General features: G+C 63.1%; 54 protein-coding genes (1 of these 54 only partly in view). 20 read left to right on the top strand and 34 right to left on the bottom strand.

What is annotated here, in order from left to right:
• The 6 genes in view from DOD19_RS07135 to DOD19_RS07110 are tightly spaced (at most 5 nt apart) and all read right to left on the bottom strand, a layout consistent with a single transcriptional unit that may run on beyond the window.
• A protein-coding gene (locus tag DOD19_RS07135; RefSeq protein WP_112184929.1) for a phosphodiesterase crosses the window boundary here: on the bottom strand, positions 1–839 show its 5' portion. It extends 10 nt beyond the left edge of the window; the window shows 839 of its 849 coding nt (coding positions 1–839); it begins with the start codon at positions 837–839; the stop codon falls past the left edge of the window.
• A 5-nt stretch (positions 840–844) separates the two neighbouring features.
• The gene (locus DOD19_RS07130; protein WP_112184846.1) at positions 845–1,906 is read right to left on the bottom strand and encodes an ABC transporter ATP-binding protein; all 1,062 of its coding nucleotides are present in this window, start codon (positions 1,904–1,906) and stop codon (positions 845–847) included.
• Positions 1,903–2,700, bottom strand: a complete 798-nt coding sequence (locus DOD19_RS07125; protein ID WP_024975673.1) for an ABC transporter permease — start codon at positions 2,698–2,700, stop codon at positions 1,903–1,905. The genes DOD19_RS07130 and DOD19_RS07125 overlap by 4 nt, the downstream gene beginning before the upstream one ends.
• Positions 2,697–3,548 (bottom strand): ABC transporter permease, encoded by an 852-nt coding sequence (locus DOD19_RS07120; protein WP_112184844.1) that lies wholly within the window; start codon positions 3,546–3,548, stop codon positions 2,697–2,699. Before DOD19_RS07120 ends, DOD19_RS07125 begins: the two co-directional genes overlap by 4 nt.
• A 2-nt stretch (positions 3,549–3,550) precedes the next feature.
• On the bottom strand, positions 3,551–4,582 hold the full coding sequence (locus tag DOD19_RS07115; RefSeq protein WP_024975671.1) for an ABC transporter substrate-binding protein: 1,032 nt from the start codon (positions 4,580–4,582) through the stop codon (positions 3,551–3,553).
• Positions 4,579–5,649, bottom strand: a complete 1,071-nt coding sequence (locus DOD19_RS07110) for a LacI family DNA-binding transcriptional regulator (protein ID WP_112184842.1) — start codon at positions 5,647–5,649, stop codon at positions 4,579–4,581. Before DOD19_RS07110 ends, DOD19_RS07115 begins: the two co-directional genes overlap by 4 nt.
• A gap of 241 nt (positions 5,650–5,890) precedes the next feature.
• Here DOD19_RS07110 and egtB point away from each other — a divergent pair, with 241 nt between their 5' ends.
• On the top strand, positions 5,891–7,186 hold the full coding sequence (gene egtB, locus DOD19_RS07105) for an ergothioneine biosynthesis protein EgtB (protein ID WP_112184840.1): 1,296 nt from the start codon (positions 5,891–5,893) through the stop codon (positions 7,184–7,186).
• A gap of 59 nt (positions 7,187–7,245) precedes the next feature.
• Here egtB and DOD19_RS07100 read toward each other — a convergent pair whose 3' ends face one another.
• From DOD19_RS07100 to mltG, 6 genes are all read right to left on the bottom strand, one after another.
• The gene (locus DOD19_RS07100; RefSeq protein WP_112184838.1) at positions 7,246–8,100 is read right to left on the bottom strand and encodes an ankyrin repeat domain-containing protein; all 855 of its coding nucleotides are present in this window, start codon (positions 8,098–8,100) and stop codon (positions 7,246–7,248) included.
• On the bottom strand, positions 8,084–8,887 hold the full coding sequence (locus DOD19_RS07095) for a TatD family hydrolase (RefSeq protein WP_112184835.1): 804 nt from the start codon (positions 8,885–8,887) through the stop codon (positions 8,084–8,086). The genes DOD19_RS07100 and DOD19_RS07095 overlap by 17 nt, the downstream gene beginning before the upstream one ends.
• Before the next feature lie 51 nt (positions 8,888–8,938).
• Complete coding sequence (locus DOD19_RS07090) at positions 8,939–9,358, bottom strand: PilZ domain-containing protein (RefSeq protein WP_024975666.1); 420 nt, start codon at positions 9,356–9,358, stop codon at positions 8,939–8,941.
• Between the two features lie 42 nt (positions 9,359–9,400).
• Positions 9,401–10,411 carry a DNA polymerase III subunit delta' gene (locus tag DOD19_RS07085; RefSeq protein WP_112184833.1) on the bottom strand — a complete coding sequence of 337 codons (1,011 nt, stop codon included), beginning with the start codon at positions 10,409–10,411 and terminating at the stop codon, positions 9,401–9,403.
• 81 nt (positions 10,412–10,492) lie between these two features.
• Positions 10,493–11,110, bottom strand: a complete 618-nt coding sequence (tmk, locus tag DOD19_RS07080; protein ID WP_112184831.1) for a dTMP kinase — start codon at positions 11,108–11,110, stop codon at positions 10,493–10,495.
• Positions 11,107–12,105, bottom strand: a complete 999-nt coding sequence (mltG, locus tag DOD19_RS07075; RefSeq protein WP_024975663.1) for an endolytic transglycosylase MltG — start codon at positions 12,103–12,105, stop codon at positions 11,107–11,109. Before mltG ends, tmk begins: the two co-directional genes overlap by 4 nt.
• A gap of 133 nt (positions 12,106–12,238) precedes the next feature.
• Here mltG and DOD19_RS07070 point away from each other — a divergent pair, with 133 nt between their 5' ends.
• The 3 genes from DOD19_RS07070 to DOD19_RS07060 all read left to right on the top strand — a co-directional run bounded on the left by DOD19_RS07070 (position 12,239) and on the right by DOD19_RS07060 (position 14,528).
• Entirely contained in the window at positions 12,239–13,279 is a 1,041-nt protein-coding gene (locus DOD19_RS07070; RefSeq protein ID WP_024975662.1) for a folate-binding protein YgfZ, read from the top strand.
• 14 nt (positions 13,280–13,293) lie between these two features.
• Positions 13,294–13,584 carry a DUF4936 family protein gene (locus tag DOD19_RS07065; RefSeq protein WP_024975661.1) on the top strand — a complete coding sequence of 97 codons (291 nt, stop codon included), beginning with the start codon at positions 13,294–13,296 and terminating at the stop codon, positions 13,582–13,584.
• 128 nt (positions 13,585–13,712) lie between these two features.
• Positions 13,713–14,528: an NRDE family protein gene (locus DOD19_RS07060; RefSeq protein ID WP_112184829.1), complete on the top strand. Its 816-nt coding sequence runs from the start codon at positions 13,713–13,715 to the stop codon at positions 14,526–14,528.
• A gap of 12 nt (positions 14,529–14,540) precedes the next feature.
• On the opposite strand, the gene DOD19_RS07055 is transcribed toward DOD19_RS07060, so the two are convergent.
• A complete protein-coding gene (locus DOD19_RS07055) occupies positions 14,541–15,443 on the bottom strand; it encodes a sterol desaturase family protein (RefSeq protein ID WP_112184828.1) in 903 nt (300 codons plus the stop codon).
• 100 nt (positions 15,444–15,543) lie between these two features.
• Here DOD19_RS07055 and DOD19_RS07050 point away from each other — a divergent pair, with 100 nt between their 5' ends.
• The gene (locus DOD19_RS07050; RefSeq protein WP_112184826.1) at positions 15,544–16,449 is read left to right on the top strand and encodes a LysR family transcriptional regulator; all 906 of its coding nucleotides are present in this window, start codon (positions 15,544–15,546) and stop codon (positions 16,447–16,449) included.
• Here DOD19_RS07050 and DOD19_RS07045 read toward each other — a convergent pair.
• From DOD19_RS07045 to DOD19_RS07035, 3 genes are read right to left on the bottom strand one after another with little or no spacing between them, the layout of a single operon-like run.
• Positions 16,439–16,891: a GNAT family N-acetyltransferase gene (locus tag DOD19_RS07045; protein ID WP_112184824.1), complete on the bottom strand. Its 453-nt coding sequence runs from the start codon at positions 16,889–16,891 to the stop codon at positions 16,439–16,441. The genes DOD19_RS07050 and DOD19_RS07045 overlap by 11 nt on opposite strands.
• 9 nt (positions 16,892–16,900) lie before the next feature.
• Positions 16,901–17,338 carry a thioesterase family protein gene (locus tag DOD19_RS07040; protein WP_024975656.1) on the bottom strand — a complete coding sequence of 146 codons (438 nt, stop codon included), beginning with the start codon at positions 17,336–17,338 and terminating at the stop codon, positions 16,901–16,903.
• Positions 17,339–17,360: 22 nt separating this feature from the next.
• The gene (locus tag DOD19_RS07035) at positions 17,361–18,341 is read right to left on the bottom strand and encodes an alpha/beta hydrolase (protein WP_112184822.1); all 981 of its coding nucleotides are present in this window, start codon (positions 18,339–18,341) and stop codon (positions 17,361–17,363) included.
• Between the two features lie 109 nt (positions 18,342–18,450).
• Between DOD19_RS07035 and DOD19_RS07030 the strand changes: the two genes are divergently transcribed.
• Positions 18,451–19,599 carry an iron-containing alcohol dehydrogenase gene (locus tag DOD19_RS07030; protein ID WP_112184820.1) on the top strand — a complete coding sequence of 383 codons (1,149 nt, stop codon included), beginning with the start codon at positions 18,451–18,453 and terminating at the stop codon, positions 19,597–19,599.
• Positions 19,600–19,612: 13 nt separating this feature from the next.
• Here the strand turns inward: DOD19_RS07030 and DOD19_RS07025 are convergent, their stop codons facing one another.
• From DOD19_RS07025 to DOD19_RS06965, 12 genes are all read right to left on the bottom strand, one after another.
• Positions 19,613–20,539: an alpha/beta hydrolase gene (locus DOD19_RS07025; RefSeq protein WP_112184818.1), complete on the bottom strand. Its 927-nt coding sequence runs from the start codon at positions 20,537–20,539 to the stop codon at positions 19,613–19,615.
• Between the two features lie 29 nt (positions 20,540–20,568).
• Positions 20,569–21,471, bottom strand: a complete 903-nt coding sequence (locus DOD19_RS07020; protein WP_112184816.1) for an SDR family oxidoreductase — start codon at positions 21,469–21,471, stop codon at positions 20,569–20,571.
• A gap of 56 nt (positions 21,472–21,527) precedes the next feature.
• Entirely contained in the window at positions 21,528–22,484 is a 957-nt protein-coding gene (locus DOD19_RS07015; RefSeq protein WP_092970323.1) for a glutathione S-transferase family protein, read from the bottom strand.
• Positions 22,485–22,511: 27 nt separating this feature from the next.
• The gene (locus tag DOD19_RS07010) at positions 22,512–23,360 is read right to left on the bottom strand and encodes a class II aldolase/adducin family protein (RefSeq protein WP_024975650.1); all 849 of its coding nucleotides are present in this window, start codon (positions 23,358–23,360) and stop codon (positions 22,512–22,514) included.
• Positions 23,361–23,457: 97 nt separating this feature from the next.
• Positions 23,458–24,468 (bottom strand): NADP-dependent oxidoreductase, encoded by a 1,011-nt coding sequence (locus DOD19_RS07005; protein ID WP_024975649.1) that lies wholly within the window; start codon positions 24,466–24,468, stop codon positions 23,458–23,460.
• 45 nt (positions 24,469–24,513) lie between these two features.
• Positions 24,514–25,917: a serine hydrolase gene (locus DOD19_RS07000; RefSeq protein WP_112184814.1), complete on the bottom strand. Its 1,404-nt coding sequence runs from the start codon at positions 25,915–25,917 to the stop codon at positions 24,514–24,516.
• Positions 25,918–25,998: 81 nt separating this feature from the next.
• The gene (locus DOD19_RS06995) at positions 25,999–26,433 is read right to left on the bottom strand and encodes a PaaI family thioesterase (protein ID WP_012762007.1); all 435 of its coding nucleotides are present in this window, start codon (positions 26,431–26,433) and stop codon (positions 25,999–26,001) included.
• 32 nt (positions 26,434–26,465) lie between these two features.
• Positions 26,466–27,248, bottom strand: a complete 783-nt coding sequence (locus tag DOD19_RS06990; RefSeq protein WP_024975647.1) for an SDR family oxidoreductase — start codon at positions 27,246–27,248, stop codon at positions 26,466–26,468.
• Between the two features lie 25 nt (positions 27,249–27,273).
• Positions 27,274–29,142, bottom strand: a complete 1,869-nt coding sequence (locus tag DOD19_RS06985; protein WP_112184812.1) for an acyl-CoA dehydrogenase — start codon at positions 29,140–29,142, stop codon at positions 27,274–27,276.
• 320 nt (positions 29,143–29,462) lie between these two features.
• Entirely contained in the window at positions 29,463–30,641 is a 1,179-nt protein-coding gene (locus tag DOD19_RS06975; RefSeq protein ID WP_024975645.1) for an acetyl-CoA C-acyltransferase, read from the bottom strand.
• 66 nt (positions 30,642–30,707) lie between these two features.
• Positions 30,708–31,346: a bifunctional nicotinamidase/pyrazinamidase gene (pncA, locus tag DOD19_RS06970; RefSeq protein WP_024975644.1), complete on the bottom strand. Its 639-nt coding sequence runs from the start codon at positions 31,344–31,346 to the stop codon at positions 30,708–30,710.
• 52 nt (positions 31,347–31,398) lie between these two features.
• Positions 31,399–33,480: a 3-hydroxyacyl-CoA dehydrogenase NAD-binding domain-containing protein gene (locus tag DOD19_RS06965; RefSeq protein WP_112184810.1), complete on the bottom strand. Its 2,082-nt coding sequence runs from the start codon at positions 33,478–33,480 to the stop codon at positions 31,399–31,401.
• Positions 33,481–33,839: 359 nt separating this feature from the next.
• On the opposite strand from DOD19_RS06965, the gene DOD19_RS06960 reads away from it, so the two are divergent.
• Together DOD19_RS06960 and DOD19_RS06955 are read left to right on the top strand one after the other, a co-directional pair.
• Positions 33,840–35,375, top strand: a complete 1,536-nt coding sequence (locus tag DOD19_RS06960; protein ID WP_112184808.1) for an amino acid permease — start codon at positions 33,840–33,842, stop codon at positions 35,373–35,375.
• Between the two features lie 77 nt (positions 35,376–35,452).
• Complete coding sequence (locus DOD19_RS06955; protein WP_024975641.1) at positions 35,453–36,979, top strand: amino acid permease; 1,527 nt, start codon at positions 35,453–35,455, stop codon at positions 36,977–36,979.
• 69 nt (positions 36,980–37,048) lie between these two features.
• Here the strand turns inward: DOD19_RS06955 and DOD19_RS06950 are convergent, their stop codons facing one another.
• The 6 genes from DOD19_RS06950 to DOD19_RS06925 all read right to left on the bottom strand — a co-directional run bounded on the left by DOD19_RS06950 (position 37,049) and on the right by DOD19_RS06925 (position 44,065).
• Entirely contained in the window at positions 37,049–37,768 is a 720-nt protein-coding gene (locus DOD19_RS06950) for an ABC transporter ATP-binding protein (protein ID WP_024975640.1), read from the bottom strand.
• Entirely contained in the window at positions 37,768–38,556 is a 789-nt protein-coding gene (locus DOD19_RS06945) for an ABC transporter ATP-binding protein (protein ID WP_045206313.1), read from the bottom strand. The genes DOD19_RS06950 and DOD19_RS06945 overlap by 1 nt, the downstream gene beginning before the upstream one ends.
• Complete coding sequence (locus DOD19_RS06940) at positions 38,553–39,887, bottom strand: branched-chain amino acid ABC transporter permease (protein ID WP_112184806.1); 1,335 nt, start codon at positions 39,885–39,887, stop codon at positions 38,553–38,555. The genes DOD19_RS06945 and DOD19_RS06940 overlap by 4 nt, the downstream gene beginning before the upstream one ends.
• Positions 39,888–40,835 (bottom strand): branched-chain amino acid ABC transporter permease, encoded by a 948-nt coding sequence (locus tag DOD19_RS06935; protein WP_024975637.1) that lies wholly within the window; start codon positions 40,833–40,835, stop codon positions 39,888–39,890.
• Between the two features lie 126 nt (positions 40,836–40,961).
• Positions 40,962–42,218, bottom strand: coding sequence for a branched-chain amino acid ABC transporter substrate-binding protein (locus DOD19_RS06930; protein ID WP_112184804.1), 1,257 nt, complete (start codon positions 42,216–42,218; stop codon positions 40,962–40,964).
• A 218-nt stretch (positions 42,219–42,436) separates the two neighbouring features.
• Positions 42,437–44,065, bottom strand: a complete 1,629-nt coding sequence (locus DOD19_RS06925) for a 3-(methylthio)propionyl-CoA ligase (protein ID WP_112184802.1) — start codon at positions 44,063–44,065, stop codon at positions 42,437–42,439.
• Between the two features lie 344 nt (positions 44,066–44,409).
• Here DOD19_RS06925 and DOD19_RS06920 point away from each other — a divergent pair, with 344 nt between their 5' ends.
• The 12 genes from DOD19_RS06920 (at position 44,410) to DOD19_RS06865 (ending at position 56,335) form a co-directional block, all read left to right on the top strand.
• The gene (locus tag DOD19_RS06920; protein WP_024975634.1) at positions 44,410–45,999 is read left to right on the top strand and encodes a YdiU family protein; all 1,590 of its coding nucleotides are present in this window, start codon (positions 44,410–44,412) and stop codon (positions 45,997–45,999) included.
• A 158-nt stretch (positions 46,000–46,157) separates the two neighbouring features.
• Positions 46,158–46,544, top strand: coding sequence for a peptide-methionine (R)-S-oxide reductase MsrB (gene msrB, locus DOD19_RS06915; RefSeq protein WP_112184800.1), 387 nt, complete (start codon positions 46,158–46,160; stop codon positions 46,542–46,544).
• 34 nt (positions 46,545–46,578) lie between these two features.
• Positions 46,579–47,151, top strand: a complete 573-nt coding sequence (locus tag DOD19_RS06910; RefSeq protein ID WP_024975632.1) for a septation protein A — start codon at positions 46,579–46,581, stop codon at positions 47,149–47,151.
• Positions 47,151–47,423, top strand: coding sequence for a BolA family transcriptional regulator (locus DOD19_RS06905; RefSeq protein WP_024975631.1), 273 nt, complete (start codon positions 47,151–47,153; stop codon positions 47,421–47,423). Before DOD19_RS06910 ends, DOD19_RS06905 begins: the two co-directional genes overlap by 1 nt.
• Positions 47,424–47,465: 42 nt before the next feature.
• Positions 47,466–48,263, top strand: coding sequence for a peptidylprolyl isomerase (locus tag DOD19_RS06900; protein ID WP_024975630.1), 798 nt, complete (start codon positions 47,466–47,468; stop codon positions 48,261–48,263).
• A 289-nt stretch (positions 48,264–48,552) separates the two neighbouring features.
• Complete coding sequence (locus DOD19_RS06895; protein WP_024975629.1) at positions 48,553–49,533, top strand: ABC transporter substrate-binding protein; 981 nt, start codon at positions 48,553–48,555, stop codon at positions 49,531–49,533.
• A 174-nt stretch (positions 49,534–49,707) separates the two neighbouring features.
• Positions 49,708–50,616, top strand: coding sequence for an ABC transporter permease (locus DOD19_RS06890; RefSeq protein ID WP_112184798.1), 909 nt, complete (start codon positions 49,708–49,710; stop codon positions 50,614–50,616).
• Between the two features lies 1 nt (position 50,617).
• A complete protein-coding gene (locus tag DOD19_RS06885) occupies positions 50,618–51,412 on the top strand; it encodes an ABC transporter ATP-binding protein (RefSeq protein ID WP_024975627.1) in 795 nt (264 codons plus the stop codon).
• Positions 51,413–51,655: 243 nt separating this feature from the next.
• Complete coding sequence (tssI, locus tag DOD19_RS06880; RefSeq protein ID WP_112184796.1) at positions 51,656–54,136, top strand: type VI secretion system Vgr family protein; 2,481 nt, start codon at positions 51,656–51,658, stop codon at positions 54,134–54,136.
• 38 nt (positions 54,137–54,174) lie between these two features.
• A complete protein-coding gene (gene yiaA / locus DOD19_RS06875; RefSeq protein WP_112184794.1) occupies positions 54,175–54,648 on the top strand; it encodes an inner membrane protein YiaA in 474 nt (157 codons plus the stop codon).
• A gap of 82 nt (positions 54,649–54,730) precedes the next feature.
• The gene (locus tag DOD19_RS06870) at positions 54,731–55,585 is read left to right on the top strand and encodes a DUF4123 domain-containing protein (RefSeq protein ID WP_024975624.1); all 855 of its coding nucleotides are present in this window, start codon (positions 54,731–54,733) and stop codon (positions 55,583–55,585) included.
• 96 nt (positions 55,586–55,681) lie between these two features.
• The gene (locus DOD19_RS06865; RefSeq protein WP_112184792.1) at positions 55,682–56,335 is read left to right on the top strand and encodes a DUF3304 domain-containing protein; all 654 of its coding nucleotides are present in this window, start codon (positions 55,682–55,684) and stop codon (positions 56,333–56,335) included.
• Positions 56,336–56,382 lie beyond the last annotated feature (47 nt).

Below are 56,382 nucleotides of genomic sequence, written 5' to 3'. Positions count from 1 at the left end.
AGCCGGCCATCGGCCTCGAAGAATGGGTGCGGCCCGTCGAACTCGCCCACGTACGCGAGATGGCTCACCAGGCCTTGGCCCGGCACCCAGGCGTGGACCTTGTACGCGGGCGGCTCCATCACGAAACCGGGCGCCGCGTCGGGGTCAAGATCCAGCGCCACTTGGTGCGCGGGGGATGGGCATGTCGATGCGACGGTGCCCGCAAAGCGCACGTCAATGGAGCGATGCAGATGACCGCAGATGATGCGCTCGACATTGCCGGCGGCACGCACGATCTGCGCGAAGGCCGGGATGTCTTCTTCGGCGAGCGATTGCACGTCCATGTGGCCGATGCCCGTTGCGAACGGCGGATGGTGCATCGCGATGACGGTCGGGCGTTGCGTCTCGCGCGCCAGCGCTTCGGCCAGCCAATCAAGGCGCTGTACGCCCAGGCGGCCGCCGGGATGGCCGGTGTCCAGCGTATCGAGCACGACCAGGCGCACGTCGCCAATGTCTGTCCAGTACTGGAAAGCGTGCGTATCCTGCGCCGAGGCTGGAATGGGCGCGAGCCAATCGGCAAAGGCTTCGCGCGCGGCGTCACGGCCGTCGTGGTTGCCCAGCACCGGCAGCATGCGGATGCCCGCCGCATCCAGCGGCGCCAGCACGGCGCGCAGGTGGGCATATTCCTCCGGCGCGCCGGCATCCACAAGATCGCCGGTCAGGACGATGGCGTCGGGCTTCTCCGGCTGCGCGAGGATATGCACCACGCAGCGCGCCAAATAGGCCGCCGAATCCACGCGCCGATACGCCAGTCGCCCCGGGCGCTTGATATGAAGATCGGTGAGTTGCAGGAAATGCATCGGCATCAGGCTTGCAGGGTCAGAAGGCGGTCTGCCGGAACATCGAAGCCGACCGCATGGCCCGGCGCAAACTGCTGGCGGCCGGGCACGTCGATGAACAGCGGCATGGCCGACACGCCGGCCACGCGCACGCGGGTGCGGAAGCCGAGAAACACCGCCGATTCGACCGTGCCCTTGAGCGCGGCCTGGGCCGGGTCAGCCAGCACGGCATCTTCGGGACGGAAAAACACGGCGTTGCCTTCGCCTGCCGGCACGAGGACGCGGCCGCCCGCGCAGACGAATGCGTCATCCTGCCGCGTGCCGTCCAGCCGGTTCATGATCCCGATGAAATCCGCCACGTGACGGTTGGCCGGCTGGAAGTAGATTTCGCGCGGCGTGCCGATCTGCGCAATGCGGCCGGCTTCCATGACGACAATGCGATCGGCCAGCGCCATCGCCTCTTCCTGATCGTGCGTCACGTAGATGGTCGTGATGCCGAGGCTGCGCAGCAGGCGGTCCATCTCTGCGCGCACGGATTCACGCAGCTTGGCATCGAGCGCTGTGAGCGGTTCATCGAGCAGCAGCACACGTGGCTCGGGCGCCAGCGCGCGCGCCAGTGCCACACGTTGGCGCTGCCCGCCGGAGAGCTGGTCCACGCCGCGGTCTGCGTACGGCGTGAGATGCATCATCTCCAGCAGCGTGTTCGCCCGGGCGCTGATCTGCGTATCAGACAAGCCGTTCTGCCGGCGCTGGATGCGCAGGCCGTATTCCACGTTGCCGCGCACGCTCAGATTGGGGAACAGCGCGTAGCTCTGGAACACCATGCCGACGCGGCGGCGCTCGATCGGGCGCGCGGTGACGTCTTCGTCGCCAAAGTGCACGGTGCCGCCGGCATCCGGCGCCTCCAGCCCGGCGACGATGCGCAGCGTGGTGGTCTTGCCGCAGCCCGACGGGCCGAGCAGCACGACGGTCTCCCCGGCGGCGATGTCGAGGTCCATCGAGTCCAGCACGCGCTGGCCGCCAAAGTGTTTTCCGCAGCCGCGCAGCCGGATCGGCACGGGGGCGAGGTGTAGGGGTTCGGTACTCATCGGGAAGCCTTTCCGTTGTTCACCCGCAGGCCGCCAAAGCGCTGCATCAGCACCAGCAGCGGCACGATCATGACGAAGAAGATCAGCGTGTAGGCGCTGGCAATCTCCAGGCGCATCGACGCATAGGTATCGGCCAGGCCGACCGGCAGGGTCTTGGTTTCTGGTGTGTGCAGCATCCAGGTGAGGTTGAATTCGCCCACCGAGAGCGTCACCACCGTCAACGCGCCAGCCAGGATGCCGGGCTGCACGTTGGGCAGCACGATGGTGCGAAACCGCTGCCAGAACGATGCGCCCAGGCTGGCGGCGCCCTCCTCCAGCGTCTTCAGGTTCTGGCCTGCCGCCACGGCTGCGACCGAGCGCACCATGAACGGCAGCGTGAACACCACGTGGCCGACGACGATGAACCACAAGCTCTCGCGAAAGCCACCAAAGCCGCCGTACGCCACGATCAGCCCGAGCGCCGTGGCCAGCCCCGGCAGCGCCACGGGCAGCGTCAGGAATTCTTCGATCAGGCGGCTGGCGCGGCTCTGGCGCCGCGCGAGCACATAGCCTGCCGGCACGCCCGCCGCCAATACGATCACCAGCGTGCACAGCGCCACCAGCAGCGACATCCAGATGGACGCCTGGTACATATCCCAGACCTGGGCGACCCAATCGAGCGTCCAGCCACTCTTGAAGCCGCGGATGTAGTTGCGCGTCAGCCCCACGGCCATCGAGAGCACGACGGGCACGATCAGGAAGAGGCACAGCAGCAGCGTGATGATCCACTGCGCAGCAGACAAGGCGCGTTTCATGCCGCCGCCCCCGCTTGTCCGCCAGCCGCCGTGCGTGCAATCGCCAGCACCAGCCACGTCACCACGCCCAGCACAACCGACAGCGCGGCCGCCATGGCAATCCCGGCATTGAGCGTGAACTCGGTATAGATCGTCATCGGCAAAACGTCGATATCGGTGGCGAGCGTGAAGGCCGTGCCGAACGCGCCCATCGACGTGGCAAAACAGATCGCCCCCGAGGCGATGAGCGCAGGCGCCAACCCCGGCACGAGCACGTCACGCGTCACCTGCCACGACGACGCGCCCAGCGAGCGCGCCGCTTCTTCCAGTGAACGATCAAGCTTTTCCGCCGCTGCCATGACCGTCAGCACCACGCGCGGGATCGAGAAATACAGGTAACCGAGAAACAGCCCGCCGATGGAATAAGCGAAGACCCATTTCTCTCCGACCAGCTTGTGTGTGAGATCGCCCAGCAGGCCCTGCCGTCCGGCCAGCAGAATCACCATGAAGCCGACCACCACACCGGGAAACGCCAGCGGGAACGTCAGCATGGCGGTAATCATTCGTTTGCCCGGCACGTTGTGGCGCACCAGAAACAACCCGGCGATGGTCGATAGGACGAGCGTGGCCAGCGTGACCGCTGCCGACAGCACCACCGTCGAAAACAGGCTGCCCAGGTAGCGCGGTGTAGTGACCGCCGCCGTGTAGGTGGCGACAAGGCCTTCGCTACCGCTCACACGCAGCAACGCGGCCATCGGCAGCAGCCAGAATGCGCAGAACAGTGCAACGGCCGGCGCCAGCAACGCCACCCGCCACCGTGCGGGCAATACCGCATCGTCGGGCAAGGTGGTTCGGGTGACGGTGCTCATGCTCAGCGGACCTCGTTCAGGTAGCGCGTGCCAAACGCCTGCTGGCCGGCCGCCATCTTGTTGAAGTCGACCGTCTTTGCGCGGGCGTATTCGCTGGCCGGCAGGAAGCGCGAGGCGGCTTCCTTGCTCATGGCGCTGGCGCGCACCGGGCGCAGGTAGGCGTTGGCCCACAGTGTCTGGCCCTCGTCCGACAGCACGAAATCCAATACCTTCTTGGCATTCTCGGCATGCGGCGCACCGGCCGTCAGGCTCATCACGTACGGCACGGCAATCGTGCCTTCCTGCGGGATCACGAATTCCACGTTGGCGTGATCCTTGTACTTGGCGCGGTAGGCGTTGAAGTCATAGTCGAGCAGGATGGGGATTTCGCCTGCCACCACGCGTGCGTAGGCGGTCTGCTTCGGCACGATCGGTGCGTTCTTCTTCAACTGCTTGAACCACTCGATAGCCGGGCCGAAGTTGTCCAGCGTGCCGCCCAGCGCCTGGTTGACCGCCACGGCGCCCACGTAGCCGACGAAGGCGCTGCTCGGGTCCAGGTAGCCGACCATGCCCTTGTATTCGGGCTTGAGCAGGTCTTTCCACGAGCGCGGCACGGGCTTGCCTTCCAATGCGTCTTTGTTGACGAAGAAGCCCAGCGTGCCGGAGTGGATCGAGAAGAACGCGCCATCCGGGTCTTTCATGCCGGCCGGAATATCTTCCCAATGCTTGGGCTTGTAGTTCGCGACCAGGCCTTTCTCCTTGGCCTGATACGCGGACGTGATGCCCAGGTAGGCCACGTCAGCCACGGGATGCGACTTCTCGGCCAGCATCTGCGCGATGGCCTGGCCGGAGTTCTTGTTGTCGAACGGCACGGTGATGCCGGTCTTTTCCTTGATGGCCTTGATCTGGCTGGCCCAGTCGGCCCATTCGGGCGGGCAGTTGTAGCAGATGGCGACTTGCTGGCCGGCCGGCTGTGCCTGCACCGGCGCAGCCAGGGCGAATGCGCCGGCTGCCACGAGGCCGCACGCGCGCAGCCATTGAACGAGACGTTTCATCGAGACGCTCCTTGCGTATCAGACGTGAGGGAAGAAACAACGGAGAGAGACGCTTCAGCCGGCGCACGGGCCAGCGTGCCGCCCGCCAGCAGACGGTGCGGCAACGTAATCGAGGGCACCACCTCGCCGGTGATGCGGCGAGCCAGTGCCATGGCCGCGTCGGTGCCGATTCGGCGATGCGGCTGCGCCACCGTCGCAAGCGTGGGCGAAAGCCACTGCCCCATCGCCAGGCCATCGAAGCCAACCACGCTCACGTCTTCTGGCACGCGCAGGCCCATCTCGCGCAGCGAGCGGATGGTGAGCAGCGCAAGGCGGTCGTTGCTGCAGAAAATGGCGGTCGGGCGCGGCGGGGCCAGCAGGCGGGCCAGCTCGGCGGGCAGCATGGCATCGGCATTGAAATCAATTTCGACGGGCGGCTGCGGCGCAATGCCGGCCGCTTCCAGCGCTTCGCGGTAGCCATCGTGGCGCAGCGCCGCACGGTCCGACGCTGCCAGCGTGCCAGTGAGCATGCGGATTTGACGATGCCCCTGCGCGAGCAACGCGCGAATGGCGTCGCGTGCGGCCGCCCGGTTGTCGACCGTGACGCAGCAGCGGGCAGGAATGCGCGCTTGGCCAACCGTGTCGTTGTAGACCAGCACGTAAGGCACGTGCTCGGCGTCGAGGCGATCGAGGTGCGGATTGGCGGCGGCATCGGCCACGGTCAGGATCAGGCCGTCGACACGTTGCTCGAGCATGGTTTCGATGGCGCGGGCTTCACGCTCGCGGTCGTACGCAGTCGTCATGAGCATCACACGTTGGCCCGTGATGGACGCTGCTTCCTCGATGCCCTGCATGCATTCGGCAAACACGGGGTTGGCCAGCGACGGCAGCACCACACCCAGCAAGCCCGTGCGCTCGGCGCGTAACTGGCGGCCCAGCGCGTTGGGGCGGTAGTGAAGCGCATCCATGGCGGCCTGCACACGGGCCAGCGTCGATGCGCTCACGCGCTCCGGCGTATTGACCGCCCGCGACACCGTGGCAATCGAAATGCCGGCATGCGTCGCTACGTCCTTGATGCTGCTGCCCACTGCTCGCCCCTCGGAATTTGTAAACGTTTACATCCTAGGTGCGCGCAGTGACTATTTCATGACAATCGATGCTGCAGTGCAGCCGTCGCCGCAATGCAGCATCGCCGGTGTTGTGCATGGCAAAGTTACAAAGCTCGCATATTCTTCTTACGAAAATGGGCAAGCGGCGTGCGCCAATGCGTGCGCAGCGGCATGGCCCACTTGCTGCTGTGCTGTTCTCGCTGCCTGCTCTGGAGACACCATGCGTGTATCGCCCGTTTTCGATGTGCCTAGCATCGCTCTGCCCGCCCTGATGCAACACTACGGCGTGGTCCGCGCCCAATCCCTGGCCTTGGCCGCGCCGTTGTCGGACGCCGATGCCACCGTCCAATCCATGGACGACGCCAGCCCCGTCAAATGGCATCTGGCCCACACGACGTGGTTTTTCGAAGAATTCATCCTGGGTCCGAACGTGCCGGGCTATCGCTCGCCGGACGCACGCTACCGCTACCTGTTCAATTCGTACTACGAGACCGTGGGTGCGCGGCACCCACGCCCGCGTCGCGGCATGCTCACCCGCCCTACGCTCGATGAGGTGCGCGCCTATCGCGCCCATGTCGATGCGGCCATGCAGTGCTTGCTGGCCGATGGCGTACCGGATGACCTGGCTCGCTTGATTACGCTTGGCCTGCATCACGAGCAGCAGCATCAGGAACTGCTGCTGACCGATCTGCTCCACTTGTTTGCGCAGAATCCGCTATGCCCGGCCTATGCAGAACCGCCGCCGCGCGTGCATGCGGCGCCCGCGCAACCGGGCTGGGTGAGCTTCCAGGGCGGCGCCGTGCAGATCGGCAAGACCGAGTCCGATACCGGTTTCACGTTTGATTGCGAAGGCCCGCGCCACACCGTCTGGCTTGAGCCCTATGCATTGGCCACGCACCCGGTCACCAACCGCGAGTGGCTTGCCTTCATGCAGGACGGCGGTTATCGGCAGCCCACCCTGTGGCTGTCCGACGGCTGGGCGTGGGTGCAGAGCGAAGGCGTTGACGCCCCGCTCTACTGGCGCACCGGCATGGACGAAGCCGAAGGTTGGCAGCAAATGTCGCTGCACGGTTTGCAGCCGGTGGATCTGGATGCGCCCGTGGCGCACGTCAGCTTTTACGAGGCCGATGCCTATGCCCGCTGGGCCGGCGCCCGCCTCCCGACTGAAGCTGAGTGGGAGCACGCCGCAGAAGGCCTACCCGTGCAAGGCAACTTCGCCGGCCGGGGCGCGCTACGCCCGTTGCCCGACCACGGCATCGCCGAGGCAGGCAGCCTGCGTCAACTGTTCGGTGATGTGTGGGAATGGACCGCCAGCCCTTATGGCCCGTACCCGGGTTTTGAGCCGGCCGAAGGGGCCGTGGGCGAATACAACGGCAAGTTCATGTGCAGCCAGATGGTGCTGCGCGGCGGATCGTGCGTGTCGCCCGAGGGGCATCTGCGGGCGACGTACCGCAACTTCTTTTATCCGCACCAGCGGTGGCAGTTCACCGGGGTGCGGCTGGCGCGGCGGGCGTGAGGCGCATCACAACCGGCACTGCGGCACGATTGCCGCGCCATTCGGGCCGCGTCTAGCGTCTAGCGGTTGCTGTCAAACAGCATATTGGTTGGGGTGCCGATCGTATCTTGGCCAGCCGGGCTGGGTGCTGCTGCATCCCGTTTGGCTGCCGGCATCGGCGTGGGCGCATCCGGCGCGCTTGCCTTGGCGGGCTGAAGGACAGCCGCCGCGGGTGCCGCCACCGGAGCAGGCTTGCCCGCCTGTTCCGCCAACTTGCGCCGGCGTGACTCCAGCCCCGCCGCAATTTCATCCTGGTGATACCGCTTGGCGAAGTCGATCACGTCCATCTTCTGCTGGTTGCGCAGGTTCATGTCGGCGCCCTCGTCCAGCAGCAGCTTGACGGTCGTGATGTGCCCGCCCATGGCCGCCATCATCAGCGGCGTGGTCGCGTTGGGGCTTTCCGCATCGATATAGGCCGCGTGGTCCAGCAGGTATTTGACGATGTCGTCATACCCGTTGGTGGCGGCGTAATGCAGTGCGGTCCAGCCGGTCTTGTTGACCTCCACGTCGTACGTTTCCACCAGCAGCTTCACCATGGGAAGCAGGCCCTGGTAGGCGGCCATCATCAGCGCGTTTTCGCCGGCGGCGTTGGTGCGCTCGAAATCGATGTTCTTGGCGCGGATGAGCGCCTCGGCCACTTCAAGGTTCTTGTCCTTGAGCGCATCCACCAGCAGCGGCGTGCCATCGCGCGTCTTCAGGTTGGGGTCGATGCCCTGCGCAATGTACTTTTGCACGAGCGCCGGGCGGTTGTACTCGACGGCGTTGCGAAGATCGTCCTGCGGCGTGGCGAGCGCAGCGCCCGAGAACGCCATGGTCAGTGCGCCAGCAAGGGCGAACTTGTTCATCTGTTGTTTCAAGTTATCGCGGTATCGCATTGAATAAATTGAAAAAATTCTCGGTTGTGATACCGGCGATGCGCTCCAGTGGTTCGCCGCGCAGCGTGGCCAGGAATTCGCCCACGTGCCGCACGTATGCCGGCTCGTTGGTCTTGCCGCGGAACGGCACCGGCGCAAGGTACGGCGAGTCGGTCTCGATCAGCATGCGGTCCAGCGGCACTTTCTTGGCGGTTTCCTGCAGGTCCACCGCGTTCTTGAACGTCACGATGCCCGAGAAGGAGATATAGAACCCAAAGTCCAGCGCGGCCTTGGCCACGTCCCAGGTCTCAGTAAAGCAATGCATGACGCCGCGTGCGGCCTCCGCGCCCTCTTCACGCATGATGGCCAGCGTGTCCTCGGCCGACGAGCGGGTGTGGATCACCAGCGGCTTCCCGGTCTGCTTCGACGCGCGAATATGTGTGCGAAAGCGGTCGCGCTGCCATTCCATGTCGGCCACGGTACGGTCGCCCAGGCGGTAATAGTCGAGTCCGGTCTCGCCGATGCCGACCACGCGCGGGTGATCAGCAAGGGTCAGCAGACGCTCCAGCGTGGGCTCTTCAATGGATCTGCCTTCTTCAACATCCGCTTCGGCATCGGGGTGCACGCCCACGGTGGCGTACACGTTGGGCTCCTGCTCGGCAATCTCCAGCACGCTCGGAAAATCTTCCAGCGTGACGGAGATGCACAGCGCGTGGGTAACGCGGTTCTCGCGCATGTGCGTCAGCAGTTCAGGCAGGCGCGCGCGCAGGTCGGGAAAGTTGATGTGACAGTGGGAATCGACAAACATCGAATAATCAGTAGGTTACGACGCAAACCTCTTGCGCCGCATCAGAAAAAATCAGAGGGTTTGCGTCGGGCGCTGCGAGTTGATCTGCTTACCGAGCAACTCTTCGATCACGCGGCGCAGCACGCGGCACTGCTCATCTTCGCCAAGGTGCACGCCAATGCCCGGCGTCTTGGCGGGCGTGCCCACCGGCGTGATCCAGGCCACCTTGCCGGCCACCTGATACTTCTGCGGACGGTCCAGCAGCGACAGCACGAGGAAGACTTCCTCGCCAATCCGGTAAGGACGTTGCGTGGGCACGAAGATACCGCCGTTCTTCAGGAACGGCATATACGCGGCGTGCAGGCCGGCTTCATCCTTGATGGCCAGCGAGACGATGCCCGGACGGGTCGGTGCGCCCGGAGCCGTGCCGGCCGCAGTGGGCGTGCCAGGGGTGACAGGAGTGCCAGGCGTACGAAGAGGTGCTGTGCTCACAGGGTGTCCAGAGAGTGCAAACGTTCAGGTGCGGGTTCGGGTTCAGACCGCCGGAAAGAGCTGCCGGTAATCCAGCAAAAGGCTTTCGATGACGAGCCTTGCCGCCAGCGGATGTTGCTCGGTGCGGCGCCGTTGCGGCAAAGCACGCGCAAAACGTTCCAGGCGGTCCAGCGGGATGGTGTTTGCGCAACGTTGCAACGCATCGCGCTGTGCCGGAAAGTAACGCGGGCGCCCCGCCAGCCGCGCCGCCATCAGGTCAAAGACCCACCGGTGCATGGTACTGAGAACGGCCGGGACCGACAATTTTTGTAAATGATCGGCCGTGGCCAGCGCGTCCAGCTTTGTGCCCTGGCCAAGCTGTTCGAGCAAAAATTGCAGTAGCGGGCGGTCCTCGGACTCGGCGGCGGCCAGCGCGGCCAGCGGCGCATTGCCGAACTCCGCCAGCAGGCTTTGCGCATGTGGCACGCCTTGTTGCTCCAGCCATTGGCGCGCGGCCTCGGGCTGCGGCGGCTGCAGCGGAAACTGCCTGCAGCGCGACAGGATGGTGGGCAGGATGCGGTCGATTCGATCCGTCACCAGCAGGAACACGGTGTTCTGCGGCGGCTCCTCCAGCGTTTTGAGCAGCGCGTTGGCGCCCTCAGTCTGCAATGCGTCGAGCGGATACAACACCACCACCCGCAACCCGGCCCGGTGCGTGCCGACGCCCACCGCCTCGATCAGGTTGCGGACCTGCTCCATGCGGATGATTTTGCTGGGTGCCTTTTTCTTGCCGTCTGCGTCTTTCTCGGTCTCGGGCGCGTCTTCCATTGCTTCAGGGCGCACGAGGTGGAAATCCGGATGGTTGCCCTGCGCAAACCAGTTGCAGGCCGCGCACGTGCCGCAGGGCTGGCCGTTTGCGATGGGCGTATCGCACAACAGGCCTTGCGCGAAATGCATGGCGAAATCGCGCTTGCCGGTGCCTGCCTGGCCGTTGAGCAGAATCGCGTGCGGCAACTTGGCCCGCATGGCCTGCAGGCGGGACCAATCAGCGGATTGCCAGGGATAAAGCATCATGAATCAATGGGTTGCGTCAGATTGTTGATGCAAAAACTTGTCGTGAAACCATTATTTCCGTATCCGAAATTGCCTGCAAAATCAGAGCGTTGCAAGCAGATTCTCTAAGTCTTTCTGGATATCGGCTCGCTCCCGGTTGGCGTTGAGCACGACAAATCGATCCGGCTCGGCTGCCGCACGGCGCAGGTATTCGGCGCGCGTGCGCAGGAAGAACTGTGCTGACTCGGCTTCGAACTTGTCTGGCGTACGGGCATCGGCCAAGCGCGCGGCTGCAATCTCGGGGGCCAGATCGAACAGGATGGTCTTGGTCGGCTGCAGGCCCTGCTGCACCCAGCGCTCCAACGCCTCCAGCCGGTCGATTGCCAAGCCCCTGCCCCCGCCCTGATAGGCGAACGTGGCGTCGGTAAAGCGGTCGGAAATGACCCAGTCGCCCGCCTCAAGCGCGGGCTGGATCACCTCGGCGATGTGCTCGCGGCGACTGGCGAACATCAGCAGCGCTTCGGTCTCCAGGTGCATGCGCTCGTGCAGCAGTACTTCGCGCAGTCGCTCGCCCAGCGGCGTACCGCCAGGCTCGCGGGTGACGACCACCTTTTTGCCCTGGAGAGCGAGCTTCGTCTGCAGTTGCTGGGCAAACCACGCGAGGTGCGTGCTCTTGCCCGCGCCGTCGATCCCTTCGAATGTGATGAACTTGCCGGTCATGGTTGGCCGCGCTGATATTTGTTGACGGCCCGGTTGTGGTCCGTCAGGTTGGTCGAAAACTGGCTGCTGCCGTCGCCGCGCGCCACGAAATACAGCGCGTCTGACGGTGCCGGGTTCAGCGCCGCCTGCAACGACGCCATGCCCGGCAGCGCGATCGGCGTAGGCGGCAGGCCGGTGCGCGTGTAGGTGTTGTAGGGCGTGTCGGTTTGCAAGTCCCGCTTGCGCAAATTGCCGTCAAAACCGGCACCAAGGCCATAGATGACCGTCGGGTCGGTCTGCAGCAGCATGTTCTTTCGCAGCCGGTTGACGAACACGGCGGCAATCATCGGCCGCTCCAGCTTCTGGCCGGTCTCCTTCTCGATGATGGACGCCATGGTCAGCGCCTCGTACGGCGTCTTGTAAGGCAGATCCAGCGAGCGTTTCGTCCAGGCGTCGTTCAGGCGCTTCTGCATCGCCTGGTAGGCGTGGCGGTAGAGCTCCACATCGCTGCTGCCGCGCGCAAAAAGATAGGTGTCTGGAAAGAACAGGCCTTCCGGGTTGGTTTCAGGCGCGCCGATCTTGCGCATCAGGTCTGCGTCAGACATGCCGGCCGTGTCGTGCTTGAGCGCAGGTTCTGCGTCAACCACCGCCCGCATCTGCCGCATCGACCAGCCCTCGATAACGGTAACGACGTAATGCGTGACCTCGCCGCGCGCCATCTTGTCGAGGATGGACATGGGCGTCGCGCCGGTTTCCAGCGCATAACCGCCGGCTTTGAGGCTCTTGGCGTTGCCCGTGGCGCGCGCCAGCACCGAAAACAACTGCGGCTGCACGCCGACGCCGGCATTGGCAAGCTGCTTGCCGACCGAGATCACGCTCGAGTTTGGTTTGATCACCACCTCCAGCGGCGAGGCCGACAGGCTCACCGGTTGCTGGGCCCACCACACCACACCGCCTGCTGCTGCCAGCACAATCAGGATCGCCAGCAGGATCAAGCGTTTGAGAAAAGAGAACATTCTGTTGCGAATCTGCGCGCGGAGCCGGCTGACCCCGGCGATTTCCGCACTCTTGAAATGGATAGATAGGGCACAAGCCGCCCTTTAGACAGCCCAATATAATACCGGTCAATCTAAGGCGGCCCCGCACACCATGAATGATGTCTTCCACGATTTTGTCGATACGCTGAGCTTTCCCCCGCTCGACGTGCAATTTGACGCCGCTACGCGCGGTAGCGTGCTCTGCGCACCGACCGATATTGCGCGCATCGCCGTCGAAGGCGCCGATGCGGCCGAGTTTCTGCATAACCAGCTCACCAACGCCGTTACAGGCCTTGGTTTGAATGAGGCGCGTCTGGCCGGCTATTGCTCGCCCAAGGGACGGCTGCTGGCCACGCTGCTGGTGTGGCGTCAGGCCGATACGATCGTGCTGCAGACAGACAAGGCGATCGCTCCGGCGCTGACCAAGCGCCTGTCGATGTTCGTGCTGCGCGCCAAGGCCAAGCTGCGCCCGATGGACGAGTTCATCGCCATCGGCGTCGCCGGGCCCGATGCGGCGCAAGCGCTGCGCGAGGCCGGTGCCGTGTTGCCTGAACCGGATACTGTCAATGCGGTGGCGCAGCAGCCTGCCACGGTGGGCCAGCAATTCGGTGCGGTCGTCCGCCTGCCGGATGCTGGCGGACGCCCCCGCTATCAATGGATGGTCCATGCCGAGCATTTCCAGGACGCCTGGAAGACGCTGTCGTCGCGCCTGTCGTTGGTCGGCACCGAGGTGTGGGACTGGCTGAGCCTGCAAGCAGGTGTGCCGCACATCACCCTGCCCACGCAGGAACAGTTCGTCCCGCAGATGGTCAACCTGGAATTGCTGGGCGGCGTCGATTTCCGCAAGGGCTGCTACCCGGGGCAGGAAATCGTGGCGCGCAGCCAGTATCGCGGCACGCTCAAGCGGCGCATGCAGCGCGCGCACGTGAATGCACCCACGTCGGCCGGTGCCGAGGTCTACAGCGCCACCGATCCGAACCAACCTTGTGGCATGGTGGTCAACGCAGCCATGGCGCCGGACGGCGGCACCGATCTGCTGGTCGAGTTGAAGCTGGACGCCCTCGACACCGTCATCCACCTCGCCACGCCGGACGGCCCAGTGCTGACGCTGCAAAACTTGCCGTACGTCATTCCCGTTTCAGAAAACGCCTGACACCGGACTCCACCATGGCCGATCACCTGTTCGTCTACTTCCGCATCGCCGAGCATGACGCCGCTGCTGCCTTGCCGCAGTGGCAGCGTTGGCTCGATACCGTGGAAGAAGCGACAGGCGTGGCAGGCGCCTTGATGCGCCGTCCCGAAACACGCGACGGCCAGGCCACGTGGATGGAATCCTACGACGACGTCCCGCCCGCCTTTGCAGCCACGCTGGCGGCCCTGTGGGAAACCGGCGGCCCGCGTGAATTCGTCGCGGGTGAACGCCATGCAGAGCTGTTTGTCGATCTAGAAAACAGCTGACGGTGCCTTGCCGCAATCGTCATCGCAAAAATTCGGCAGGCTGCTATGCTTGGCCGAAGCCCGCGCAACACAGGTCGTCACATTGACCATTGGCCGTTCGTTGCGCGGCATGTTCAAAGGAAGTGCTCATGTGTTTGATTCTCACGGCCTGGCACGCCCACCCCGACTACGCGCTGGTGGTGGCCGCCAACCGGGACGAATTCTATGACCGCCCTGCAGCGCCGCTGGCGTGGTGGAGCGACGCGCCCAACGTGCTGGCTGGGCGTGACATGGCCCAGGTGGTCGGTCACGCAGGTACGTGGATGGGCATGACGCGCGATGGCCGCTTTGCCGCGCTGACGAACTACCGCGCGCCGTCCGAGCGCCGGCCCGATGCGCGCTCGCGCGGGGAACTCGTCTCGAATTTCCTGACGGCGGACGATTTGTCGGTGCCCGCCTATCTCGATAGCCTCACCGCTCGCGACCGCGCATACAATGGCTACAACCTGCTCACCGCCACACGCGACGAACTCTGGTGGACGAGCAACCGCGCCGAAGCACCGCGCAAGCTCGCGCCCGGCCTGTATGGCCTGTCCAACGCATTGCTCGATACGCCGTGGTTCAAGGTGCGGCACCGCATGGCCGCCTTTGCCGAGGCCCTGGCCGCAGATACGGGCCGGCACGGCAATGCGCTGGATGTGGCGCGCTATCTCGATCTGCTGTCGGAAACGCGTGAAGCGCCGACCGCCTCCTTGCCCGCCACGGGCGTGGCGCCCGAATGGGAGAAGCTGCTTTCTGCCGCCTTCATCCGCTCGCCGCGCTATGGCACGCGCGCCAGCACGATCGTGCGTATCCGCCACGATGGCTGCTTTGACGTGACCGAGCGCCGCTTCGACGCGCAAGGCCAGATTGGTGAGACGCGCTACCTCGGCGTGCTCGATACCGTCACGCACGCCGATACATAAGCGGCGCGCCGCTCAGGCCGCTTCCTGCTTCGCGCTCGCGGCCTGGTCCATTTCCATTTCGGTGACGGCGGCGCCGCCCGGGCGCAACGCAGAATGTTCGCGCTTGGACTGCACCAGCGGATAGAACATCTGCGCCGTCCATCGCTCGGCGCCGAACAGCACGTCATCCTGCAAGCCAATCTTCGCGGGATATTTGCGCGTGATATGCGCCGTGCCAAACAGCACATCCCAGAAAAACAGCAGGTTGCCGAAATTGCCCTTGTAGTGGCCGATGCCATCGGCGTTTGTGAGCGCGTGATGCGCCCAGTGCGTGGCGGGCGTGGAAATCGTCCGCTCGATCACCCACATCAACGGACGCAGCGCGCGGATGCGATACAGCGGTGCATCCCACGGCCAGGCGCAATGTGCGCCAACAATGACGGCCAGCTTGACGACCAGGTACGCCGCATACACCGGCCCAAAGCCCAGGTACACCGCCACACCACCAATCCACAGCCCCGGCATCATCAGGTAGTAGAAAAAGTTGTTGCGGTACGTAATGCGCACGCTCATGTACGACGCGCTGTGATGCGCGCGGTGCAACGGCCACAGCAGCGGCGTGTGCGAAGCGCGGTGCCAGAGGTATTGCGTGAGGTCGTCACCGATGAGCAGCAACCCGGTCATCGCCCACCAGGGCAGATCCGCCCACGCGTTGTGCTGCGCCGGAATGAGCCACTTGCACAGGGCGTTGCTCCCCAGCAGCGCGATCGGCTGCGTGACAGCGACGAGGCTGATAAACATCAGCACCTCGAGCCAGGCATCGTTGGCGGTCGCGCGGCCGCGCACGTTGGCCTGGTAGCGCCGTGTCACGAACTCCATGACGGCAAATCCCAGGATGCAGGCGACGATCAGCGCGTGCTCCATGTGCGAACTCATTGGTGTCTCCTCGCTTTTGTTGTGCAGACAAGCCTAGGAGTGCGCCATCAATGCGTCCAATGCATAATGAACATTTATTTGATGCACAGAACGCAACGCCATGGATTTGCGCCGCCTGAGTCACGTCGTAGCCCTTGCTGATACGCTGCACTTCGCGCGTGCCGCGCAAGCGGTGCATCTGAGCCAGCCCGCATTCAGCCGGAGCATCCAGGCGATTGAAGACGATCTCGGCATCCGCCTGTTCGATCGCGAAACCGGTGACGTGCGCCCCACGCCCGCCGGCGAATTCGTCATCGAACGCGCGCGGCGCCTGCTGTTCGAGGCGCGCTGCCTGCAACGCGACGTTGATCTGTATCGCGACAGCCAGCTCGGCGACACGGCCTTCGGTGTGGGGCCGCTGCTGACGGCAACGCTTATGCCCCGGGCACTCCAGGAACTGCGGCAGCAGCACCCGCAAGTCGCCCTGCGCATGGAGGTCGGCAATTGGGTGCAATTGCTGGAGAGCCTGCGTAGCGAGAACATCGAATTCTTCGCCGCCGACGTGCGCGACATGCCGAAAGACGCCGCGCTCGATATCCAATTGATTGGAGGCCAGCCCCCTCACCTGTACGCGCGCGCTGGCCACCCGCTAGCAGGGCACACGTACACGCTGCTTGATGTCTGGGAATACGGCATTGCCGTACCGAAGCTCCTCAGCCCGTCCAAGGTGGAGCTGGCGATGCTGCTTGGCCTGCCAGCCGGTCAGGAGGCCAGCATCGCGCTGGAGTGCGACAACTACGGCGTATTGAAGACGGTGGCGCTCACGACGGACACCGTGCTGGGTGCTACGGACGCAGCGGTGCAGGACGAGTTGGAAGCCGGTGCGCTGGTGCGGCTGGCGGTGAAGGGTTGGCTATCGCCGCCATCCACGACGGGAATCGTGCGGCTGCACGGCAGAACCGCGTCGCCGGCAGCGCAGGTGGCCATCGCAGCCATTGCGAGGGCCGCCCAGGACATCAACGTGTAAGCACGCGGCGCATGGTCCGGTGCGGAATGCCGGCCTCTTCAAACTCTTCGCCCTCGGCCGTAAAGCCCGCACGTACATAGAACGGCATGGCGTGGGTTTGCGCGTTCAGGATCAGCTCGGGGTAACCCAGCGACTGCGCCTTGTCGATCAGAGCCTCCAGCACGCGCGCCCCAACGCCCGTGCCCCGCGCCTCCTTGCGCACCGCCATCCGGCCGATATGGCCGTCGGGCAGCAGCCGGCCCGTGGCGACAGCGCGCCCAGCCGTGTCATGCGCCAGCGCGTGCCAGCACTGGCCATCCCACGCGTCCCACTCCAGTTCAACGGGCACGCCTTGTTCGGTGACAAACACGTCGTAGCGGATGGCGCGGGCTTCTTCGCGCACGGCGTCCCAGCGGTCGACTTCAATGCCGGCAAGCGGGCGGACAGATTCAGGGGCAGTCATGCTCAGTTCTCACACTTCAGGCTTCAGAACTTCAAAGTTCAGGATGCGTTCGCGCAGCGTATCGGGAATCGGCGCGGAGGTCTGCGTGGCAGGGTCGGCACACACATAGATGACCTCGCCGGTGACGAGATGCTCGTCTGCGCGATACATCTCGATGATAAAGCGCATGCTGGAGCGGCCCAGACGCGCCACACGGCAGCGCAGGTCCAGCTCGTCGTCAAAGCGCGCGGAGGCATGATATTCGAGCGTGGATTTGACCACGTAGAAATCCACGCCAAAGGTGTCGACCACATCCACCGGATACCGCACGCCGATGCTGCGCCAGTATTCGGTGATGCACACATCGGCGTACAGCAGGTAGTGGCCATTGAAGACGATGCTCTGCGCATCGACTTCGGCCCAGCGTACGCGCAGCGGCGTGCTGTGGCGGAAATCCTCGATCGCCATGTGGTCTCCTCTTGTGCTCGGGTTATGGGGATTCGGTCTCGGTGCCGAAGGCGCGGCGTAGCGCATTGGCGGCGTCGCGGTGCGCATCTTCCACAGCCGGCACGAAGCGCCCCATCTTGAAGAAGTCGTGAATCATGCCTTCGTACAGTTTCAGCTTGACCGGGACCTCGGCTGCGCGCAGCTTGTTGGCGTAGCCGATGCCGGCATCGCGGATCGGGTCGAAGCCAGCCACGGCAATCCACGCGGGGCACACGCCGGTTACGTCTGCGCCGTGGCCACCGGCGTCCAGCGGGGCGAAACGCCAGTCGTCGCGGTCGGCGTCGGTCCGCAGGTATTGCGAAAAAAACCAGTGAATCATTTCCTGCGTGAGCAAATAGCCCTCGGCAAACTCACGATGCGACGGCGTGGATTCACGCGCGGTGGTGCCGGGGTAGATCAGCAGTTGCAGCACCGGCGCCAAGCCGCGATTGCGTGCCTCAATGGCACTGACCGCGGCAAGCGTCCCGCCCGCGCTGTCGCCGCCGAAAGCGATGCGGGCTGGGTCGGCGCCGATGGTGGCAGCCTCATCGAACACCCACTGCAACACGTCGAACGCGTCGTTCGCTGCGGTTGGAAATTTCCACTCGGGCCCAAGCCGGTAATCCACCGACAACACCATCGCGCCCGATTTGGCCGCCAGCGACCGGCAAAGCTGGTCGTGCGTCTTGATGCTGCCCACGGTAAAACCGCCGCCGTGGAAATACACCAGCAGCGGCAATGGATCTGCCCAGCTGGCTTCGCGCGCCGCGTATGTGCGAATGGGGATGACATGGCCATCGCGCGCCGTTACCGTCAGGTCGTGCACGGCTTCCAGCGGGATGGCCGGGATGTCGACAATGGGGCTGCTCTTTTCGTAGGCGATCTTGGCGTCGGCTGGGTCAAGTGCATTCAGCGGCGGACGCTTGGCACGCGCAACCAGATCGAGTAACTGGGCGACGTGCGAGTCGAGAGACGGGTGCTGCATGCGGGCGTTAACTGAACGATCGTTCTAATTTGGCTATCATCGGAGTATCCATTGAACCACGCCCGCACGACAAGACGGGCGACACCGACAATCACCATCCGGAGACAGCATGGCCCTCATCTTCTACCTCACCCACGTTCACCTCGGCTTTGGCACCGTCAACGAACTGAAAAGCGAATGCGCAGCCGTGGGCATCCGACGGCCGATGATCGTGACCGACAAAGGCGTGGCCGCCGCCGGACTTGCACAGCGCGCGATTGACGCCACGGGCGGCCTGCCCGTGACCGTGTTCGACGAGACGCCTTCCAACCCGACCGAGGCGATGGTGCTGAAGGCCACCGCGCAATACAAAGACGCCGGTTGCGACGGGCTGATCGCCATCGGCGGTGGTTCGTCGATCGATTTGGCCAAGGGGATTGCGATTGCCGCCACGCACCCCGAGCCGCTCACCACCTACGCGACCATCGAGGGCGGCAGCACGAAGATCACCGAAGCGGCGGCGCCGTTGATTGCGATTCCCACCACGGCCGGTACCGGCAGTGAGGTGGCGCGTGGCGCGATCATCATTCTGGAAGACGGCCGCAAGCTTGGCTTCCACTCGTGGCACCTGCTGCCCAAGTCAGCCATCTGCGATGCGGAACTGACGCTGGGTCTACCGCCCGCGTTGACGGCCGCCACCGGCATGGATGCGATTGCGCATTGCATCGAGACCTTTCTCGCACCCGCGTTCAACCCGCCAGCGGACGGCATTGCGCTGGATGGCCTCGAACGTGCGTGGGCCAACATCGAACGTGCCACGCGCGATGGTGCCGACCGCGATGCGCGGCTGAACATGATGAGCGCGTCGATGCAGGGCGCGATGGCGTTCCAGAAGGGGCTGGGGTGCGTGCATTCGTTATCGCACCCGCTGGGCGGCGTAAAGGTCGATGGCAAGACAGGGCTGCATCACGGCACGCTCAACGCGGTGGTGCTGCCGGCGGTGTTGCGCTTCAACGAGACGGCCGAGACGGTGGTGCGAGACAACCGCTATGCGCGCATGCGCCGCGTGATGAATCTGCCGGCCGGCGCGGACCTCGCCCAGGCGGTGCATGACCTGACGGCGCGCCTCGGCCTGCCGACCGGCCTGCGCCAGATGGGCGTGCCGGAAGATGCGCTGGAACACGTGGTGGAAGGCGCCTTGCTCGACCACTGCCACAAGACCAACCCGCGCATCGCCACGGCCGACGACTACCGCCGCATGCTGGCGGAGTCGATGTAACTAACTCAGGCGCTCAGGAAACGAATGACCGGATCAGCGCGGTAATGCGCTCCGGTTGTTCGTGCACGACCCAGTGCGTACCGTCGGGAATCCGCTCCAGGCGCATGTCGGGAATGAAGCGCTCCAGCCCATTGAGCAGGCTTTTCGGCAGTGCCATGTCCATCTCGCCCCAGATCACGAGCGTGGGCACCTTCACGACAAACGCCTCGGGTGGCATCTGGTCAATGCGCAACGGCGCAACGCCCTCGGTAGGCGGATGCAACGGTGAGGCGCGGTAGTAGTTCACGCCGCCGGTCAGGCCGTGGGAACCGCCCTCGCCCGGCTGGCTCCAGGCGGCGTGATAGCGCGCTCGCACCTCGGGCGTGAACCATTCCGCCACCGGCTGCCCCATGCCGTGAAAGAAACCTTCGAGCTTTTCAAAGTCATTGGCGGCCAGCGCGTCTTCCGAACCCGGCTGGCGCAGCCAGTTCATATACGCCGATGAAGCCTGCTGCGCCGGATCGCTGAGCAGCGCATTCGCAAACACCCACGGATGCGGCGAATTGACGATCACCAGTCGCTCGACCAATTCCGGATGTTGGATGGCAAGGTTCCAGCAGATGGCCCCGCCCCAGTCGTGCGCCACCACGATGGCACGCTCGTAGCCCAGCGCCGTGATGAACTGCGTCAGATCCTGCACCAGGAACTTCGGACGATACGCATCCACCGCCGCCGGCTTGCTCGACAGGTTGTAGCCGCGCATGTCGGGTGCAACGGCAAAGTGCGTGTCGCCAAACGCAGCAAGCTGCGCTTCCCACTCGTACCAGAACTCCGGAAAACCGTGAACGAACAGCATCAGCGGGGCGCCACGCTTGCCGGCGCTGGCGTAATGCAGCCGCGTGCCGTTAGGCAGATCGGCGAATTGCGATTCCGTGATAGCGGCGGCGGTAGCAGTGTTCATGGCGATTCCGGAGTCATGGAAATGTGTGGTTACCCGCGCAGCGCATCGACCAGGCGCGCACGCACGTCGGGCTTGCCTTCAAACGGATCAGACGGATTGCGCTGCGAGATGATGTCTTCAAAGCGATGCTGCACTGGCGCCAGCGCATGCGGGTGCGAGTAGATGTAGAAGCCGGCGTTGCGGATCGCGTCAAAGGTCATCTGGCCGACTTGCTCGGCGGTGACCTTGCCGGAACTGACAGCCTTCTCCGAAATGGCCCGTGAAACCAACTGCGACTTGGTGGGCGGCGCCGTGTTGGCCAAATCCTGCGGCCGGTTGCGGTCAGACTGCGTAATACCGGTCGGCACGAAGTACGGGCACAGTACCGAGCAATGGATCTGCTCGGTCACCAGGCTCAAGTCCTGATACAGCGATTCGGACAGCGCCACCACTGCGTGCTTGGACACGTTATAGATGCCCATGGCCGGCGCATTCAGCAGCCCCGCCATCGACGCCGTATTGACGATATGGCCCTCGTACGACGGATCTTTCTTGGCGGCTTCCAGCATCAGCGGCGTGAAGATGCGTACACCGTGAATGACGCCGTGCAAGTTCACGCCGAGCACCCAATCCCAGTCGCGCTCGGTGTTCTCCCAGATGAGGCCACCGGCGCCCACGCCGGCGTTGTTGAACAGCAGGTTCACTTTGCCGAACGCCTTGATGGCCGCATCGGCCAGCGCCTGCACATCTTCCACCTTCGACACGTCGACGCGCAGGCCAATCACGTCCACGCCCTGTGCCGAGAACTCCGCCACGGCGGCATCCAGCGCATCCTGCTGGATATCGGCCAGCACCAGCTTCATGCCCAAACTGGCGCCGATCTTGGCGAACTCCTTGCCGAAACCCGACGCACCGCCCGTGATGACGGCCACACCGCCTGCGAATTGCTTCATACGTGTCTCACTGATGTCGTTGTAATAGGAAAGGCGATCGAGATGGCGCAGCCGTATCAGCCTGCCGCCTCAACCTTGCGCACGGCGTAACCCACGCGCGGAAAATGCACCACCACCTGGCCGACGCGCGGGTCTTCGCGCAGCACGCCGACGCTGTCGCGCGTGGAGACCACGAGGTCTCCTTCGACGGGATCAACGCCGTAATCAACCGCGGCCACCGTCACGCGCGTGCCCTTGGGCAAGCCGTGGCTGTCGTCGAAGGTGGCGTTCGTTTCAGTCAGCGCGCGTGGTGTGGCGGCCTTGGCAATATCCAACGCTTCGGCAGGCGTCATCGGTTGCGCTTGCGAGTGACCGAATGCCGCGACGCGATGCATCCATGCGACGACTTCGGGGTGCGCATCGAGAATGCCCGCCACCGCCGTCGCGCGGCGGATGAACCACAGGCAGTGGTAGACGGAAAAATCGGCCACGGTCGGCTGCTCGCCAAACAGGAAGATGCGTTCGCCTGTCGCAAACTGCCGCTCCAACTGAGCAAGGAACACCTGCAGCGTGGAGGTGGCTTCCGGCAGCGGCGTGCGCAAGCCGGTGCCGCCCACACGCATTGCCTTGCGGTCTTCCACAAAGGCTTTGACGAAGGCTTCCGGCGCGTCGCCGAACAAGCTCTGGAAGCCCGCCGGCTGCGTCACGAAAGTTGCGGTGGCCCAGAACAGCGTCGTATCGGCCCACTGCGCCATCGAGAACACCGCTGCGGCATGGTCTGCCGGATACAGCGTCGGCGCCGGATGAATCGACTCCAGCACCTGTGCGATCAGCGCGGTATCGCAATAGATGTCCGCGCCGATCTGCAGGAACGGCGTGCGCCGGTAGCCGCCGGTCAGCGGCATCACGTCCGGCTTGGGCAGGATCACGGGCACCGTGACGGACTTCCACGGCTGGTCCTTGTAGCCAAGGATCAAGCGCACCTTCTCTGAAAACGGCGAGGTGGCGTAGTGATGCAGGATCAAGTCCGTCATGCGTGCTCCGGAAATTTGTAATGCCGATCAGTCGAGCAGATCGGGTTGTTCTTTGACGATGCGCGCATATAGCGGCTGGAACTGGAACCACCCCGCCTGCGCCGATCCGACGATGGAATACGCCTGACGGGCAGCGGCATCGGAAATCGTGCGCGGTGCGTCGCCGGTGCGCGCCGCAGCGGCTTCGGCCAGCAACTGCACCTGGCAGGAGCGCTCCATCGTGATGAACCACCACGCTGCTTCATCGACCGTCTTGCCGACCGTCAGCAGGCCGTGGTTCTGCAGGATCGCAGCCTTGTTGTCACCCAGGGCCTCTGCAATGCGCTGGCCTTCGTCCAGTTCGACCACCACGCCGCCGAAATCGTCGTACAGGGCATGGTCGCCATAGAAAGCGCACACGTCTTGCGTGAGCGGATCGAGCTTGCGGCCGAGCGTCGACCACGCGCGACCGTATGTGCTGTGCGAGTGCGCAGCGGCCACCGCATCGGGCCGCGCCTGATGCACCCGCGAGTGAATCGCAAACGCGGCGGCGTTGACGGGGTAATCGCCTTCCACCACGTTGCCATGGTGATCGCAGCGGATGAGGTTCGACACCGTCACCTGGCTGAAATGCACACCGAACGGGTTCACCCAGAAGCTGTCCTGGTGTTCCGGATCGCGCGCCGTGATGTGCCCGGCCACGCCTTCGTCGAAGCCGAATTTGGAGAACAGGCGGAACGCTGCAGCCAGACGCTGTTTGCGGTGCAGGCGCTCTTCTTCAACCGTGGCGAATTGCGGCGGGCGCGGCAGGTTGCGGTAGCGGGCTGCGGCCTCGGGGCTGAGGTTGGCCGTCATGCTGTCGGGCCGCTTGGCCTGTGCGGTTTCAGGTGCGTTCATGGTGTCTCCTTCACGCGTTCGTTGTGGGTGGGGCCATTCTGTGGCGGCCCTCGCCCGGCGGACTGTCAAGCGATTGACAGTCCGCGTGCGGCTCAACTCAAACGAGCTTGACGAGTTGCTTGCCGAAGTTCTTGCCCTTGAGCAGGCCCATGAACGCTTCCGGTGCGCTCGCCAAGCCCTCTGCCACGCTCTCGCGGAACTTCAGCTTGCCCTGCGCCACGAAACCGCCCAGCTCGCGCAGTGCTTCCGGCCACACGTCCATGTGTTCGGAGACGATGAAGCCCTCGATGGTCAGGCGCGACACCAGGATCAATTGCGGGTTCTGCAGCGGCAGCGGCTGGCCGTCATAGCCGGCGATCATGCCGCACATGGCGATGCGGCCGAATGCGTTCATGCGCGACAGCACGGCATCCAGGATCGAGCCACCCACGTTCTCGAAATACGAGTCGATGCCATCGGGCGTCGCCTCTTTGAGCATCTTGTACAGCTCCTTCGGGTCCTTGGCGGCCTTGTAGTCGATGCAGGCATCAAAGCCCAGTTCGTTGACCACGTAATCGCACTTGTCCTTGCCGCCGGCAAAGCCCACGGCGCGGCAGCCCTTGAGCTTGGCAAGCTGCCCCACCACGCTGCCGACCGCGCCGGAAGCAGCACTCACCGCCACGGTCTGGCCGGGCTTGGGCAGCATGATCTTGTTCAGGCCATACCACGCCGTCACGCCCGGCATACCGACTGAACCGAGATACGCCGACAGCGGAATGTGGCGCGTATCAACCTTCTGGATGCCACGGCCGTCAGACACGCCAACCTCTTGCCAGCCGAACATGCCGACGACGTTGTCGCCCACGGCAAACGACGGGTTCTTGGACGCTTCCACCACGCCAACGGTGCCGCCGATCATCACTTCGTCTAGCGGCTGCGGCTGCGCATACGACTTGCTGTCGTTCATGCGGCCGCGCATGTACGGATCGAGCGACAGGAAATGGTTGCGCACCAGCACCTGGCCGTCCTGCAGTTCCGGAATCTCCACCGTCTCCAGGCGGAAGTTGTCGGGTGTCACGGCTCCTTGCGGACGCGAAGCCAGAACGATGCGCTGATAGGTCTTCGACATGAAAAAACGCTCCTGAATATCGGATATCGGTGTTGGGTCGAGGTGTTACTTGTGTTGCATGAAGTACTCGGCCAGCGCCGCATACGCGCGGTGCGTGACCGGATCATTGGCCGCATTGGCGGCGATCGGGTGCGAGGCATAGCGCACGATCGTCATCTGGGCCACCGGATCAATATAGATGCGCTGGCCATGGATGCCCCGCGCTTCGAACGTGTGGTGGTCGTTGCTCGAAACCCACCACATGTTGCGATACGAATAGCCGGGCAGCGTCGTGTAGCCTGCCTTGGCAAACTTGGCGGGGTCGCCGCCGCGGCGGATGTCTTCGATCACGCTCTTGGGCAGGATCTGCTTGCCGTTGAAGCGGCCATCGTTGCGGATCATCTCGCCGAAGCGCGCCAGATCGCGCAGCGTGGTGTTCAGGCCGCCGCCGCCCGATTCCGTACCGATGCTGTCGACCGAGAAGTACGCGTCATCCTGTGCACCCATCGGTTGCCAGATACGCTCGGACAGCAGCGCCGCCAGCGACTTGTTCGACGCGCGGCGCACGATCCACGCCAGCGTTTCAGCGTTGACGGTCTTGTACGAGAACTCCGCGTCGTGCTCGCCTTCCTTGCGCAGCGTCGTCAGGTAGTCGTAGAAATTGTCGGGGCCCTTGTAGCCGGCCGGGCGCGGCAGCATGCCGCCGGCGCGGGCGTAGGCCCAGACATCGGCGTTCGGGTCGGCATAGTTTTCGGAGTAATGCACACCCACGGTCATATCCATGACCTGGCGCACGGTGGCGTCGCCGTAGGCGGTGTCCTTCAGTTCCGGCACGTACTGCGTAACGGGCGCGGCCGGATCGAGCTTGCCGTCGGCCACCAGCATGGCGGCCAGTGTGCCGACAAACGATTTCGTGACCGACATGGCAATGTGCTGCGTATGCGCATCGAGCGAGCCAAAGTAGCGCTCGTAGACCACCTTGCCCTTGTGCATGACGAGGATGCCGTCGGTGTAGGTCAGCTTGAGCGCTTCGGCAAACGTGCGGCGCGTGCCGTTCGGATCCGTAAACAGCACGCCGCTGATGTCACGCTCGGCGCGGGGGAGCTTGCTGATGGGGCCATCGCCGCGCCATATCACGCGCGTCGGCACGAACTCACGCACGTGGCTGTAGCCGTAGCGCGTGCGCGGGAACATATTGCCCGCCAGGTCAAAACGGATGATGCGATCGGGCGGCGGCGGGAAGCCCTGCATCCAGCCCATCTTGACCGGGTCGGATTCGTCGGCCGTGAGCGGCTTCTGCATCGGCGGATTGGGCGCCGGCGGCGGCTGCACGGCGGTCGATGCACTGGCAGCCGGTGCGTCGGCCGGCGCGGGGTTGGAGGCGCATCCTTCCAGGGTCATGGTCAGTCCGGTGCAGCAAAGCAGGGTGATGGCAAGGGCATACGCCGTGCGCCGCGCAGGTTGTTGCATGCTTGTCTCCGTGGTTGCTCTTCTTGTGTGTCGGACGCTGTCCGATGTGCAACTGGGTACTGCAACTGCCGTGTGGTCTGGTCAGCCGTCGGCGCCGGGTTCTGGGGTGCGCGGCGGCGGCATACGCTTGACGAACTTGAACGTGCCCGAGCCGCGAGCGACCAGCTTGTCATCGGCATCACGCACCTCGCCCTCGCAGAACGCCATGGTGGTGGACTGATGCACGCAACGGGCGCTGGCCTTGAGCGTGCCGCGCCCGGGCTGCATGAACGCTGTCTTCATCTCGATCGTCACCACGCCGCGGCCGTGCACGTCGGCCGAGCGGCCGGCCATGGCCATGGCGACGTCGAGCATCGTCATGGTCACGCCGCCGTGGGCCATTTCCCAGCTGTTCATGTGCTGCGCTTCGAGGGCAAGCTCGACCACGCCCTCGCCATCGGCCACCTTCAGGCAGCGCATGCCGAGAAGCTTCAGGAAAGGGATGTCGATCGGAAAACCGTTGTTGTCTGCGTTCATGCTGCGTCAGAAAGAGTGAGAAGCAGCCGAAATTAGACCACGCTCACGCCGCCGTCGACGGCAAGAATCTGGCCAGTGATGTGCTTGGAGGCATCCGACGCAAACAACGCAGCCACACCCTTGAGGTCTTCGTCGTCGCCAATGCGATGCAGCGGCGAGCGCTCGGCCAGCTTGTCCACACCGAGCTTTTCCAGCGAGCCCCGCGTCATCTTCGACGGGAAGAAGCCCGGCGCAATCGCGTTGACGGTGATGTTGTGCTCGCCCCATTCACCGGCCAGCGCGCGCGTGAAATTGACCACCGCGCCCTTGCTTGTGTTGTAGGCAATCGTGTCCAGCGAGCCCGGCGGATTGCCCTTCAGGCCCGCAATCGACGCCACATTGACGATCTTTCCGTACTTGCGCGGGATCATCGAACGCTTGCCGATCTGCTGCGTGAGCAGGAACAGGCCGCGGATGTTCAGGTTCATCACCTTGTCCCAGGCTTCGACCGGGTGGTCTTCCGCCGGCGAGCCCCACGTTGCGCCCGCGTTGTTGACGAGAATGTCAATGTGGCCGAGCTTGGCCAGCGCCTCGTCGGCCAGGCGCTGAATGTCGGCTTCGATGGCGCCGTCAGCGGCAATCCAGTCGGCCTCGATGCCGAGCGACTTCAGATGTGCCTGCGCTTCCTTCAGTTCATCGGCCTTGCGGGCAGATAGAACGATGCGCGCGCCCTGCTCGCCTAGCGCTTCGGCAATCTGCAGGCCGAGCCCGCGTGAGCCGCCGGTGATGAGCGCCGTCTTGCCGGAAAGATCAAACAGATGCTTGAGCGTACCCATGGTGTCTCCAGTGTCGTTATCGTCGTTAGAACCAGGCGTCCTGCATGTCCAGCGTTGTGGTGTCGAGCGAGCCCAGCAGCACGATCTGCGGGTCGATCTTCGGCAGTTCCCACTGGAAGAAGTAGCGCGCGGCCTGCAGCTTGCCGCGATAGAAATCTGCATCCTCGCCCTGCGCCGCCGGCAATGCCTTGGCGGCGGCCAGCGCCTGCTCCAGCCAGATCCACGCAACCACGACATGGCCGAAGGCTTCCAGATAGACGGAGGCATTTGCCAGCGTCACGCGCGGGTCGCCAGCGGCCCACAGTGTTTGCGTGACCTTGGCCAATTTCTGCGTGGCCATGCCGAGCGCGCGGCCATAGCCGACCAGCGTTTCATCGTCGGTTTCCAGCGCACGGCCGACGGTGCCCTGCACGCGCTCACCCAGCGCGGCGAAGGCCGCGCCGTCTTGCATCACGACCTTGCGGCCCAGCAGGTCCAGCCCCTGGATGCCGTGCGTGCCCTCGTGAATCGGGTTCAGGCGGTTGTCGCGGTAGAACTGTTCGACGTTGTATTCGCGCGTGTAGCCGTAACCGCCGTGCACCTGGATCGCCAAGCTGTTGGCCTCGAGGCACCACTGCGACGGCCAGCTCTTCGCAATCGGCGTGAGGATGTCGAGCAGCAGACCGAGCTTTGCGCGCTTGGCCGCATCGGCTTCGCCACGCTCTTCGTCGACGAGCTTGGCGCAATACAGGTTCAGGCCCAGCGCGCCTTCTACATACGCCTTCTGCGCCAGCAGCATGCGACGCACATCAGCATGATCGACGATACGGATTTGCGGAGACGCCGCATCCTTGCCAGACGGCCCGACCGGGCGACCTTGAGGGCGATTGCGCGCGTAGTCCACCGCGTGCAGATAACCCGTGTAACCAAGCATCGTTGCGCCCATGCCGACGCCGATGCGCGCCTCGTTCATCATGTGGAACATGCAGGCAAGGCCCTTGTGCGGCTCGCCGACGAGGTAACCGATGGCACCGGCGCGCGGCTGGCCGTCTGCACCTTTCGGGCGGAACTGCGTGCCCTCGCCAAAGTTCAGCAGGCAGTTGGTCGTGCCGCGATAGCCCATCTTGTGGTTCAGCCCTGCCAGCACCACGTCATTGCGCTCGCCGAGTGAGCCATCGGCATTGACAAGGAACTTCGGCACGATGAAGAGCGAAATGCCCTTCACGCCGGGAATCAGCTTGCCGTCCGGGCCGGGTATCTTCGCCAGCACGAGGTGGACGATGTTCTCCGACAGCTCGTGTTCACCGGCGGAGATCCACATCTTGTTGCCGGTCAGGCGGTATTGCGCGCCAAGAGGCGACTCGCCTTCGTATTCGGCTCGCGTGACGACGTCCGACAGCGACGAGCCCGCCTGCGGCTCCGACAAGCACATCGTGCCGTAGAAGCGGCCTTCCATCTCAGGCTGCACGAACGTCTCGATCTGCGCGGGCGTGCCGTGCGCGAGCAGCAGATTCGCGTTGCCGATCGTGAGGAACGGGTATGAACTGGTACCGACGTTGGCGGCCTTGAAATAACCGAAGCCGGCTTTCTCGACCACGGTGGGCAGTTGCATGCCGCCGCGCTCAAAGTCTTGCCCGGCAGCCATCAGGCCGGCCTTGTTAAAGGCATCCAGCGCTGCCTTGACCTCGGGAATGATGTGGACCTTGTTGCCGTCGAAGTGCGGTTCTTCCTGATCGTTTTTCTTGTTGTGCGGGGCGAAGAGGTCCGTTGCGATGCGCTCGCAGGTGTCGAGTGCGGCGTCGAACGTTTCGCGGGAGTGGTCGGCGTAACGGGGAATGCTTGTGAGTGACTCGACGTTGAGCCATTCATAGAGCAGGAAGCTGAGGTCGCGGCGGGATAGCAGTTTCGAGGACATGATGTTGGTGGTGCATCCTGTGTTTCGTGCCCTGCCGGGCCCGACTCACTTTTCTTTGTCTTGCCAAAGAAAAGTAAGCAAAAGAAAGGCGCGCCCGAGATGGCGAAGGATTCCTTGAATTTCCGTAACCGGGCCGAGACGGGAAAAACTCGCTTCGCTCAGACAGTTTCCCGTCTTGTTTCCGCCCGCTTACGAAAATTCAAGGCGCCATCAAGGGCAAGAACAGCAACGGCCAAACCGTCTGGGTGCATGGGCTGGCGATCAAGCCAGCTCTGGCACAAACAAAACAGGCTCCCGTTTTTATGCGGGAGCCTGTCTGTTTAGAGCACCTCGAACAGTCCGGCTGCGCCTTGGCCGCCGCCGATGCACATGGTCACGACCACGTACTTGACGCCGCGGCGCTTGCCTTCGATCAGCGCGTGGCCGACCAGGCGTGCACCCGACACACCATACGGGTGGCCCACGGCGATGGCGCCGCCGTTGACGTTCAGGCGGTCCATCGGAATGCCCAGCTTGTCTGCGCAGTACAGCACCTGCACGGCAAACGCTTCGTTCAGTTCCCACAGGCCGATGTCTTCGACCTTCAGGCCGGCCTTCTTCAGCAGCTTGGGCACGGCAAACACCGGGCCGATACCCATTTCATCCGGCTCGCAACCTGCCACGGCAAAGCCGCGGAATACGCCCAGCGGCTGCAGGCCCTTGGCGGCAGCCACCTTGCCATTCATCACCACGGCAGCGGATGCGCCGTCGGAGAACTGGCTGGCGTTGCCAGCAGTGACCACGCCGCCCGGCACGGCGGAGCGAATTTTCGCCACGCCTTCAAGCGTGGTGTCGGGGCGAATCCCTTCGTCGGCAGAGATCGTGACTTCGCGGGTCATGAGCTGGCCGGTCTTGGCATCGGCCACGCCCATCACCGTCGTCATCGGGACGATTTCGTCGTTGAACTTGCCGGCAGCAGCAGCGGCGGCGGCGCGCTGCTGGCTTTGCACGCCGTACTCGTCCATGCGCTCCTTGGCGATGTTGTAGCGCTTGGCGACGTTCTCGGCGGTCTGGAGCATGTTCCAGTAGATTTCCGGCTTGTGCTTGTTGAGCCAGCCTTCGGTCATCATGTGCCGGTTCATCTCCTGCTGCACGCACGAGATGGATTCCACGCCGCCAGCCACGAAGATGTCGCCTTCATCGGCAATCACGCGTTGCGCGGCCATGGCAATGGTCTGCAGGCCCGACGAGCAGAAGCGGTTGACGGTTGCGCCCGGCACGGTCACGGGGCAGCCGGCACGCAGGGCGATCTGGCGCGCAATGTTGGCGCCCGTTGCGCCTTCCGGGTTCGCGCACCCCATCAGGATGTCTTCCACTTCGCCCGGCTCGATCTTGGCGCGCTCGATGGCGTGCTGAACAGCGTGGCCGCCCAGCGTGGCGCCGTGCGTCATGTTGAAGGCGCCCTTCCAGCTCTTGGCCAGGCCGGTACGTGCGGTGGAAACGATGACTGCTTCGGTCATGGTGTTGCTCCTCGTATCTGGTGGCGGGCGCGGCTTGGGCAGCGCCCGATGTATTCCGTTATCCGTTCAAGACAAGGTGTTCAAAACGTCCGGCGACTGCAACCGCGCGATGCCCGCATCCATCATCTGCTGCCACGCCTGCGCAAGCGAGCCGTTCAGGTCGATCGCTCGGCACGCATCCTCGATGACAGCGACTTCCAGCCCCGCAGCACAGGCATCCAGCGCTGACCACGCCACGCAAAAATCCGTGGCCAGCCCAACGCAGAACACGCGCTTGATTTCAAGCTCGCGCAGGTAGCCGAGCAGGCCCGTCGGCGTCTTGCGATCCGCTTCAAAGAATGCGGAGTAGCTGTCGATGTGCGGGTGATAGCCCTTGCGAACCATCAACTGCGCATGCGGCACGTCCAGGTTGTCAGCCAGCGCGGCGCCGGCGCTGTGCTGCACGCAGTGCACCGGCCACAGCACCTGCTGACCGTAAGGCAGGTCGATCGTGCCGAACGGTTGCGTTCCTGCATGGTTGGCAGCGAACGACACGTGCTCGCGCGGGTGCCAGTCCTGCGTCAGCACCACACGCCCGAATGCCTGTGCGAGCCGGTTGACGACCGGAATGACCTGGTCGCCGTCTGGCACCGCCAGCGCACCGCCGGGCAGAAAGTCGTTCTGCACGTCGATGATCAGCAGGCAATCGGTGGGCGTGAATTGCATGGCGGTTGCTTAGTTGCTTAGTCGCTTAGTTGCTTGGTCGGTTAGCCGCGCATCAGCCGTTGAAGCCTTTGCCTTCGTCCGCCAGCTTCTGCAGCAGCGGCGCCGGCTTCCACGCTTCGCCGTGGTAGCCCTTGCTGTAGCGGTGCATGGCTTGCGCGACGTTGTACAGGCCGACGGTGTCTGCGTAGAGCATCGGGCCGCCGCGGAACAGCGGGAAGCCGTAGCCGGTCAGGTAGACCATGTCGATGTCCGACGCCTTGGAGGCAATGCCCTCCTCCAGGATTTTTGCGCCTTCGTTGACCAGCGCGAACACCAGGCGCTCGACAATTTCTTCGTCCGAGATCTTGCGGCGCGTGATGCCCAGATCCTTCGAATGCTGGACGATCATGTCGTTGACCTGCTGGTTCGGATACGGCTTGCGGTCGCCCGCCTTGTAGTCGTACCAGCCGCCACCGGTCTTCTGGCCAAAGCGGCCCATCTCGCACAGCAGATCGGCGGTCTTCGAATAGACGATGTCCGGCTTGTCCACGGCGCGGCGCTTGCGGATAGCCCAGCCGATGTCGTTGCCGGCCAGGTCACCCATGCGGAACGGGCCCATCGCAAAGCCGAACTTCTCGACGGCCTTGTCGACCTGCTCCGGCAGCGCACCTTCGTCGAGCAGATAGCCGGCCTGGCGGCTGTATTGCTCGATCATGCGGTTACCGATGAAGCCGTCGCACACGCCGGAGACGACCGCCGTCTTCTTGATGGCCTTGCCAAGCTTCATGACCGTGGCCAGCACGTCCTTGGCAGTCGCTTTGCCACGAACGACTTCCAGCAGTTTCATCACGTTGGCCGGGCTGAAGAAGTGCATGCCGACCACGTCTTGCGGACGCTTGGTGAAGCTGGCGATCTTGTCGACATCCAGCGTGGACGTGTTCGACGCCAGGATCGCGCCCTGCTTGACGACTTCGTCCAGCTTCTTGAACACGACTTCCTTGACGCCCATTTCTTCAAACACGGCCTCGATGACGAGGTCGGCGTCCTTGATGTCGTCGTAGGACAGCGTCGGGGTCAGCAGGGCCATGCGCTGCTCGACCTTCTCTTGCGTGAGCTTGCCTTTCTTGGCGCTGTTCTCGTAATTCTTGCGGATGGTGGCGACGCCGCGGTCCAGTGCTTCCTGCTTGGTTTCCAGCATCGTGACCGGAATGCCTGCGTTCAGGAAGTTCATCGAGATACCGCCGCCCATCGTGCCGGCGCCGATCACCGCGACCTTCTCCACCTTGCGCACCGGCGTGTCTTCCGGCACATCGGGGATCTTGCTGGCAGCGCGTTCGCCAAAGAAAGCGTGGCGCAGCGCGCGCGATTCCGACGTATTCACCAGTTCGATGAACAAGTCGCGCTCAAACTTGATACCGTCGTCAAAGCGCTTTTCCACTGCGGCCTGCACGGCGTCGACGCACTTGCCCGGCGCCGGGAAATTCTTGGCAACCGCGGCCACGGTGTTGCGGGCAAATTGCAGGAAGCCTTGCGGGTTATCGTGCTCGACCTTGCGATCGCGCAGCTTGGGGAGCTTGCCTTCGGCTGCGGCCTTCAGTGCGAAATCGATGGCGCCCGACATCAGGTCGCCTTCGATCATCTGGTCGAACAGGCCGCTCTTGGCCAGCTTTTCCGACGGAATGGCGTTGCCGGACACAATCATGTTCAAGGCCGGTTCCAGGCCGATGGCGCGCGGCAGACGCTGCGTGCCGCCTGCGCCCGGCAGGATGCCCAGCTTCACTTCCGGCAGCGCGATCTGCGCGCCCGGTGCGGCCACACGATAGTGACAGCCCATCGCCAGTTCCAGCCCGCCGCCCATCGCCACCGAGTGAATGGCCGCCACGACCGGCTTGTTGCTCGACTCAACCGCCTTGATGACGGCGTGCAGCGTCGGCTCTTGCGTCGCCTTGGGCGTATTGAATTCGCGAATATCGGCGCCGCCCGAGAAGGCTTTGCCCGCACCGGTGATCACGATGGCCTTAACGTTGGCGTCATCGCCAGCTTTGACCATGCCTTCGACAATACCCAGGCGCGTGGAGTGGCCAAGGCCGTTGACGGGCGGGTTGCTGAGCGTGATGACGGCAACGCCGTCCTGGACCTTGTACTCCGCAGTCATGCTGGTTCCTTTGGTGATGCGAGGGCCGGCAGATCAGGCGCACCGTGCCTCGCGGTTGAACTGTCTCTCAACTATCGTTTTTTTAACGCGCGGTAAGGCCGCGACTCGACACAGAATACACAAAATAGCACGGTCGTTCAATTTTTATTTTTGCGCTGCACGGCGCCGTCTGGCGGGCGATGCAGCGCGCCCCGACGGGTTCAAACGCGTGTGCTGCAGCATGGATTTTTTGCCCGCTGCGTGACGGTTTTGATAGAGTCGCGCATTTCGTTCGCCGGACGCCCACCAGGCGCGGGAACGTCTCGTCACATTTCGTCGATTTGATTCGCGATCCGAGCAAAATCGACCACTCTGTATCCATGTCAGAACACGCTACCCCGTCTTCAGAGACGCCGGGCTTGCGCCGCACCTTGCGCGCGCGCCATCTCACCATGATCGCCATCGGCGGGTCGATCGGTACCGGGCTTTTCGTGGCCTCGGGTGCGTCGGTCTCGCAGGCGGGCCCCGGAGGCGCGCTCGCCGCCTATATCCTCATCGGGGCAATGGTCTATTTCCTGATGACCAGCCTGGGCGAGCTTGCTGCCTACATGCCGGTTTCCGGGTCGTTTGCCACCTACGGTGCGCTTTACGTGGACGAAGGCTTCGGCTTCGCGCTCGGCTGGAACTATTGGTACAACTGGGCCGTGACGATTGCCGTTGAGCTGGCGGCCGCGCAGCTCGTCATGCATTACTGGTTTCCAGACGTGCCGGGCGTACTGTGGAGCGCCGTTTTCCTCGCCATCATGTTCCTGCTCAATGCCATCTCGGTGCGCGGCTTTGGCGAGGCGGAATACTGGTTCGCACTCATCAAGGTCGTCACCGTCATCTTATTTATCGGCATTGGCCTGGCGATGATCTTCGGGATCATGAAGGGTGGTCCGCAATCGGGCCTGCAGAACCTGACGATGGGTGATGCGCCGTTCGTGGGCGGGCTGCCGGCGATGATCGGCGTGGCGATGATCGCGGGGTTCTCGTTCCAGGGGACGGAGCTGATTGGCGTGGCGGCCGGCGAATCGGCCGACCCGGCGCGCACCATTCCGCGTGCGGTCAAGCAGGTGTTCTGGCGGATCCTGCTGTTCTACGTGCTGGCGATCTTCATCATCGGCGTGCTCGTGCCGTACACCGACCCCAATCTGCTGTCGACGGAAGTGACGAACATTGGCGTGAGCCCCTTCACGCTCGTCTTCAAGCATGCAGGCCTGGCGTTTGCCGCGGGCCTGATGAATGCGGTGATCCTGACGGCGGTGCTGTCGGCGGGCAATTCGGGCATGTATGCGTCCACGCGGATGCTCTACAACCTGGCCACCGAGGGCCGCGCGCCGCGCATCTTTGCGCAACTCACCCAGAACGGTGTGCCGCGCAATGCGCTGCTGGCCACGACCGCCGTCGGCGCGCTGTGCTTCCTGAGTTCGTTGTATGGCGACAAGACGGTCTACCTGTGGCTGCTGAATACCTCGGGCATGACCGGCTTCGTGGCATGGCTCGGCATTGCCATCAGTCACTATCGCTTCCGCAAGGGGCTCGTGGCGCAGGGGCATGATCCGGCGCAGTTGCCGTACCGCTCCAAGTTCTTCCCATATGGCCCGTTGTTCGCGTTTGGGTTGTGCCTGGTCATCACGCTCGGCCAGAACTACCAGGCGTTCACCACCGGCACCGTTGATTGGCCGGCGGTGATCGCCACGTACATCGGCATCCCGGTGTTCTTCCTGATCTGGATCGGCTACCGGCTGGTGCGTGGCGGCGGCATTGTCCGTTACCAGGACATGCACTTCCCGCGCCCGCCTGTGCTACGCGATTCGCTGGCCGGCCAAGACCCCGGCCCCGAATTGCCGACCGTCGCAAACCGTACGCTGTAATCACCCCGCTCCGCCAGCCGTTTGCACGGCATCCGGCGGGCGTTTTCATTGGGCCGCCCACTCCGGCGCCTCTGGCTATGCACACATCCATCACCCCCACCGGGCTTGAGGCCCAATCCGAACTGCGCCGACGCCTGCGCGCGCGCCACCTGATGATGATCGCCCTTGGCGGCGCCATCGGCACGGGGCTGTTCGTCGCGTCCGGCGCATCCATTGCGCAGGCCGGGCCTGGCGGCGCGCTGCTGACCTACACGCTGATCGGCGTGATGGTCTATTGCCTGATGACGAGTCTTGGCGAGCTGGCAGTGCATCTGCCCGTCTCGGGCTCGTTCGTGACTTACAGCCGGTTGTACGTGGAAGAAGGCTTCGGCTTTGCGCTGGGGTGGAACTACTGGTTTGCGCTGGCCGTGTCCGTTGCTGTGGAACTGGCCGCCGCACAGCTGGTGATGAAGTACTGGTTCCCGGGCGTGTCGGGCATGGTGTGGAGCGCCGCATTCCTGCTGCTCATGTTTGGCCTCAACGCCTTCTCCGTGCGCGGCTTTGGTGAGGCGGAATACTGGTTTTCGATGATCAAGGTGGTGACGATCATCGTGTTCCTGCTGATCGGCCTGGCGATGATCCTCGGCATCATGCACGGCGGGCCGCAGTCGGGTTGGCAGAACTTCACCGTGGGTGAAGCGCCGTTCGTGGGCGGTGTGCCGGCCATGGTCGGTGTGGCGATGATTGCCGGGTTCTCGTTCCAGGGTGTCGAGACCATTGGCGTTGCCGCCGGCGAGGCAGAGAACCCCTCCCGCACCATCCCGCGCGCCATTCGCCAGACGTTCTGGCGCATCCTGCTGTTCTATGTGCTGGCGATCCTGATCATCGGCGTGCTGCTGCCGTACACCGATCCGAACCTGCTGCGCAATGAAGCGACAGACGTCGGCGTCAGCCCATTTGCGCTGGTGTTCCAGCATGCGGGCCTCGCGTTTGCCGCCGGGATGATGAATGCGGTGGTGCTGACCGCGCTGCTGTCGTCCGGCACGTCGAGCCTCTATGTGTCGACGCGGATTCTGTACGACCTGTCGCTCGAAGGTCAGGCACCGCGCTGGTTTGCCAAGGTGTCGGCAAACGGCGTGCCGCACCGCGCGCTGCTGGCCACATCCGCCGTTGGCGCGCTGTGCTTCTTCAGTTCATTGTTTGGCGACCAGGTGGTCTACCTGTGGCTGCTGAATACATCTGCGGTAACGTGCTTCATCGCGTGGTTCGGCATTGCGCTGGCGCACTACCGGTTCCGCAAGGGGTTCACGAGCCAGGGGCATTCCGTGGAGCAACTGGCGTATCGGTCGCCGTTCTTCCCGTTCGGGCCGATCATGGTGGCGATCCTGTGCGTGGTGATCATTCTTGGGCAGAACACCAAAGCGCTGTTTGCACCCGTGGATAACTTTGGCGCCTTCATCGCAACGTACTGCGGTGTGATCCTGTTTGTGGCGATCTGGCTGGCTTACCGCTGGAAATTCAAGACGCGGTTCGTGAAGTACTCGGAGATGCAGTTCAGCGTGGAGCACCTGCAGCAAGCCGAAACCACCGCCGAAGCGACTGCGGCGGGCACGATCGCCAACTGACTGCAAGAAAAAAAGCCCGCACGGTTGTCCATGCGGGCCTTCTGTGCGCTGTGGTCCGACGTGTGGCGTTTAAACCTCCAACCACTCCTGCCGGACTTTCGCGTCCGCTTTCAACTGCTGGGGCGTTCCTTCAAACACAATCTGCCCGTGCCCCATCACATAGACGCGTTGTGAAATGTCCAGGGCAATGGCCAGCTTCTGCTCCACCAGCAGCACGGAAATCCCCCGCTCCTTGAGCGTCTTCAGGTACTCGCCCACGAGTGTCACGATCAGCGGCGCAAGACCTTCGGTCGGCTCGTCGATGATGATGAAATCGGGGTCGCCCATCAGCGTGCGGCACAGCGTCAGCATCTGCTGCTCGCCGCCCGACAGCACACCTGCAGCCGTGTTCTCACGCTCCTTCAAACGCGGGAACATCTGGTACATGTCTTCCACCTGCCAGCGCGGCTTGGGCTGACTCGGGTTGCGTTTCTCGCCAAGCAGCAGGTTCTGCCGCACTGTCAACGTGGGGAAGATGTCCCGGTTCTCGGGCACATAGCCGATACCCTTGTGCGCCACTTCAAAGGTTCGCAGGCCGCTCACGTTCTTGCCGCGCAGCAGGATTTCGCCTTCGTGCCGGACCATGCCCATGATGGACTTGGCCAGGGTCGAACGCCCCACCCCATTACGGCCGAGTAGCGCAACGATCTCGCCCTCGCCTACGTGCATGTCGACGCCGTGCAGGATGTGGCTCTTGCCGTAGTACGCGTGCAGGTCGCGCACCTCCAACATCGGAGTATTCGTTGCCATCAATGCGCTCCTGCAGGTTCGTCCAGCGTGGTGCCGAGGTAAGCCTCTTTCACGCGGCGGTTATTGCGAATGGCTTCGGGCGTATCGGTGGCGATCACTTCGCCATAGACGAGCACCGAGATGCGATCCGCCAGGCCAAACACCACACTCATGTCGTGCTCGACCATCACCAGCGTCTTGCCTACCGTGACCTTGCGGATGAGGTCCACCGCGTGATCCGATTCGGAACGGCTCATGCCGGCGGTTGGCTCATCCAGCAGGATCACGTCGGCACCGCCCGCGATGGTGACGCCGATTTCCAGCGCCCGCTGCTCGGCGTAGGTCAGCAAGCCTGCGGCGGCATCGCGCCGATGTGTCATGCCGATCTGCTCGAGCACTTCTTCAGCGCGCTCGCGTGCGTCACGCAGCTCGGCCAGCTTGTGCCAGAACGAATACTTGTAGCCGAGCGACCAGAGCACCGCGCAGCGCAGGTTCTCAAATACCGACAACCGATGAAAGATGTTGGTGATCTGGAAGCTGCGCGACAGGCCCTTGCGGTTGATCTCGAACGGCGCCAAGCCGCTGATCTCTTCTCCGTTCAGGCGCACGCTTCCTGAGCTGGCCGGAAAGCGGCCCGAGATCAGGTTGAACGTGGTCGATTTGCCGGCGCCGTTCGGGCCGATGAGCGCATGGCGCTCACCCTTGCCAATGGTGAGGTTGACCCCTCGAATGATTTCAGTTGCGCCAAAGCGCTTACGAACATCGCGCAACTCGAGCGCTGCGGTCGGCCCAGATATCGGTTGGCTCATGGTTGCGGCTCCTGCAATGCGTTGTCCCAAGCGGTGCGCAGCTTGCCAGCCGCAGCACGCAGGCCGAAAGCGCCCACCAGCCACAGCACGGCGGTGACAATCCACGGCTTGAGGGTAGTCGGTTCGACAGACAGGCCGAACAGCGTGGCCACACCACCCGAGGCGTCGTCCTGCACGGCGTAGATCATTTCCACGGTGGAGATCAACGCAATCAGCAGAATGACAGCCGGCACGATCGCCACGCCATAAGCCGGCAGCAGCGTCTTGAGCTTGCCGCGCCGAAGGATCGGCAGATGCATGACCAGAAGACTGGCGATGCCGCCCGGCGCGTACATGACCATCAGCACGAAGAACAACCCCAGGTACAGCAGCCACGCCTTGGTGATGCCCGACAGCGCCACGGTAAAGAACACGGTGAGCACCGCGCCGATGATCGGCCCGAAGAAGCTGCCCATGCCGCCAATGAAGGCCGCCAGCAGCACCGAACCCGAGCGCACTGCCGACACGTTCTCGGCCGTCACGATCTCAAAGTTGATGCAGGACAGCGCGCCGGCAATGCCCGCGAAGAACGCAGACAGGATCACCACCAGAAAGCGCACACGCTGCGTGTTGTAGCCGATGAACTCCACCCGCTCAGGGTTGTCGCGCACGGCGTTGGCGATGCGGCCCAGCGGCGTCTGCGTCCACGCATACATCAGCGCCATCGAAATCAGGCACCACGCGGCAATCAGGTAATACACCTGGCGCCCCGGCCCGAACGTCACGCCAAACAGCGCGTCGCCGATGCTGCGGTTGGTGGAGACACCGCCCTCGCCGCCAAAGAAGTCCGGGAACATCAACGCGCTGGCAAACACCATCTCGCCGATACCCAGCGTGATCATGGCGAACGTCGTGCCGGCCTTCTTGGTGGTGACATAGCCGAAGATCACGCCGAACAGCGCGCCACCCAGGCCGCCTGCAATGGGCAATAGCGCAACGGCGAGCGGCCCGCCGATGCCCAGCGTCTGCATGGCGCCGATCTTGTTGAGCACGTGCACAGCCATGAAGGCGCCTAGGCCGGCGTACACCGCGTGCCCGAACGACAGCATGCCGGACTGGCCAAGCAGCATGTTGTACGAGAGCGCGAAGATGATCATGATGCCCATCTGCGAGAGCAGCGTGATGGCAAAACCCTGCGGCCAGATGAGCGGCAGCACGATCATCACCAGCGCGGTGGCGCCCCAGAGCAGCCAGCGGGCAAGATTGACCGGTTTGAATTTCATCGTCTGCGCTCGATCGTTGGCCGGCAGCGCGGCTTGTTGTTGCGCTTGTTGGTGCATGGTGCGTTCCATTTAGCTCTCCCGCGTACCCATCAGCCCGCGCGGGCGGAAGATCAGCATCAGCACCAGCAGCAGATATGGCAGCACCGGTGCGACTTGCGCAATCGTCAGGTTCCAGACGGAGATGAGCGGCACGTCCGGATTGAGCGTGACGCCGATCTTCTCCAGCACGCTCGTCACCGAAATATCCAGCGTGACGGCAAAGGTCTGGATGCAGCCGATCAGCAGCGACGCGATGAACGCGCCCACCAGAGACCCCATGCCGCCCACGACCGCCACCACGAAGACGATGGAGCCGACCGCCGCGGCCATCGATGGCTCGGTCACGAATGCATTGCCGCCAATCACGCCCGCCAGCCCCGCCAACGCACAGCCGCCGCCGAACACCAGCATGAACACGCGCGGCACGTTATGGCCCAGCGCTTCCACCATGTCCGGATGCGTGAGCGCGGCTTGAATGACAAGCCCGATACGTGTGCGCGTGAGCAGCAGGAAGATGCCCACCAGCATCAGCAGCGACACCAGCATCATGAAGGCGCGGTACTTCGGGAACGACGAGGTGAACAGCGTGAACAGCGGGCCGTCCAGTGCGTCCGGCACGCGGTACGCCACGGCGGGCAGGCCCCACACCAGCTTCACGCCTTCTTCAATCAGATAGGCCAGACCGAAGGTAAACAGCAGTTCGGCGACGTGGCCATAGCGGTGCACCGTGCGCAGCCCGTAGCGCTCGACCACGGCGCCAAGCGCACCAACGAGCAGCGGCGCCACGATCAGCGCGGCCCAGAAGCCCAGATAGCCGCTGACGACATAGGCGAAATACGCGCCCAGCATGTAGAAGCTGGCATGCGCAAAATTGAGAACGCCCATCATGCTGAAGATCAGCGTCAGGCCCGAAGACAACATGAACAGCAACAGCCCGTAGCTGATGCCGTTCAAGAGATTGATGACTAGAAATTCCACGCTGCAACCCTTCCAGCAGATTCGGCGGAGCATGGGACGCACGCATCAATGCGTGGCCCATGGACTCCGTTTAAAACATCGCCGCACGATAGCATCGGGCAGCCCTTCGGCACACCATCCGCGGCCTTACTGAGGACGCTTCATCTGGCAGGAGGTCGGCTGCGACGCGACGTACTGGTCGAGCACAGCGTCGGTCTTCCAGCCGTAGCCGGTGTTCTCCTGGTCGAACTTGACGTTCTTGCCGTTGATTTTTTCCCAGGTGGCGATGTAGAGCGGCTGCTGGCCCTGGTGGTCAGACGCGCGCATCTCGAAGGTGCCGTTGAGGCTGTCGACCTTCATGCCTTCAAAGGCCTTGGCAACCTTGGCAGGCTCGGCAGACTTGGTCTGCTTGATGGCCTTGGCCAGCATGGCGATACCGGTGTACGACGCCATCAGGTAGAAATCGTCGTTGTACTTCTTCTTGTAGCCCTCGACGATATCTGCACCCTTGTAACCGTCGTTGTTGACGTTCCAGTAGCCCACGTATTTCACGTGATCTGCGCCTGCGGAGCCCATCGCCGTCGGCACGCCCGTGGTCGAGGCGTAGTAGGTATAGAAGTTCGCGTTCAGGCCCGCGTCCTTGCCGGCCTTGATCAGGAGCGCCAGGTCGCTGCCCCAGTTGCCGGTGATGACGGTATCGGCACCCGACGATTTGATCTTCGAGACGTACGGCGAGAAGTCCTTCACCTGCGCCAGCGGGTGCAGGTCTTCCCCCACGATCTCGATGTCCGGACGCTTGCGCTTGAGATATTCCTTGGCCGCACGTGCTACCTGATGACCGAACGAATAGTTCTGGTTGATCAGGTAGACCTTCTTGACCTTCGGATCTTTCGCCAGGAAGCTGGTCAACGCTTCCATCTTCATGTCGGAGTTGGCGTCCAGGCGGAAGTGCCAGTAATTGCACTTGCTGTTCGTCATATCCGGGTCGACCGCAGCGTAGTTCAGGTAGACGATCTCCTTCCCCGGATTACGCTCGTTGTACTTGGCCACGGCGTCTTCCAGCGCCATGCCGACGCTCGAGCCGTTGCCCTGCACGATGTAGTGGATGCCCTGATCGGCCACCTGCTTGAGCGCCGTCAGGCTTTCCTGCGGTGAGAGCTTGTTGTCAAAGCCCACCACTTCGAACTTCGTGCCGTCGCCGGCCCAGTTCTTCTGCGTGGCGAGATCGGCGATGTACTGCCAGCTGCGCAACTGGTTCTGGCCCAGCGCGCCCATCAGGCCGGACAACGGATCGATCCAGGCGATCTTCACGGTTTCGGCGGCGGACGATGCAGTGGGCAGGACTGCCCCACCGATTGCCGCAACACATGCAACAGCCACAACCAACGGACGGAACTTCGTCATGCGTGTCTCCTTCATGTGGTGGAGCCGCCGGCGAGTCACTCTCCGCGTGCCTCTGGTGGGCGTGCGGCTGCTTGCGTCTCCAGGTTGCAACGCGCCCGGGCTTCATCCCACTGCGTCGACGTGTCCGTCGCGCGGCGGCCGGCCCTGATCCGGTTGTCTTACGCCCGCCGTCCTCGTGCCGGGGTGACCCATGCACGGGCGGCGGTTTCTATATGTAGCTAAGCCTGTACTGCGGGAAACTGATAATCCTTGAACTGCTCGCGCAGTTTCAGCTTCTGCATCTTGCCGGTGGCCGTGAGCGGAATTTCGGTGACGAACACCACGTCATCCGGAATCCACCACTTGGCGACCTTGCCTTCGAAGAACTTGAGCATCTCCTCGCGCGTGAGTTCCACACCGGGCTTCTTCATCACCACCAGCAGCGGGCGTTCGTCCCACTTCGGGTGATGGCACGCGATGCACGCGGCCATGTGCACGCCGGGGTGCGCAGCGGCCACGTTTTCCACATCGATGGACGAAATCCACTCGCCGCCGGACTTGATGACGTCCTTGCTGCGATCGGTGATCTGCATGTACCCGTCGACATCGATATTCGCCACGTCACCCGTCGGGAACCAGCCGTCGACCAGCGGCGACTTGTCGTTGCGGTAATAGCTTTGGATCGTCCACGGCCCGCGCACGTAGAGATCGCCGAAGGCCTTGCCGTCCCACGGCAGTTCTTGACCTTCCGCATCGACGATCTTCATTTCGACGCCGTAGATGGCGCGACCCTGGCGCTCGAGCACTTGCTGCTTGGCCTCATCGGGCAGGTCAGCATGCTTGCCCATCAGCTTGCACGTGGTGCCCAGCGGTGACATCTCGGTCATGCCCCACGCGTGGATGACTTCCACGTCCAGTTCCTTGAGCGTGCGGATCATGGCCGGCGGCGCAGCCGAACCGCCAATCACGGTCTTGCGGAACGTCGAGAATTTCAGCTTGTTGGCCTGCACGTGTTGCAGCAGGCCCAGCCACACGGTCGGCACGCCGGCAGAGAACGTCACCTTCTCCTGCTCGAACAGGTCATACAGCGAGGGGCCATCCAATTTCGCCCCCGGGAAGACCAGCTTGGCACCCACCAACGGCACCGAATACGGCAGCCCCCACGCATTGACGTGGAACATCGGCACCACCGGCAGGATCACGTCCTGCGCCGAGCATCCAAGGGCATCCGGCAAGGCTGACGCATACGAATGCAGCACCGTGGATCGATGCGAATACAACGCGCCTTTCGGGTTGCCCGTGGTGCCCGAGGTGTAGCACAGGCCGGCTGCGGTGTTCTCGTCGAACTGCGGCCAGGTGTAGTCGGCGCTCTGCGCGTCCAGGAGCTCTTCATAGCAGAGCATCGGCACGCTGGAGGTGGGCATGTGCGCGCGATCAGTCATCGCCACCCAGCCCTTCACGTTCGGGCAATGCGGTGCGATGCCCTCGATGAGCGGCACGAACGTCAGGTCGAAGAAGACGTACTGGTCGTCAGCGTGATTGACGATGTAGGCGATCTGGTCGGGAAATAGCCGCGGGTTGATGGTGTGGCACACCGAGCCCGAGCCAGACACGCCGTAATAGATTTCAAGGTGGCGATAGCCGTTCCAGGCCAGCGTACCGACACGCTCGCCGGGCTGCACACCGAGTGCGGCCAGCGCATTTGCCAGTTGCTTGGAGCGGTCTCGCACTTGCCGGTACGTGGTGCGATGGATATCGCCCTCGACGCGGCGCGACACGACTTCAGTCGAACCGGAATTGCGCGCTGCATGTTCGATGATGGTCGAGATGAGCAAAGGGGCGCTCATCATTTGTCCCATCAGGGCCATGGTGTCTCCTAGAAAAAACTGAACAACCGTTCTATTTTTTGGCCGATTGTTCCCGTGATCGCCAAGCACGTCAACGGGATATTGTTGTGCGCTGCCACATCGGCCCCCATGTTTACCCGGCCATCTGAAAAACCGTGCGAATCGTTGTGGTGCAAGGGTTCGCAGGCTGCAGCTTTCTTTACTCGCAAGTACAATACGCGATAGCGTTGCTGCGTCTCAACATGGCGTTTTCCCCTACGTAAAGTGTATTTTGCTGCGCTGCAAAGCGCACAACGTTTGAAGGTTCGGCACTGTTTTTGCGCCGTTTCCTGTGCTATCGGCCGCCTGCCCTACCGCCCCACCCTATGACTGCCTCCCCTGCCGCCTTGCCTGACGATTCCCTTGCGAGCCCTTTCGACTGGCCTGGCCGTCCCACCGTCGCCCCCGGTTTTTCCGCGCTGGGCGAACGCTTTCTGACGCGCCTGCCGCCGATGCCCATGCCTTCCGGACCGATTGGCGAACCTTATCTGGTTGGGTTTTCGCCAGACGCTGCGGCGTCGCTCGGCATCACGCGCGCCGAACTTGACACCCCCGCCGGGCTGGCCGTCTTTACCGGTAACGCCGTCGCCCCCTGGAGCGACCCGCTCGCCACCGTCTATTCGGGCCACCAGTTCGGCGTGTGGGCTGGGCAGTTGGGCGATGGCCGCGCGCTGTTGCTGGCCGAACTGCAGACCACCGAAGGCCCCTGCGAAGTCCAGCTCAAAGGCGCCGGCCGTACGCCGTATTCGCGCATGGGTGACGGCCGGGCGGTACTGCGGTCATCCATCCGCGAATTTTTGTGCTCGGAAGCCATGGCGGGCCTCGGCATTCCAACCACACGCGCCCTGTGCGTAACCGGCGCTGACGCCCCCGTCCGCCGCGAAGAGATCGAAACCGCCGCCGTTGTCACGCGCCTCGCGCCGTCGTTTGTGCGCTTTGGCCACTTCGAGCACTTTGCCGCCAGCGAACAACTGCCGCAGCTTCGCGCACTCGCCGATTACGTCATCGACCGCTTCTACCCCGCCTCCCGCAGCGAGCCGCAACCGTATCTAGCCCTGCTGCGCGAACTTGCCCGCCGCACCGCTGAACTGATGGCCGACTGGCAAGCCGTTGGCTTCTGCCACGGCGTGATGAACACCGACAACATGTCGATCCTCGGCCTCACGCTCGACTACGGCCCGTTCGGCTTCCTGGATGGCTTCGACGCCAACCACATCTGCAACCACTCCGACACCGGTGGCCGTTACGCCTACGCCCAGCAGCCGCAAATTGGCTACTGGAACCTGTTCTGCCTTGCGCAGGCGTTGCTGCCTTTGTTCGGCGAAGATCCTGACGTTTTCATCAACTTGAGCGACGAAGCACAGGCTCAACCCGCCATCGACGCCGCGCAAAACGTCCTGCTGACCTACCGCGACGTCTACGGCGCAGCCTTCTACGCACGTTATCGCGCGAAGCTGGGCCTCTCCACCGCGCAGGACGAAGACGAAACGCTGTTCGGTGACCTGTTCAAACTGCTGCACACACAGCGCACCGATTACACGCTGTTCTTCCGCCACCTTGCCGAGGTGCGCCGCGACGACACGCCCGCCGCGGCAGAAGCGCGCACCGTGCGCAATTTCTTCTTCGATCGCGCAGCCGCAGACGTGTGGCTTGCCGCCTATCGCCAGCGCATGCAAGCCGAACCGCAATCCGACGACGAGCGCGCCGCTGCTATGCACCGCGTCAACCCGAAATACGTGCTGCGCAACCACCTGGCTGAAATCGCCATCCGCCGCGCCAAGGAAAAGGATTTCTCCGAAGTCGAAAACCTGCGTGCCGTGCTGGCCCGCCCGTTCGACGATCATCCCGGCTTCGAGCATTACGCCCAGCCCGCACCCGATTGGGCATCGTCGTTGGAAGTGAGCTGCTCGTCGTGATCCGGCATGCCGACATACAGGCAGGCGTGATGCGCCGGAACTGACACCGTGCTCTAATCCGCGCCTGTCAGGATTGCCGCAGCAGCACGACAAACAACGTCAGCCGCCCGATTGCTTCCGGCCGGCGGCTGCCGAATCCAACAAGGAGTCTCATCACCATGACCGTCACGAAATCCGACGCCGAATGGCGCGACCAACTCTCCGACATCGAATACCGCGTCACCCGCGAAGCCGCCACCGAGCGCCCCTTCACGGGCAAGTATTGGGACCACTGGGATCGCGGCGTCTACAACTGCGTCTGCTGCGGCACGCCGCTGTTTGAATCGTCGACCAAGTTTGATGCGGGCTGCGGCTGGCCGAGCTATTTCCAGCCCATCAACGGCGAGGTGATCGCCGAGAAAACCGACCGCTCGCACGGCATGCTGCGCATTGAAGTGCAGTGCAAGAACTGCGGCGCGCACCTCGGCCACGTGTTCGAAGATGGCCCCGCACCGACCGGTCTGCGGTATTGCATCAACTCGGCTGCGCTAAAATTCGGCGATTGATCTTCCGCACCTGCCCACCTAAGCGCGTTCCCGCATGAAATTCCTGTTCGATCTGTTCCCGGTCATCCTGTTCTTTGCTGCCTTCAAGGTGGCCGGTATTTATGTGGCGACCACCGTCGCAATGGTCGCCACCGTGCTGCAGATCGCCTGGGTGTGGTTCAAGCACCGCAAGGTCGACGCCATGCAGTGGCTGTCGCTGCTCATCATCGGCGTGTTCGGCGGCGCGACGCTCATCTTCCACAACGAAACCTTCATCAAGTGGAAGCCGACGGTGCTGTACTGGCTGTTTGGCGTTGTGCTGCTGGGCAGCGTGGTGTTCGTTCGCAAGAACCTCATCCGCGCCATGATGGAGCAGCAGGTGTCGCTGCCCGAGCCGATGTGGGGCCGCCTGAACCTCGTGTGGGCCGTGTTCTTCCTCGCCATGGGCTGCCTGAACCTCTACGTGGCCTACAACTTCGACACCGACGTGTGGGTCAATTTCAAGCTGTTCGGATCGATGGGGCTGATGGTGGTCTTCATCCTCGTGCAAAGTGTCTGGCTTGCGCGCCACATGCAGGAGCGCCCTGCCAACGCGGCCAACGACGCCAACATCGGAGACGACCGCTGATGGCCGCCGATCCGCGTGAAATCGAACGCCTCCTGCGCGAGGCGTTCGAGCCCGTCCACCTCGCCGTGGAAGACGACAGTGCCAAGCACGCCGGACACGCCGGCGCGGCTTCCGGCGGCGGGCATTACAACGTCGAAATCGTCAGCGCGGCCTTTGCCGGCAAGAACCGTTTGGCGCGTCATCGCATGGTGTATGATGCGCTGCACACGCTGTGGCCAGCGGCAATCCATGCGCTGGCGATCCGCGCGGTCACTCCCGAAGAAAACACGTAAGCGCATTCCACGCTCACTCGTCCTTCCCTCGAACGCAATCCCATGAAGATTTCCAGCCTCACTGCCAGCCTGCTGGCTGTTGCCTTTGCTGCGACCGTTGCTCCCGCCATGGCGCAAAATGCCGCGGTGGTCAACGGCAAAGCCATCCCGAGCGCCAAGGTGGACGCGCTGATCAAGAAGTCGGGCCAGCCCGAATCGCCCGAGCTGCGTGCCAAGGCCCGCGACATGCTGGTCGACCGTGAACTGATCGAGCAGGACGCCGCCAAGCGCGGTCTGCTGGAGCGCGACGACATTCAGGAACAGCTGGCATCGGCCCGCCTGAACGTGCTCGTGGCCGCCGAGTTTGAGGACTACGTCAAGAACAGCCCCGCCACCGAAGACGAGCTGCACAAGCAGTACGACAAGATCAAGGCGCAGTTCGGCAACGGCAAGGAATACCACGCCCACCACATCCTGGTGGACAAGGAAGCCGACGCAAAGGCCATCATCGCCAAGCTGAAGGCCGGTGCCAAGTTTGAAGACATCGCCAAGGCGCAATCGAAGGACAAGGGATCGGGCGCCAACGGCGGCGATCTGGACTGGGCGAACCCGGGCACCTACGTGCCGGAATTCTCGGCAGCTCTTACCGGCCTGAAGAAGGGCCAGATCACGCAGACGCCGGTCAAGACGCAATTCGGCTGGCACGTGATCCGTCTGGACGACACGCGCGACGCGAAGATCCCGTCGTACGAAGACGTCAAGCCGCAACTGCTTGAGATGATGATGGGCGACCAGAACTGGCAACGCAGCAAGTTCCAGGCGATGCTGAAAGACCTGCGCGAAAAAGCGAAGATCCAGTAAGCAGCAGCCCGTTGGGGCAGTGAAAAAAGGGGCCTCGTGCCCCTTTTTGACTTGATGGCCGCGTTGCATCGCACGCAACCGGAATCCCCCTCCTGCACCCCCAAGTTCTTTTGAAGTGTTTGCTGAAAAGCATTGCGATTTGTCCCATAATGTGCGCCCACGTGCGCCAGCATTGCACTGCTTCGGTGCACTCAAGAATCAAGAGAGTCTGAAAAACCAACCACGCCGGCACGGGCATATCCCGCTCGCCGCCAGAGCGAAACCACCCAAAAGGAAACAGGAGATCCTTATGTCCACGTTCAAGCACGCCTTCCGCATTGCCGCGCTCGCTGCCATTCCGATGGCTCTGCTGCAAGCCGCACCTGCGCTGGCCCAGGCCACGAAGTCGGTTGAAGTGCTCGCCATCGTTGAGCACCCGGCGCTCGATGCCATCCGCGACGGCGCCAAGGAACAACTCAAGGCCGAAGGCTTTGACGCAGGCAAGAACCTGAAGTGGGAATACCAGAGCGCACAAGGCAGCACGGCCACCGCCGCGCAGATCGCCCGCAAGTTCATCGGCGACAAGCCGGACGCCATCATCGCCATCGCTACCCCGTCGGCGCAGGCGGTCGTGGCTGCCACCAAGTCGATCCCCGTCGTGTATTCAGGCGTGACCGATCCGGTGGCCGCACAACTGGTCAAGAGCTGGGCGCCGACCGGCACCAACGTGACCGGCGTGTCTGACAAGCTGCCGCTGGACAAGCAGATCGCCCTGATCAAGCGTGTGGTGCCGAATGCCAAGCGTATCGGCATGGTCTACAACCCGGGTGAAGCGAACTCGGTCGTGGTCGTGACTGAGCTGAAGAAACTGCTGTCGGCGCAAGGCATGACGCTGGTCGAATCGGCTGCGCCGCGCACCGTGGACATCGCCCCGGCCGCCAAGAACCTGATCGGCAAGGTCGACGTGATCTACACGAACACCGACAACAACGTGGTGTCGGCATACGAATCGCTGGTGAAGGTGGCCAACGAAGCGAAGATTCCGCTGGTGGCTGGCGATACTGATAGCGTGAAGCGTGGCGCCATCGCCGCCCTGGGCATCAACTACTACAAGCTGGGCCAGCAGACCGGCAAGGTCGTCGCCCGCATCCTGAAGGGTGAGAAGCCCGGCGCCATCGCCTCGGCCGGCAGCACCGACCTGGAGCTGTTCGTGAACGAAGGCGCGGCCAAGAAGCAAGGCGCGACCCTGTCGGCGGACCTGCTGAAGGACGCCAAGGAAGTCATCAAGTAACTCGCAAGGCGCCGGGTCGGCCTCCGCCTGACGGAGCCGGCCTGGCGCGGGTCTGGCTGCCCGCGCCGCAACGTGGCTATCCGCCGCATAATGGCCGGGCGCTTACGCTGCTACCCACAAGCGTCCCGTTCATTGCACACAGGCCGGTGCCCAATCACCGCGCCCTACTCCGTCATGTCACTGTTTTCATTGCTCGGCGCCCTGGAGATCGGTCTGATCTTCAGTCTCGTGGCGCTCGGGGTGCTGATCTCCTTCCGCATCCTCAACTTCCCTGACCTCACTGTCGACGGCAGCTTCCCGATGGGCGGCGCTGTGGCGGCCACGCTCATCGCCGGCGGACACGATCCGTTCGTGTCGACGCTGGGTGGCACCCTGGCCGGTGCCGCTGCAGGCTTCGTCACGGGCTGGCTCAACGTGCGCCTGAAAATCATGGATCTGCTCGCCAGTATCCTGATGATGATCGCGCTGTACTCGGTCAACCTGCGCATCATGGGCAAGCCCAATGTGCCGCTCATCTCCGAGCCGACCGTCTTCTCGCTGCTGCAGCCGGACTGGATGCCCGACTACGTGTTCCGCCCGGTGCTGCTGGGCGTGGTCGTGGTGGTCGTCAAGCTGCTGGTGGACTGGTTCTTCTCCACGCAGATCGGCCTGTCGCTGCGCGCCACGGGCGCCAACCCGCGCATGGCCCGCGCCCAGGGCATCGCCACCGGCGCAGCCACGCTGGCCGGCATGGCGCTGTCCAACGCACTGGTGGCCCTCGCTGGCGCGCTCTACGCGCAAACGCAGGGCGGCGCCGATGTGTCGATGGGGATCGGTACCATCGTCATCGGCCTGGCCGCCGTCATCATCGGCGAGACCGTGCTGCCGGCACGCCGCCTGGTGCTGACCACGCTGGCCGTGGTGGTCGGCGCGATCCTGTATCGCTTCTTCATCGCCCTGGCACTCAATAGCGATTTCATCGGCCTGCAGGCGCAGGATCTGAACATGGTGACCGCTGCGCTGGTGGTGATCGCCCTCGTGCTGCCCGGCATGCGTCGCAAGGTGTTCGGCAAGCTGGCCAAGACCCGTACCAAGGGGAACTGACATGCTGAGCGCACAAGGACTCACCCTCACCTTCAACCCAGGCACGCCCATCGAGATGCGCGCGCTGCGCGGCCTGTCGCTGGAGATCCCCTCGGGCCAGTTCGTGGCCGTGATCGGCTCGAACGGCGCCGGCAAGTCGACGTTCCTGAACTCCATCAGCGGTGACTACATCGTCGATTCGGGCAGCATCACCATCGACGGCGAAGACGTCACGCGCAAGACCGCGTGGCAACGCGCCGACAAGGTCGCCCGCGTGTTCCAGGACCCGATGGCCGGCACCTGCGAAAACCTGACCATCGAAGAGAACATGTCGCTGGCCATGTGCCGCGGCCAGCGTCGTGGTTTCCAGTTCGCGACCAACCGCAAGTGGCGCGAGATCTTCCGCGAGCAACTGCGCCGGCTGGACTTGGGCCTCGAAAACCGCCTGACCGATCGCATTGGCCTGCTCTCCGGCGGCCAGCGCCAGGCCGTGAGCCTGCTGATGGCATCGCTACAGCCGTCGCGCATCCTGCTGCTGGACGAGCACACCGCCGCGCTAGACCCGAAAACGGCCGCCTTCGTGCTGGAGCTGACCGCCAAGATCGTCTCGGAAAGCAAGCTCACGACGATGATGGTGACGCACTCCATGCGCCAGGCGCTCGACTACGGCGATCGCACGGTGATGCTGCATCAGGGCAACGTGATCCTCGACGTGCAAGGCGAGGAACGCCGAGGCCTGGACGTGCCGCATCTGCTGCAGAAGTTCGAGGAAACGCGCGGCGCCAAGGTGGATGACGATGCGTTGTTGCTAGGCTGAACCAAACGCTGCTTTTCAACGCGCCAGAGAAACGGGCACCTTCGGGTGCCCGTTTCCTTTTGGGACAAGCCCATCAATGTCGCTTTCGACGTTCGATTTGCTATCACTTGTTCTGAATTCTGATTTTGAAAATCAGAAACGGTTTTCAGAACCGTCTCATGTATTTGCGGCATCGCTTTTGGCAGCCTTTGGCAGGTTTGCACGTATTTCATTTTGTCGATTACCTGCCAAAGGAGCCCCCTCATGGACGGCCTTGATCATTTGCCGCTTTCTGGCCGCACCATTTCCGTTTCAGGCGCAGCATTGCCCATGCTCCTTGGGCAACCCACCTTGGTGTTTTCAAGTCTATCCGGCACGGACAACCTCAACGAACTGTTCGAATACGATCTGGAACTGCGCACGCCAGATGAGCGTCACGCGATCTATGGCCCCGCAGCCGACCTAGACAAGAAGACCCTGGAGGGCACTGAAGTCACGATCCGGATCGAACTGGATGGCTCGGGCATCGGTTTGCAAGGCCGCGCAGGTGCAGGCACACGCGAAATCACCGGGATCGTCACACGGGTGCGCGGCCCCTATCTGGTAGGCCGACATATCGCCTATCGCCTCACACTGAGGCCCTGGCTATGGCTTGCAACGCGGCGCTCAGACTACAAGATCTACCAGGAAAAGAACGTTGTTCAGATTCTGGATGCGTTGCTCGCAAATTACATCTATCCGGTAGAAAAGCGCCTGGATATGCGGAGGTACCCCACAAGGGTCTTTCAGCAGCAGTATGGCGAGACGGACTTCGCCTACTTCCAGCGCCTCACTCAAGAGTGGGGAATTTCCTGGTTCATGGCCCATTCCGGCGGGCGGCAACGCCTTGTGCTAACCGACAGCAATAGCGCATTCGGGCCCTGCTCAAGCGCCGCATATCACACGATCCGCTGGCAGGCCGCACCAGACCGCATCGACGAAGAACATGCCCATGAATTCGAACTCATTGACCAGCTTGTCTCGGGCGAGTGGCGTACATCGGACTACGACTTTGGCAAGCCTCGTGCCGACCTGAGCATTCGGGACTGCGACCCGCGCGAGACGGCGCACTCAACGCACAGTCTCTACGAATACCCCGGCGACCACAGCCAGCCGGCAACCGGCAGCGACCCATGGGACGAAGGCCGATTCATCGCTCGCATTCGGATGGAGGAAATCCGGCAGCTTGGATTGCGCGGCAAAGGCAAGGGTAACTTGCGCGCAATAGTGCCGGGCTGCACCTTCCACCTCGTTGGTTTTCTTGAACAGGAAGCTAACCGTGAATACCTCATCTTCGGCACCAAGCTTCGCATTGAAGACATAGGCGAAACCACGGGAACCGGCCAGCAATGGCGTTGCGAAGTGGAATTCGAGGTACAGCCCACCAACGAAATATTCCGGCCTGCACGCACGCAGCACAAGCCACGTATGTCTGGCCCGATCCAAGCGCGTGTAGTCGGCCCGGCAGGACACCCGATACATACCGATCAGTACGGGCGCATTAAGGTGCAGATGCCGTACGACCTGTACGGCAACAACGACGAGCACAGCTCATGCTGGGTACGCGTTGCCAATGCGTGGGCGGGCCATCGCTTTGGCGCCATGCACCTGCCGCGGGTCGGGCAAGAGGTCCTGGTAATTGGCATTCATGGCGACCCGGACTGCCTCATCGCCACCGAGCGCGTCTACAACCAGATGAACCTGCCACCGTGGGTCTTGCCTCAAATGCAAGCGCTCTCGGGTTTTGCCAGCCAGGAATTGCCCGATGGAGAAGGCCGCGGCAGTGGCCGCCAAAACAAGATTCTGGCGGATGACACACCGGGGCAACCGCAGGCTCAAATCGGCTCGGACTTTCAATCATCGGAATTGGCGCTCGGCCACATCGTTGCGATTCCTGGCTGGCAGGGTCGCGGGCATAAGCGCGGTGAGGGCTACGAGCTGCGCACCGATGCGTGGGGAGCCATGCGGGCATCGATGGGGATGCTTCTGACGACCTACAAGCGTAACCACGGAGACGACTACGCTTTGAGCATGGGCGATATGGTGGACGCCTTGCAACAAGCGGAGTGTCAGACCGAGCAACTGGCCGACGCCGCTCAGCAGGCGGATGCCCAGAATGGCGAGCAGAAGGAAATCGCCAAGGCCATGGCACGCCAGCATGCCGCGCTCAAGGGCGATGGACCGCTCAAGGAATTCACGGCTCCTCAGCTTGCGCTGACCAGCCCCGTGGGCATCGCCACCTCAACACCGGGTCTGACCCACCTGCAGAGTGGCACGCATCTCGCCATTACCACCGGAGACCATGTATCCGTCACAGCTGGCGGAGGATTCTTCGCCAGCGTTCGGCAGGCATGGCGTGTCTTTGTCTACGAGGCAGGAATGCGCTTTGTTGCTGCCGCCGGCAACATCAATGTGCAGGCCCTCAAAGATTCCATCCACCTGCTCGCCAAGCTCGAAATTACCGCCACCGCCGAGAAGATCATCATCAAGGCCAAGCAGGAGCTGCAACTCAACGGTGGAGGCAGCTATATCAAGTTGACCACCGGCGGTATCGAAAACGGCACCGAAGGCGCGTGGAAAGTCCACGCCGCCAGTAAAAACCTCACCGGCCCAAGCAGCATGCCGGTCGATCTCAAGCCCAAGCAGGTGTGCCTCGAATGCCTGCTGAAGGCCGCCATGCGCAATACCGCCGTGGTGCCCCGCTAACTCCCCCCAACTTTTCATCAACCATCATCGAACTGATCATGCGAAATTCCTATCAAGCGCACCGCCCCTCTTTTGCCTTTGTCGCAACTTCCTGGGCGGCGCTACTAGCCGGCTTTCTTGCGTTTCTCGTTGGACTCTTCAATGCCAACATGCAGTTGAACGAGCGGGGCTACTACTTCACCGTGCTCGTCTACGGCCTCTTTGCCGCTGTGTCGGTACAAAAGAGCGTGCGAGACCGGCTCGAAGGTATCCCCGTCACGGGCATCTACTACGGCCTGAGCTGGGTTTCCGTCCTTCTGGCGGTGTTGCTACTGTGCGTGGGTCTGTTCAATGCCACGCTTGCCCTGAGCGAAAAGGGTTTCTACGGCATGTCGTTTGCCCTTGCACTGTTCGGCGCCATTGCGGTGCAAAAGAACACGCGCGATATCCAGGCAGCCCAACCCCTCGTCATTGATCCGGCCCTGGTACAGCACGTTCCGGATGCCAGCGCATTCGCGCGCCAAGACGACTAGCACGCCCGGCAAGCCCTCCGGCTCGCAGACGTCGCTCCGTCATCGCGAGCCGGCCACTCTCTCAGCCATCCCAAAGTGTGCAATGTCAGGAAACGAAAACACGGTTCATATCTATGTGCTGGCGGATGGCGCTGCTTACCCTTTGCGCCTGGCCGCCTTGCTGCGCGAGGCGGGCACCGAATTCCGCAACGTCTACGCCGGCTTGCCAGAAGAAGAAGCAGGAGATGCTTCGCTCTTCCTCGCACGGGTGGCTGACGCCAACGCACCGTGGCTGGCCGAGCTGGATGCGATGGACTTGCAGGCCCCATGTCTCACCTTGATCTGGAGCCGTGCCGATATTGATCCGCTCGTGCGCCACCTGCGTCAATTCCTGATTGCCGACATTGGCGATGGCATGACGGCGTTGGTCCGCTATTACGACCCACGCAATCTGCTGCTCGCAATGGAAGTCTGGGGGGATGAAATCAGCGACAAGCTCATGGACCCCATCGAGCAGTGGAAATACCGCGGCCACAGCGAAAGCTGGGAACGCATTGATGGTCCAGCGAATAGCGGCGCCACGCAAACCGTTCCACTTTCGATTCAGCTCACCCAAGAGCAACTCGACCGGCTTGTTGATCACTGCGAGCCCGATCAGCTTCTCGCAGCATTGGTGGAGAACGGCACTGTAAAGCAGGATGGCCCTTACCTCCCCCGGTTCTCGGATTTCCTGCATCGCTACCAGAAAGCTGCAGCATGGGGTTTAACCGAACCCGCTGACAGACTGCGCTTTTGCGAGCTGTCCTACCAATACGGCCCAGCTTTCGACGAACACGGCAGCGTTCGCATCGCATTGGAAAAGCGCATGCATAGCGGCAGCTCCATGGCGGCATGTGAGGAAGGCATTCACCCTGCAACGTGGGAGCAATTGCTTACGAAAGCCAAGCGCTCGAGATAGCCGAATGCATTTGAAAGAACCGATCACAAGGGATTGCGGTGCCTCGTGCGGAAAGCGCGTGCGCATCCGTCTGTCCTTGATTCGGAACGTCAGCTTATGAAAACCCAATTAATCAGGGCGCTTTTGCTGATCAGCCTCGCCCTACTAGCCGGCTGCGATGACCGCGCGGCCATGGCGGCACGGGATGATGGCGACCCCATGCAATACGGTGGTGTCAGCGGATTGAACTACACGCCGTACTACATCCACACCTTCAACGTGAAAGGCCACGATGACAACGGCATCAGCGGCGGCGGACCAAACATCATGCCCGCCACCCCAGACAACATGCCATCCGGAGGGGGGGCGGAAAAATGTTGCGCCGCCTTCCCCAAAAGATGGCGTCCTGGCCTAAAGGTAACGGTGCGGTGGATTGCCAATAAGAAGCTAGACGGTATTGCATGGGGGGCTTGGTACAAAGCCGAAGCGGAGGTGCCGGAGTATGGCCCACGGGCAGGCGCACTCTTTGCCATATTTCTTTCCGGAGACCGCGTGAAGCTGATGGTGCAGGACGGTAACGCAAATGGACACAACAGTCTCCAAGTCAAACCAACTGACGATGACCCTTATGTGGCCACAGGCACGGTGGACGAAGAACTCACGCGTCAAGATGAAGAGCGGCGCGAGAAGCAACGTCAAATGAAGGTCGCGCGAGAAGCCGGATTGGCCCGCGAAGCCGAACTCAATAAGCAAAAGGAGACCACCCGATGAAGTCTCCTGCGAATAAATCAATCACATCAGCTCTATTCTTTAATCGG

Origin of the sequence: Ralstonia sp. GX3-BWBA (genome assembly GCF_003290055.1) — a bacterium.
Classification (GTDB): Bacteria; Pseudomonadota; Gammaproteobacteria; order Burkholderiales; family Burkholderiaceae; genus Ralstonia; species Ralstonia holmesii.
Note: the sequence above shows the minus strand (reverse complement) of the source record. Positions and strands in the feature narration are given on the sequence as shown.

Coding starts and splice junctions, on each gene's coding strand:
- DOD19_RS07130 (WP_112184846.1), bottom strand. CDS start 1,906: ATGAGTACCGAACCCCTACACCTCGCCCCCGTGCCGATCCGGCTGCGC.
- DOD19_RS07125 (WP_024975673.1), bottom strand. CDS start 2,700: ATGAAACGCGCCTTGTCTGCTGCGCAGTGGATCATCACGCTGCTGCTG.
- DOD19_RS07120 (WP_112184844.1), bottom strand. CDS start 3,548: ATGAGCACCGTCACCCGAACCACCTTGCCCGACGATGCGGTATTGCCC.
- DOD19_RS07115 (WP_024975671.1), bottom strand. CDS start 4,582: ATGAAACGTCTCGTTCAATGGCTGCGCGCGTGCGGCCTCGTGGCAGCC.
- egtB (WP_112184840.1), top strand. CDS start 5,891: ATGCGTGTATCGCCCGTTTTCGATGTGCCTAGCATCGCTCTGCCCGCC.
- DOD19_RS07100 (WP_112184838.1), bottom strand. CDS start 8,100: ATGCGATACCGCGATAACTTGAAACAACAGATGAACAAGTTCGCCCTT.
- DOD19_RS07095 (WP_112184835.1), bottom strand. CDS start 8,887: ATGTTTGTCGATTCCCACTGTCACATCAACTTTCCCGACCTGCGCGCG.
- DOD19_RS07085 (WP_112184833.1), bottom strand. CDS start 10,411: ATGATGCTTTATCCCTGGCAATCCGCTGATTGGTCCCGCCTGCAGGCC.
- tmk (WP_112184831.1), bottom strand. CDS start 11,110: ATGACCGGCAAGTTCATCACATTCGAAGGGATCGACGGCGCGGGCAAG.
- mltG (WP_024975663.1), bottom strand. CDS start 12,105: ATGTTCTCTTTTCTCAAACGCTTGATCCTGCTGGCGATCCTGATTGTG.
- DOD19_RS07070 (WP_024975662.1), top strand. CDS start 12,239: ATGAATGATGTCTTCCACGATTTTGTCGATACGCTGAGCTTTCCCCCG.
- DOD19_RS07065 (WP_024975661.1), top strand. CDS start 13,294: ATGGCCGATCACCTGTTCGTCTACTTCCGCATCGCCGAGCATGACGCC.
- DOD19_RS07060 (WP_112184829.1), top strand. CDS start 13,713: ATGTGTTTGATTCTCACGGCCTGGCACGCCCACCCCGACTACGCGCTG.
- DOD19_RS07055 (WP_112184828.1), bottom strand. CDS start 15,443: ATGAGTTCGCACATGGAGCACGCGCTGATCGTCGCCTGCATCCTGGGA.
- DOD19_RS07050 (WP_112184826.1), top strand. CDS start 15,544: ATGGATTTGCGCCGCCTGAGTCACGTCGTAGCCCTTGCTGATACGCTG.
- DOD19_RS07045 (WP_112184824.1), bottom strand. CDS start 16,891: ATGACTGCCCCTGAATCTGTCCGCCCGCTTGCCGGCATTGAAGTCGAC.
- DOD19_RS07040 (WP_024975656.1), bottom strand. CDS start 17,338: ATGGCGATCGAGGATTTCCGCCACAGCACGCCGCTGCGCGTACGCTGG.
- DOD19_RS07035 (WP_112184822.1), bottom strand. CDS start 18,341: ATGCAGCACCCGTCTCTCGACTCGCACGTCGCCCAGTTACTCGATCTG.
- DOD19_RS07030 (WP_112184820.1), top strand. CDS start 18,451: ATGGCCCTCATCTTCTACCTCACCCACGTTCACCTCGGCTTTGGCACC.
- DOD19_RS07025 (WP_112184818.1), bottom strand. CDS start 20,539: ATGAACACTGCTACCGCCGCCGCTATCACGGAATCGCAATTCGCCGAT.
- DOD19_RS07020 (WP_112184816.1), bottom strand. CDS start 21,471: ATGAAGCAATTCGCAGGCGGTGTGGCCGTCATCACGGGCGGTGCGTCG.
- DOD19_RS07015 (WP_092970323.1), bottom strand. CDS start 22,484: ATGACGGACTTGATCCTGCATCACTACGCCACCTCGCCGTTTTCAGAG.
- DOD19_RS07010 (WP_024975650.1), bottom strand. CDS start 23,360: ATGAACGCACCTGAAACCGCACAGGCCAAGCGGCCCGACAGCATGACG.
- DOD19_RS07005 (WP_024975649.1), bottom strand. CDS start 24,468: ATGTCGAAGACCTATCAGCGCATCGTTCTGGCTTCGCGTCCGCAAGGA.
- DOD19_RS07000 (WP_112184814.1), bottom strand. CDS start 25,917: ATGCAACAACCTGCGCGGCGCACGGCGTATGCCCTTGCCATCACCCTG.
- DOD19_RS06995 (WP_012762007.1), bottom strand. CDS start 26,433: ATGAACGCAGACAACAACGGTTTTCCGATCGACATCCCTTTCCTGAAG.
- DOD19_RS06990 (WP_024975647.1), bottom strand. CDS start 27,248: ATGGGTACGCTCAAGCATCTGTTTGATCTTTCCGGCAAGACGGCGCTC.
- DOD19_RS06985 (WP_112184812.1), bottom strand. CDS start 29,142: ATGTCCTCGAAACTGCTATCCCGCCGCGACCTCAGCTTCCTGCTCTAT.
- DOD19_RS06975 (WP_024975645.1), bottom strand. CDS start 30,641: ATGACCGAAGCAGTCATCGTTTCCACCGCACGTACCGGCCTGGCCAAG.
- pncA (WP_024975644.1), bottom strand. CDS start 31,346: ATGCAATTCACGCCCACCGATTGCCTGCTGATCATCGACGTGCAGAAC.
- DOD19_RS06965 (WP_112184810.1), bottom strand. CDS start 33,480: ATGACTGCGGAGTACAAGGTCCAGGACGGCGTTGCCGTCATCACGCTC.
- DOD19_RS06960 (WP_112184808.1), top strand. CDS start 33,840: ATGTCAGAACACGCTACCCCGTCTTCAGAGACGCCGGGCTTGCGCCGC.
- DOD19_RS06955 (WP_024975641.1), top strand. CDS start 35,453: ATGCACACATCCATCACCCCCACCGGGCTTGAGGCCCAATCCGAACTG.
- DOD19_RS06950 (WP_024975640.1), bottom strand. CDS start 37,768: ATGGCAACGAATACTCCGATGTTGGAGGTGCGCGACCTGCACGCGTAC.
- DOD19_RS06945 (WP_045206313.1), bottom strand. CDS start 38,556: ATGAGCCAACCGATATCTGGGCCGACCGCAGCGCTCGAGTTGCGCGAT.
- DOD19_RS06940 (WP_112184806.1), bottom strand. CDS start 39,887: ATGGAACGCACCATGCACCAACAAGCGCAACAACAAGCCGCGCTGCCG.
- DOD19_RS06930 (WP_112184804.1), bottom strand. CDS start 42,218: ATGACGAAGTTCCGTCCGTTGGTTGTGGCTGTTGCATGTGTTGCGGCA.
- DOD19_RS06925 (WP_112184802.1), bottom strand. CDS start 44,065: ATGGCCCTGATGGGACAAATGATGAGCGCCCCTTTGCTCATCTCGACC.
- DOD19_RS06920 (WP_024975634.1), top strand. CDS start 44,410: ATGACTGCCTCCCCTGCCGCCTTGCCTGACGATTCCCTTGCGAGCCCT.
- msrB (WP_112184800.1), top strand. CDS start 46,158: ATGACCGTCACGAAATCCGACGCCGAATGGCGCGACCAACTCTCCGAC.
- DOD19_RS06910 (WP_024975632.1), top strand. CDS start 46,579: ATGAAATTCCTGTTCGATCTGTTCCCGGTCATCCTGTTCTTTGCTGCC.
- DOD19_RS06905 (WP_024975631.1), top strand. CDS start 47,151: ATGGCCGCCGATCCGCGTGAAATCGAACGCCTCCTGCGCGAGGCGTTC.
- DOD19_RS06900 (WP_024975630.1), top strand. CDS start 47,466: ATGAAGATTTCCAGCCTCACTGCCAGCCTGCTGGCTGTTGCCTTTGCT.
- DOD19_RS06895 (WP_024975629.1), top strand. CDS start 48,553: ATGTCCACGTTCAAGCACGCCTTCCGCATTGCCGCGCTCGCTGCCATT.
- DOD19_RS06890 (WP_112184798.1), top strand. CDS start 49,708: ATGTCACTGTTTTCATTGCTCGGCGCCCTGGAGATCGGTCTGATCTTC.
- DOD19_RS06885 (WP_024975627.1), top strand. CDS start 50,618: ATGCTGAGCGCACAAGGACTCACCCTCACCTTCAACCCAGGCACGCCC.
- tssI (WP_112184796.1), top strand. CDS start 51,656: ATGGACGGCCTTGATCATTTGCCGCTTTCTGGCCGCACCATTTCCGTT.
- yiaA (WP_112184794.1), top strand. CDS start 54,175: ATGCGAAATTCCTATCAAGCGCACCGCCCCTCTTTTGCCTTTGTCGCA.
- DOD19_RS06870 (WP_024975624.1), top strand. CDS start 54,731: ATGTCAGGAAACGAAAACACGGTTCATATCTATGTGCTGGCGGATGGC.
- DOD19_RS06865 (WP_112184792.1), top strand. CDS start 55,682: ATGAAAACCCAATTAATCAGGGCGCTTTTGCTGATCAGCCTCGCCCTA.